Source organism: Vagococcus humatus (assembly GCF_003950325.1).
GTDB lineage: Bacteria > Bacillota > Bacilli > Lactobacillales > Vagococcaceae > Vagococcus_C > Vagococcus_C humatus.
This window is the reverse complement of record NZ_PXZH01000001.1, coordinates 115,343-173,013: the sequence shown is the minus strand read 5'-3', so window position 1 is coordinate 173,013 and position 57,671 is coordinate 115,343. Positions and strand designations below refer to the sequence as shown.

At 35.5% G+C, this 57,671-nt stretch carries 48 protein-coding genes (2 of these 48 running past the window's edge); 6 read left to right on the top strand and 42 right to left on the bottom strand.

Going from position 1 to position 57,671, the window contains the following annotated elements:
- From liaX to C7P63_RS00775, 16 genes are all read right to left on the bottom strand, one after another.
- Positions 1–551: the 5' portion of a daptomycin-sensing surface protein LiaX gene (liaX, locus tag C7P63_RS00850; RefSeq protein ID WP_125942269.1), read on the bottom strand. The gene continues 997 nt to the left of window position 1, outside the view; only the first 551 of its 1,548 coding nucleotides appear in the window; its start codon is at positions 549–551; the stop codon falls past the left edge of the window.
- Between the two features lie 211 nt (positions 552–762).
- Positions 763–1,956, bottom strand: coding sequence for a murein hydrolase activator EnvC family protein (locus tag C7P63_RS00845; protein WP_125942268.1), 1,194 nt, complete (start codon positions 1,954–1,956; stop codon positions 763–765).
- Between the two features lie 166 nt (positions 1,957–2,122).
- Complete coding sequence (gene phoU, locus C7P63_RS00840; protein ID WP_125942267.1) at positions 2,123–2,803, bottom strand: phosphate signaling complex protein PhoU; 681 nt, start codon at positions 2,801–2,803, stop codon at positions 2,123–2,125.
- An 11-nt stretch (positions 2,804–2,814) separates the two neighbouring features.
- Positions 2,815–3,570: a phosphate ABC transporter ATP-binding protein PstB gene (pstB, locus tag C7P63_RS00835; protein ID WP_125942266.1), complete on the bottom strand. Its 756-nt coding sequence runs from the start codon at positions 3,568–3,570 to the stop codon at positions 2,815–2,817.
- Positions 3,571–3,582: 12 nt separating this feature from the next.
- On the bottom strand, positions 3,583–4,392 hold the full coding sequence (gene pstB / locus C7P63_RS00830) for a phosphate ABC transporter ATP-binding protein PstB (RefSeq protein WP_125942265.1): 810 nt from the start codon (positions 4,390–4,392) through the stop codon (positions 3,583–3,585).
- Positions 4,393–4,434: 42 nt separating this feature from the next.
- Positions 4,435–5,319 (bottom strand): phosphate ABC transporter permease PstA, encoded by an 885-nt coding sequence (pstA, locus tag C7P63_RS00825; RefSeq protein WP_125942264.1) that lies wholly within the window; start codon positions 5,317–5,319, stop codon positions 4,435–4,437.
- Complete coding sequence (gene pstC / locus C7P63_RS00820) at positions 5,319–6,239, bottom strand: phosphate ABC transporter permease subunit PstC (protein WP_125942263.1); 921 nt, start codon at positions 6,237–6,239, stop codon at positions 5,319–5,321. The genes pstA and pstC overlap by 1 nt, the downstream gene beginning before the upstream one ends.
- Before the next feature lie 38 nt (positions 6,240–6,277).
- Positions 6,278–7,126, bottom strand: coding sequence for a phosphate ABC transporter substrate-binding protein PstS family protein (locus C7P63_RS00815; protein ID WP_125942262.1), 849 nt, complete (start codon positions 7,124–7,126; stop codon positions 6,278–6,280).
- Between the two features lie 296 nt (positions 7,127–7,422).
- Positions 7,423–8,871 carry a cardiolipin synthase gene (gene cls, locus C7P63_RS00810; RefSeq protein ID WP_207852908.1) on the bottom strand — a complete coding sequence of 483 codons (1,449 nt, stop codon included), beginning with the start codon at positions 8,869–8,871 and terminating at the stop codon, positions 7,423–7,425.
- Between the two features lie 93 nt (positions 8,872–8,964).
- Positions 8,965–9,849, bottom strand: coding sequence for a permease-like cell division protein FtsX (gene ftsX / locus C7P63_RS00805; RefSeq protein WP_125942260.1), 885 nt, complete (start codon positions 9,847–9,849; stop codon positions 8,965–8,967).
- On the bottom strand, positions 9,842–10,528 hold the full coding sequence (gene ftsE / locus C7P63_RS00800) for a cell division ATP-binding protein FtsE (RefSeq protein WP_125942259.1): 687 nt from the start codon (positions 10,526–10,528) through the stop codon (positions 9,842–9,844). The genes ftsX and ftsE overlap by 8 nt, the downstream gene beginning before the upstream one ends.
- 124 nt (positions 10,529–10,652) lie before the next feature.
- Positions 10,653–11,760 (bottom strand): peptide chain release factor 2 gene (gene prfB / locus C7P63_RS00795; RefSeq protein WP_125942258.1). Its coding sequence is split into 2 segments (ribosomal slippage): positions 10,653–11,684 and positions 11,686–11,760, totalling 1,107 coding nucleotides; the frame shifts between segments, so codons are not numbered across the junction.
- Between the two features lie 74 nt (positions 11,761–11,834).
- Positions 11,835–14,366: a preprotein translocase subunit SecA gene (gene secA / locus C7P63_RS00790; RefSeq protein WP_125942257.1), complete on the bottom strand. Its 2,532-nt coding sequence runs from the start codon at positions 14,364–14,366 to the stop codon at positions 11,835–11,837.
- Positions 14,367–14,613: 247 nt separating this feature from the next.
- The gene (gene hpf / locus C7P63_RS00785) at positions 14,614–15,177 is read right to left on the bottom strand and encodes a ribosome hibernation-promoting factor, HPF/YfiA family (protein WP_125942256.1); all 564 of its coding nucleotides are present in this window, start codon (positions 15,175–15,177) and stop codon (positions 14,614–14,616) included.
- A gap of 183 nt (positions 15,178–15,360) precedes the next feature.
- A complete protein-coding gene (locus C7P63_RS00780; protein ID WP_125942255.1) occupies positions 15,361–16,068 on the bottom strand; it encodes a ComF family protein in 708 nt (235 codons plus the stop codon).
- The gene (locus tag C7P63_RS00775) at positions 16,065–17,345 is read right to left on the bottom strand and encodes an ATP-dependent helicase ComFA (protein WP_125942254.1); all 1,281 of its coding nucleotides are present in this window, start codon (positions 17,343–17,345) and stop codon (positions 16,065–16,067) included. Before C7P63_RS00775 ends, C7P63_RS00780 begins: the two co-directional genes overlap by 4 nt.
- 161 nt (positions 17,346–17,506) lie before the next feature.
- On the opposite strand from C7P63_RS00775, the gene C7P63_RS00770 reads away from it, so the two are divergent.
- Complete coding sequence (locus C7P63_RS00770; RefSeq protein WP_125942253.1) at positions 17,507–18,424, top strand: alpha/beta fold hydrolase; 918 nt, start codon at positions 17,507–17,509, stop codon at positions 18,422–18,424.
- Positions 18,425–18,516: 92 nt separating this feature from the next.
- Here the strand turns inward: C7P63_RS00770 and C7P63_RS00765 are convergent, their stop codons facing one another.
- Both C7P63_RS00765 and C7P63_RS00760 read right to left on the bottom strand, forming a co-directional pair.
- The gene (locus C7P63_RS00765; protein ID WP_125942252.1) at positions 18,517–19,041 is read right to left on the bottom strand and encodes a hypothetical protein; all 525 of its coding nucleotides are present in this window, start codon (positions 19,039–19,041) and stop codon (positions 18,517–18,519) included.
- Between the two features lie 157 nt (positions 19,042–19,198).
- Positions 19,199–19,684 (bottom strand): PTS sugar transporter subunit IIA, encoded by a 486-nt coding sequence (locus tag C7P63_RS00760; protein WP_125942251.1) that lies wholly within the window; start codon positions 19,682–19,684, stop codon positions 19,199–19,201.
- 166 nt (positions 19,685–19,850) lie between these two features.
- Between C7P63_RS00760 and C7P63_RS00755 the strand changes: the two genes are divergently transcribed.
- Positions 19,851–20,489 carry a YigZ family protein gene (locus C7P63_RS00755; protein ID WP_125942250.1) on the top strand — a complete coding sequence of 213 codons (639 nt, stop codon included), beginning with the start codon at positions 19,851–19,853 and terminating at the stop codon, positions 20,487–20,489.
- 29 nt (positions 20,490–20,518) lie between these two features.
- Here C7P63_RS00755 and C7P63_RS00750 read toward each other — a convergent pair whose 3' ends face one another.
- Positions 20,519–21,229, bottom strand: a complete 711-nt coding sequence (locus C7P63_RS00750; RefSeq protein WP_424580126.1) for a GntR family transcriptional regulator — start codon at positions 21,227–21,229, stop codon at positions 20,519–20,521.
- A 157-nt stretch (positions 21,230–21,386) separates the two neighbouring features.
- On the bottom strand, positions 21,387–25,625 hold the full coding sequence (locus tag C7P63_RS00745) for a 2-hydroxyacyl-CoA dehydratase (RefSeq protein ID WP_125942249.1): 4,239 nt from the start codon (positions 25,623–25,625) through the stop codon (positions 21,387–21,389).
- 228 nt (positions 25,626–25,853) lie between these two features.
- On the opposite strand from C7P63_RS00745, the gene C7P63_RS00740 reads away from it, so the two are divergent.
- Positions 25,854–26,450: a TetR/AcrR family transcriptional regulator gene (locus tag C7P63_RS00740; RefSeq protein WP_125942248.1), complete on the top strand. Its 597-nt coding sequence runs from the start codon at positions 25,854–25,856 to the stop codon at positions 26,448–26,450.
- Between the two features lie 39 nt (positions 26,451–26,489).
- Here the strand turns inward: C7P63_RS00740 and addA are convergent, their stop codons facing one another.
- The 6 genes from addA to C7P63_RS00710 form a co-directional block, all read right to left on the bottom strand.
- On the bottom strand, positions 26,490–30,263 hold the full coding sequence (gene addA, locus C7P63_RS00735) for a helicase-exonuclease AddAB subunit AddA (RefSeq protein WP_125942247.1): 3,774 nt from the start codon (positions 30,261–30,263) through the stop codon (positions 26,490–26,492).
- Positions 30,241–33,816 (bottom strand): PD-(D/E)XK nuclease family protein, encoded by a 3,576-nt coding sequence (locus tag C7P63_RS00730; protein WP_125942246.1) that lies wholly within the window; start codon positions 33,814–33,816, stop codon positions 30,241–30,243. Before C7P63_RS00730 ends, addA begins: the two co-directional genes overlap by 23 nt.
- Positions 33,817–33,931: 115 nt before the next feature.
- Positions 33,932–34,747, bottom strand: coding sequence for a D-alanyl-D-alanine carboxypeptidase family protein (locus C7P63_RS00725; RefSeq protein ID WP_125942245.1), 816 nt, complete (start codon positions 34,745–34,747; stop codon positions 33,932–33,934).
- A gap of 276 nt (positions 34,748–35,023) precedes the next feature.
- Positions 35,024–35,614 (bottom strand): signal peptidase I, encoded by a 591-nt coding sequence (gene lepB / locus C7P63_RS00720; protein WP_125942244.1) that lies wholly within the window; start codon positions 35,612–35,614, stop codon positions 35,024–35,026.
- 163 nt (positions 35,615–35,777) lie between these two features.
- The gene (gene tkt, locus C7P63_RS00715; RefSeq protein ID WP_125942243.1) at positions 35,778–37,775 is read right to left on the bottom strand and encodes a transketolase; all 1,998 of its coding nucleotides are present in this window, start codon (positions 37,773–37,775) and stop codon (positions 35,778–35,780) included.
- A gap of 101 nt (positions 37,776–37,876) precedes the next feature.
- Positions 37,877–38,125 (bottom strand): DUF896 family protein, encoded by a 249-nt coding sequence (locus C7P63_RS00710; protein WP_125942242.1) that lies wholly within the window; start codon positions 38,123–38,125, stop codon positions 37,877–37,879.
- Positions 38,126–38,258: 133 nt separating this feature from the next.
- Here C7P63_RS00710 and lexA point away from each other — a divergent pair, with 133 nt between their 5' ends.
- On the top strand, positions 38,259–38,879 hold the full coding sequence (lexA, locus tag C7P63_RS00705; RefSeq protein ID WP_125942241.1) for a transcriptional repressor LexA: 621 nt from the start codon (positions 38,259–38,261) through the stop codon (positions 38,877–38,879).
- A gap of 122 nt (positions 38,880–39,001) precedes the next feature.
- A complete protein-coding gene (locus C7P63_RS00700) occupies positions 39,002–39,193 on the top strand; it encodes a hypothetical protein (protein WP_125942240.1) in 192 nt (63 codons plus the stop codon).
- A gap of 59 nt (positions 39,194–39,252) precedes the next feature.
- Here C7P63_RS00700 and galU read toward each other — a convergent pair whose 3' ends face one another.
- From galU to C7P63_RS00655, 9 genes are all read right to left on the bottom strand, one after another.
- Positions 39,253–40,176 carry a UTP--glucose-1-phosphate uridylyltransferase GalU gene (gene galU / locus C7P63_RS00695; protein ID WP_125942239.1) on the bottom strand — a complete coding sequence of 308 codons (924 nt, stop codon included), beginning with the start codon at positions 40,174–40,176 and terminating at the stop codon, positions 39,253–39,255.
- Positions 40,161–41,204, bottom strand: coding sequence for an NAD(P)H-dependent glycerol-3-phosphate dehydrogenase (locus C7P63_RS00690; RefSeq protein ID WP_125942238.1), 1,044 nt, complete (start codon positions 41,202–41,204; stop codon positions 40,161–40,163). Before C7P63_RS00690 ends, galU begins: the two co-directional genes overlap by 16 nt.
- On the bottom strand, positions 41,201–41,863 hold the full coding sequence (locus C7P63_RS00685; RefSeq protein WP_125942237.1) for an HAD-IA family hydrolase: 663 nt from the start codon (positions 41,861–41,863) through the stop codon (positions 41,201–41,203). Before C7P63_RS00685 ends, C7P63_RS00690 begins: the two co-directional genes overlap by 4 nt.
- Positions 41,863–42,690: a prolipoprotein diacylglyceryl transferase gene (lgt, locus tag C7P63_RS00680; protein WP_125942236.1), complete on the bottom strand. Its 828-nt coding sequence runs from the start codon at positions 42,688–42,690 to the stop codon at positions 41,863–41,865. The genes C7P63_RS00685 and lgt overlap by 1 nt, the downstream gene beginning before the upstream one ends.
- Before the next feature lie 12 nt (positions 42,691–42,702).
- On the bottom strand, positions 42,703–43,638 hold the full coding sequence (hprK, locus tag C7P63_RS00675) for an HPr(Ser) kinase/phosphatase (RefSeq protein WP_125942235.1): 936 nt from the start codon (positions 43,636–43,638) through the stop codon (positions 42,703–42,705).
- 148 nt (positions 43,639–43,786) lie between these two features.
- Positions 43,787–44,179: a rhodanese-like domain-containing protein gene (locus C7P63_RS00670; RefSeq protein ID WP_125942234.1), complete on the bottom strand. Its 393-nt coding sequence runs from the start codon at positions 44,177–44,179 to the stop codon at positions 43,787–43,789.
- A gap of 23 nt (positions 44,180–44,202) precedes the next feature.
- Positions 44,203–45,384 (bottom strand): ROK family glucokinase, encoded by a 1,182-nt coding sequence (locus C7P63_RS00665; protein WP_125942233.1) that lies wholly within the window; start codon positions 45,382–45,384, stop codon positions 44,203–44,205.
- Positions 45,385–45,475: 91 nt separating this feature from the next.
- Positions 45,476–46,642 (bottom strand): cation:proton antiporter, encoded by a 1,167-nt coding sequence (locus C7P63_RS00660; RefSeq protein ID WP_125942232.1) that lies wholly within the window; start codon positions 46,640–46,642, stop codon positions 45,476–45,478.
- Between the two features lie 195 nt (positions 46,643–46,837).
- Positions 46,838–47,599: a rhomboid family intramembrane serine protease gene (locus tag C7P63_RS00655; protein WP_165863732.1), complete on the bottom strand. Its 762-nt coding sequence runs from the start codon at positions 47,597–47,599 to the stop codon at positions 46,838–46,840.
- 175 nt (positions 47,600–47,774) lie between these two features.
- Between C7P63_RS00655 and C7P63_RS00650 the strand changes: the two genes are divergently transcribed.
- Entirely contained in the window at positions 47,775–48,515 is a 741-nt protein-coding gene (locus tag C7P63_RS00650; RefSeq protein ID WP_125942230.1) for a class I SAM-dependent DNA methyltransferase, read from the top strand.
- Positions 48,516–48,611: 96 nt separating this feature from the next.
- On the opposite strand, the gene rpmG is transcribed toward C7P63_RS00650, so the two are convergent.
- From rpmG to purM, 7 genes are all read right to left on the bottom strand, one after another.
- Positions 48,612–48,761, bottom strand: a complete 150-nt coding sequence (rpmG, locus tag C7P63_RS00645) for a 50S ribosomal protein L33 (protein WP_125942229.1) — start codon at positions 48,759–48,761, stop codon at positions 48,612–48,614.
- A 129-nt stretch (positions 48,762–48,890) separates the two neighbouring features.
- On the bottom strand, positions 48,891–51,050 hold the full coding sequence (locus C7P63_RS00640) for a peptidoglycan D,D-transpeptidase FtsI family protein (RefSeq protein ID WP_125942228.1): 2,160 nt from the start codon (positions 51,048–51,050) through the stop codon (positions 48,891–48,893).
- A gap of 217 nt (positions 51,051–51,267) precedes the next feature.
- Positions 51,268–53,214 carry a threonine--tRNA ligase gene (gene thrS / locus C7P63_RS00635; RefSeq protein WP_125942227.1) on the bottom strand — a complete coding sequence of 649 codons (1,947 nt, stop codon included), beginning with the start codon at positions 53,212–53,214 and terminating at the stop codon, positions 51,268–51,270.
- Positions 53,215–53,586: 372 nt separating this feature from the next.
- Positions 53,587–54,870: a phosphoribosylamine--glycine ligase gene (gene purD / locus C7P63_RS00630; RefSeq protein WP_125942226.1), complete on the bottom strand. Its 1,284-nt coding sequence runs from the start codon at positions 54,868–54,870 to the stop codon at positions 53,587–53,589.
- A gap of 15 nt (positions 54,871–54,885) precedes the next feature.
- On the bottom strand, positions 54,886–56,436 hold the full coding sequence (gene purH / locus C7P63_RS00625; RefSeq protein WP_125942225.1) for a bifunctional phosphoribosylaminoimidazolecarboxamide formyltransferase/IMP cyclohydrolase: 1,551 nt from the start codon (positions 56,434–56,436) through the stop codon (positions 54,886–54,888).
- Between the two features lie 23 nt (positions 56,437–56,459).
- A complete protein-coding gene (gene purN / locus C7P63_RS00620) occupies positions 56,460–57,026 on the bottom strand; it encodes a phosphoribosylglycinamide formyltransferase (protein WP_125942224.1) in 567 nt (188 codons plus the stop codon).
- A gap of 11 nt (positions 57,027–57,037) precedes the next feature.
- Positions 57,038–57,671 carry the 3' portion of a phosphoribosylformylglycinamidine cyclo-ligase gene (gene purM / locus C7P63_RS00615; RefSeq protein WP_125942223.1) on the bottom strand. The gene runs 404 nt beyond the window's last position, so only the last 634 of its 1,038 coding nucleotides appear in the window; its start codon lies beyond the right edge, outside the window — the gene reads right to left on this strand; the stop codon is at positions 57,038–57,040.

Sequence of the window (57,671 nt, the reverse complement as noted above, 5' to 3'; positions counted from 1 at the left end):
TTCACGCTTTCTTCCCAGTCATCTGGCATGTCAAAACCTTGAAACCATTGTTCTTTTTTATTAGATTTTTGTTCCTGTTTAATGGCTTCTAACTCATCTTCTGCCGTTTCTTTTTCTACTTGTAATTCTGTTAATTTACTACGCAATTTATTTAATTGTTCTTCTAAAGCTTGTCGCTCTGCCTGTTGAGCCTCTTCTAAACTATCTAACTCTTCCAAAGTATCCAGTACCATTTTTTGCTCTTCTAACTCTTTAATCCGAGCCAATGTGTGCACCATTTCTTCCTGGATACCATCTAATTCAGCTGAAGCTCGGTTAGCCCGAGTAGCTAATTCATCTAAAATATGTTCCAGTTGCTCATAATCTGCTTGATATTTATCCTCAATACTTGAGACAGCTTCTTCTGTTTGGCATTGTTCCTCTTGACTATCTTCTGCTTGTTCTTGTTGTTTTTCTGTATCTATATCTAAATTTTCTAAAAGGACCAACGCTTCTTCAGATGAAATAACACCTTTTTTAACTAATTCGATAATTCGATCTCTTTCTCTCACGATAGTAGCCTCCTTAGCTCTATGCTTATATTTAATACTTACTGTACCTTTATTATGCCTTGTTTCTAAACAATTGTCATAGGTCCTAAGTTGGATTTCGTTATCCTTTGTAAGATGTAGTTGTTTCTAAATATAAAAAAACTCTTTTGGCTAATGTGACTTAGGGCAAAAGAGTTGTTTAATGGTTATACGAATAATAATCTAAATCAGTTTAATACAAACCTAAAAATGGACCTGGATCTACAAAGCCTGACCACACACTGGTACTAATACCAAAATGTAAATGAACCCCAGTTGAATTACCAGTTGTTCCCATCAAGCCGATTTGTTGCCCTGTACTAACAGTTTCTCCTTGACCTACTAATAACGTCGTCATATGCATGTAATAAGTATAGTAGCCATTATCGTGTTTAATGATAATATGATTACCTGCACTTGGATGATAGCTTGCAGCCACAACTGTTCCACCACGACTTGCAAAAATAGGATCATTTAAACTACCAGCCATATCAATTCCATCATGTTGGGTACCAGATGCACCTGTTGGATCTTCACGACCACCAAACCCACTTGTGATGTGAATGTTTGGAATTGGGTATTGAAACTCTCCTGAATTAGCTTCTGGCGGTGTTGGCGTTGGATTAGAATGATTTTGTTGCTGTTTTTTCGCTTCTTCAAGAGCTTTTAACCGCACTTGCTCCATTGCTTCTAGTCGTTTCAATTCGTCTTGACGACGCTTTTCAGCAGCCGCTTTTTCTTTCAATAAGCCGTCTTTTTTAGACTTTTCTTGAGCCAACTCAGCTTCCACTTGTTTAATCAACACAGCTTGGTCTAATTTTTTCTTTTGTAACTGCTCATTGTTTTCTTTTAATGTTTCTGTCATTTGGATAATATCAGCTAATTTTTGATTTAACTCTTTTTGTTTAGACTCTAATTTTTCTTGGTCTGCTTGCTGAGCTACCACAATATCATTATTAGCTTGAACGAGTTTACTATACGCAAGGGTTTTAGTAATGGCATCGGATAAATTATCTGAGTCTAATACCGCATCCACAATAGTATGACTAGCTTGATTAACTTGAACAGAGCGTGCTTGTTCATTGATTTGTTCTGTCCGTTTTTCAATAGCTTTGGTTAATTGTGCGATATCCTCATTTAACTGATTTAACTCTTTTTCAAGAGCTACTTTTTTCTTTAAAATCTCTGCTGTTTGTTTTTCTAATTGTTTAATGTCTGTTTCAATTTGTTTTAATTGATTTTCATCAGCTGATTTTTTTTGCTGTAAGTTCTCAATCTTTTGATTAGACTGATCAATTTGATTGTCCAGTGACTCCGCAAAGGTGACAACTGGCGCTGAACTTAGTAATAAGCAAGTAGATGCTAAAATTAAATGTTTTTTCTTCATAAAACCTATCCTTTGTTTTGTTTAATTCCTTATCTACTATATCATAAATAATCGTTCAGTAAGTTACAAACAGATTACATTACCTTGATTATGTTATCTTTCTCATTTTTTTCTTTTTTAAAAAAAACACAGATCTATTTTTATAAGATCTGTGTTTGTTCGTTTATTATTTTTGTTCAAACTCATGATTAGAATGGAGTTCCAAAATTTTACCTGTATGAAGATAAACAATCCACTCACAAATATTTGTGGCATAATCTGCAATTCGTTTTAAGAAGCCAACCACTTGTAAGTAGTCTGCTCCCCCTTCAATTGTTTCAGGATTTTCTTTCATCGATTCAATTGAAAACCCGTAAATAATATTGAAGTAGTCGTTAACTTCCTCTGCTTGAGTAGCGATTTCTTTAGCTGCTTTGTAATCCTCATTAACATAAGCATTCATCACATCATCAATCATAGTTTTAACTTCAGACGCCATTGTCGCAATTTTTTCTTCCACTTCTAAAATACGTTTAGTTCCTTTTACCCGAATAGTTGCTTTGGCTATAGAAACGGCGTGATCTGCCATTCTCTCTAGGTCAGAACTAGCTTTCATCACTGTCACAATAATTCTAAGATCTGTTGTCACAGGTTGTTGCAAGGCAATCATCTCTAAACTTTTCTTCTCTAGGCTCACTTCCATATCGTTAATGACAACATCATTTTCAATCACTTCTTGAGCCAATTTTTTATCATGTTGAATAAATGAATGCACTGATTTATATACAGCGTCACTCACAGCTAAACCCATTTCAAAAAAATCTTTGTGGAGTTGTTGTAAATCTTCTTCAAATTGTGTTCGCAGCATAAATATCCTCCTTAACCAAATTTACCAGTAATATAGTTTTCTGTTTCAATTTTTTTCGGATTTAAAAAGATTTCTTTCGTTGGAGCGTACTCAATTAAGTCTCCATTCAAGAAAAACGCCGTTCGGTCCGAAATCCGAGAAGCTTGAGGCATGTTATGGGTAACCATAATCATTGTATAGTCCTCTTTTAAATCATACAGCATTTCTTCAATTTTTCCACTAGAAACTGGATCAAGAGCACTGGTAGGCTCATCTAACAAAATAACATCAGGTTTCACTGCTAGAACACGAGCAATACACACCCGTTGTTGCTGTCCTCCTGATAATGATAACGCACTTTTATTTAGCTTATCTTTCACATCATCCCAAACAGCTGCAGCTTTTAAGCTTTCTTCGACAATCTGATCTAGCTCTTCTTTGGTGTAAGTTTGCTGTTGTAGTCTTAATCCATAAGTCACATTATCATAAATAGAAAATGGGAAAGGATTAGGTTGTTGGAATACCATGCCCATTTGTTTTCTTAGCATCACCACATCCATTGAACTTCCGTAAATATCTTGTCCATTAAACTGAACCTCACCGTTAATGGTAACTCCTGGAATTAAATCATTCATTCGATTAAGCGTTCGTAAAAAAGTTGATTTACCACAGCCAGAAGGACCAATTAATGCCGTAATTTCTTTTTCATAAAATTCAATGTTAATTTGATTTAATGCTTGTTTCTCTCCGTAAAATAAGTCTAAATCTTTTGACGTAATAATAGCCATTTCACTCACTCCTTAACCAAAGTGGCCAGACACATAATCTTCGGTTGCTTGAATTTTCGGTCGGGTAAATATTTTCCGAGTTTTATCATACTCAATCGCATGACCTAAATAGAAGAATGCGGTATAATCACTAATTCTTGAAGCTTGTTGCATGTTGTGAGTCACAATAATAATTGTATAGTCGTCTTTTAAATTAATCAAAGTTTCTTCCACTTTACTAGTCGAAATTGGATCAAGAGCACTGGCTGGTTCGTCTAGTAATAAGATATCTGGTTTCATAGCAATTGCCCGAGCAATACACAACCGTTGTTGTTGCCCACCAGATAAAGCTAGGGCGCTTTTATTTAAATTATCTTTTACTTGATCCCATAAAGCCGCTTGTTTCAAAGAAGTTTCCACTATCTCATCTAATTGTTTTTTGTCTTTCAACCCATGTTGTTTTAAAGCAAAGGTAATATTATCATAAATAGACTTACTAAAGGGATTAGGCTTTTGGAAAACCATGCCAATATGTTTTCTCATTTCATACACGTCAATATTAGGCTGATTGACATCTGTTTCAGCATACATAATAGAACCTGTTACCTTTGTATCATTAATCTCGTCATTCATTCGGTTAAGCGAGCGTAAATAAGTAGATTTACCACAACCAGAAGGACCAATTAACGAAGTGATTTTATTTTTTTCAAACGCTAGACTGACTCCTTTAATGGCTTCATTTTGACCATACCAAACATGAATATCATCAGTATAAAGAGCAATTTCTTTTCCTGTCTGTTTTAAATCCACAATATGCCTTTGATTTACATCATATTCTTTCATTATAAAACTCCTTCATTGATCAACATTTTACCTTTGTTTTCTTTAGGCAGAAGTCATCTTCTTATGAATTCTTTTTCCTAAGAAACGAGCTAAAAAGTTAAATAGTAATACTGCTAAAATCAATACAGCTGAAGCTCCTGCAGAAACAGTAGGACCGTCTGGCATATTTCCTTCACTATTAATTTTCCAAATATGAACTGCTAATGTTTCAGCTTGTCTAAAAATATTTAAAGGACTTGAAATACTTAATGGATTCCAGTTGGTAAAATCTAGCGCAGGGGCACTTTGTCCTGCGGTATAAATCAACGCCGCAGCTTCTCCAAAAATTCGCCCTGCTCCTAAAATAACTCCTGTTAAAATACCTGGTAAAGCTTCAGGTATGATTACGTGAGTGACTGTTTCCCACCGAGATAAGCCTAATGCTAAACCTGCTTCTCTTTGCGTGAAGTGAACAGCTTTAAGCGACTCTTCTACATTTCTCGTTAATAACGGCAAGTTGAAAAAAGTTAACGCTAATGCCCCTGAAATGATTGAAAACCCTAACTGAGCTTTAACTACAAAGAGTAAAAAACCAAACAAACCAACTACAACAGATGGTAGTGAACTTAAAATTTCAATAGCTGTTCGAATAAGACCAGTTACCCAATTATTAGGTGCATACTCAGATAAATAAATACCTGCTCCAAGAGAAATGGGAATACTCACTAGCATAGTAATAAACAATAAATAAAAGGAGTTAAATAGTTGAATGCCTATTCCTCCCCCAGCTTGGAAAGACTTAGATGGGGTAGTTAAAAACTTAAAGGAAACATGAGGAAGTCCTTGCGCTAAAATATATAATAATAAACTAGCTAAAATTACCACAATGATTCCAGCTATCCCATATAAAATACCTGTAGCCAAGCGGTCTGCTTTTTTAGGCGTCATTATTTCATCTCTCCTTTTTTACCAATCCATCTGATTAAGATGTTAAATAATAGGGACATAGTTAATAAGATCAAAGCCAGAGACCATAAAACATTATTTTCTAAGGTTCCCATAATTGTATTACCAATCCCCATAGTTAAAATACTTGTTAATGTAGCTGCTGGACTTGTTAAACTATGAGGCATAAGGGCTGCGTTACCAATAACCATTTGAATCGCTAACGCCTCTCCAAAAGCTCGTGACATACCAAAAACTACTGCAGTCATAATCCCTGGGGTAGCCGCTCTTAATACCACTTTGTAAATAGTTTGCCAGCGAGTAGCTCCCAGTGCTAAAGAAGCTTCTCGGTAATGACGAGGAACTGATTTTAAAGCATCAACCGTCATGGATGTAACAGTGGGTAAAATCATGACAAATAAAACAAAGGTTCCAGACAAAATACCAAAACCACTACCACCAAATACATTTCTAACAGCAGGCACAACTACAGATAGTCCAATAAAACCATATACAACAGAAGGAATACCTACTAATAATTCAATGACAGGCTGTAAAATCTTAGTGCCTAATTTTGGTGAGATCTCTGTCATAAAAATAGCTGCTCCAATAGCAAAAGGCGTTGCCACAATAGCTGATAAGAAGGTTACTAAAAGCGACCCCATAATCATCGGCAATGCTCCTACTAAAGGTTTGCCTTGTTTATCTACACTACTTGGATTCCAAACTTTCCCAAATAAAAAATCTTTTAGATGAACGCCGTTATCAAAGAATGTTGCCAATCCTTTACTTGCTACAAAATAAAAAATAGCGACCACGACTAAAACGATCAATGTAATACATAAGAAACTAACAAATTTTCCAATTTGTTCTAATTTCGCTTTTTTTGATTTTTTAATCAAACTTTCGCGTATGTGTTCCAAAATTCTTCCTCCTTTGATGCATCCCTTAAATTTCTTTCTTATTTAATCAGATTACCGTGAGCATCTCGCTCGACTTCCATCTCAGACACAGCAATATAACCTAATTGCGGCACAATGTTTGCTTGCACGTCTTCTGAAAGCATATAGTCTAAAAATTCTTTAGTTAACCCTTTAGGCTCACCTTTTGTGTACATATGCTCATAAGACCAAATAGGCCATTTATTTTGTTTCACATTATCTTCTGTTGGAGCAATTTGATCAATTTTTAAAGGTTGCACTTCTTCCGTTACATAAGAAAAAGCCACATAACTCACTGCTCCTGGAGTTGTACTAACAATTTGTCTTACCATTCCTGTTGATTCTTGTTCTTGAGACTGTTTAGACTCTTCACCGTCTAATACCCATTGTTCAAAAGTATAACGGCTACCACTACCACTTGCTCGGTTAATCAATACAATAGGTAAGTCTTTTCCGCCAATATCTTTCCAATTAGTTATTTCACCTTGGAACACTTTTTTTAAATCAGACATGCTAATATTGTCTAATCCCACTTCTTTATTCGCAATAGGAACAGTTCCAACTACGGCTACTTTATGGTCTACTAACTCTTTTGCTTTAATCCCTTGTTTCTCTTCTGCAAATAAATCAGAATTACCAATCTCAACCGCCCCTGCTTGAACTTGACTTAAGCCGGTTCCGCTTCCTCCACCTTGTACATTAATAAATTTACCGGTGTGCTGACTACTGTACTGTTCTCCGCCTGCCTCTACTAAGGGTTGCATAGCAGACGAACCAACTGCATTAATTGATTCTCCTCGGTCAACTTTACAGCCAGTTAGCAAGAGTAAAGTAACACCTATGAAAATTAAATGAAAATGTTTTTTCACTTATAATCCTCCTTCAGGAATTTTTACAATTTTCAGAAAATATATTAATTATTCTTTCTTAAACATACGTTCTCTCCTAAAAAAAAGCAAGCCTTTCTAAACGATTTTAGCGGAATAGGCACAAGTTTTTTTAAGTAATCTCAAGGATTTATCATTAAATAATGCTTAAAGCGTGTCCTTATCACTTTCTTATATTTTACCCTATTTTAACAAATAATTAGCCTTTTTTATACATAACAGAGCAAATAAAAAGACACACTTCCTTCAAACTCGAAAATGTGTCTTTTAACTGTATTTTATAACAAGGGAGATATTAATCTAGCCAAGCCTTCTTTAATTTTTATCAGAAGTCCTCTCTCAGCATAAATTTCTTTCGTTAACACTTGAGAGTGCTGACTATCTTGAATAAAAGCTTCTCGAACTTTTTGAGAGAAATCAATATCATAAAAAATAGCATTCACTTCAAAATCTAATCGGAAAGAACGATTGTCAAAATTGGTCGAACCAAGAGAGGTAATCTCTCCGTCTATCACAATGGTCTTAGAGTGCATAAAGCCCTTTTCATAAGTTTCAACAGTCGCTCCGTAGTTTAATAATTCAGCTGCAAAAGAATAAGTTGCCCAATAAACCAAAATGTGATCTGGTTTGTTAGGGATTTGAAGGCGAACTTTAACACCAGACAATAAAGCTAGTTTTAACGCTTCGTGAATAGAATCATCTGGGATATAATACGGAGTTTGAATCAAAATTTCTTTTTTAGCCATATTAATCATTTTTAAATAGACTAACTTAATTTGTTCCATGGTTGAATCTGGTCCACTGGTAACAATTTGAATATCCCTATCTCCTTCTGTTACCATTAACGGAAAATAGGCAGGATCAAATAATAGTTTTGGTTTATGTTGAGAATTCCAGTCCATTAAAAATCTGTTTTGAAGAGCATAGACTGCATCTCCAACAATTCTGACATGATTATCACGCCAGTAACCAAATTTTTTAACAACACCTAGATACTCATCCCCAACATTAAATCCCCCTGTATAACCAATCTTTCCGTCTATCACGACTATCTTCCGGTGATTTCGGTATTGAAGTCGGGGACTTAAATAAGGAACTAAAATAGGAAAGAAGGTTTCCACTTCTCCTCCTGCTTCTTCTAGTGGTTTAAAAAAGTTACGCTTTAAACTAGTTGAGCCCCAAGCATCAATTAGCACCCGAACTTGTACCCCACGTTTAGCTGCATCAATCAAGGCATTCCGAATAGTTTTACCTAATTGATCGCTTCTGTAAATATAATACTGTAAATGAATATGATGTGTGGCAGTTTCAATATCTTTTAATAATTGCTCAAACTTTTTCGTGCCATCTGTAAATAAATCCACTTCATTATTCGTTGTAAACAATGAATCATCATAAATCGATACCATATAAATTAATTCTTTTGGATCAATACTATTCGTTTCAGGAAATGGAAAGGTACCTTCTTTGATTTCTTTAATCTGCTCAGCTATTTCATCTTTTAATCCTAGTTTCTTCTGCATTTGCAAATCAAAAATACGTTCTTTTGAAATTCCTCTTCCTAAAAAGACATATAGCAAAAATCCAACAATGGGAATAAAGGTTAAAACAAGTAACCAAGCCCATGTAGAAGCTGTGTCTTTTCTTTCTAGAAAAATGACAGCCACAGCAAAAATAAAATTCAATACTAAAATGACAGTCATTACATTACTAACTATATGTGTCATCATTCTTCTCCTATCATTTTTATTTTACAATACCTAATTTTTATACAAAAGTAAAGAAAAAGCGAGTAGGTTGCCCTACTCGCTTTCTTAATCCTATACTTTTAAAAAACGCCTCATTGAAAGAGTAGATCCTAATGAACCTATTACAACACCTGTTACAATCATAATAACATTGACTTGTAAAATTAAATCAGCTGGAGCGATTAATGAATAACCACTTGTCACTAAGTTTTTATTAATAATCAAGTACGCTTGCCGATAGCCAAATGTCATCATCACTGCTGGTAAAATCGATCCTAATAGACCAATCCACGTTCCTTCAAGGAAAAATGGCCAACGAATGAAACTATTTTTAGCTCCTACTAGTCGCATAATTTGAATTTCTCGACGTCTAGAGATAATCGTAATACGAATGGTGTTAGAAATTAAGAAAATAGCCACAAATAATAGAAGAACTGAGGCAATCAATCCCCATTTTTTAACTGCATTAGATATTTCGAAAATCTTATCTGAAGACACACCACCGTAGTCTGCTTTATAAACGTTAGCTAACTTAGTGGCTTTTTTCTGAATGGTTTTTGTTTGCTCCGGTGCATCGGCACTCACAATAAACACATCATATAACGGATTTTCATCTCCATCAAATAACTTCCACGTACTACCCATAGCTTCAACTAACTTGTCGTATTGTTCTTTTTTACTAGAAAAAGTCACTTTTTTAACGTGAGGTAACTCTTTTAATTCAGTGTTTAATGCTTTTAATTCTTTTTTGTCTGTTCCGATTTCAACAAAAACTGATACATCTACTGCTTCTTCAATATCTTTGGCCAACTTAGTCACATTTAAAATGACTCCTAAAAAGATACCAACTAATACTAAAGTAACAGTTACCGCACTAACAGAAGCTAGTGTCATCCAACCATTTCGTTTTAAACTTTTTAAGCTTTCACCAATATGTCTAAAAAATGTTCTAATCATCGTAACCATACTCCCCTTCGATCTGGTCTCTAATAATATGACCATTTTCTATTGCAATGACACGATGACGAATCGTATTCACGATAGTACTGTTATGAGTAGCCATCAAAACAGTAGTGCCTTGGGTATTAATTTTTTCAAGTAGCTTCATAATTTCCCAAGAATTTTCAGGGTCTAAGTTTCCAGTTGGTTCGTCAGCAATTAACACTTTAGGTGTATTCACAATCGCTCTTGCAATAGCTACCCGTTGTTGTTCTCCTCCTGATAACTCACTAGGAAAAGCTCTTACTTTATGTCTTAACCCAACTAAATCTAGCACTTCCATTACCCGTTTTTTTATTTCACGAGGTTTTTTACCGATAACTTGCATGGCATAAGCAACATTTTCATAAACTGTTTTTTTCGGTAAAAGTTTATAGTCTTGGAAGACTGTTCCAATCTCTCGACGCAAATAAGGAACATTGCGATTTTTAATTTTAACCAAGTCATAGCCACAAACATTTAGTTTCCCCTTAGTGGCTTTTTCTTCTCGATATAATAATTTTATGAATGTTGATTTTCCAGCTCCACTTGGTCCAACTACATACACAAATTCGCCTTGATCAATTTTTATACTGATATTGCGAATAGCAGTGGTTCCATTAGGATATTTCTTCATTACATCCTTCATTTCTATCATGTTATTCTCTCCTAATCTACTCGTTGCCTAATCGGCCTTCCCTATTATACCATTGGTTTATTATCAATCCGATAACAATTCATTACAAACTTGTATCAAATCATACAAGTTCAAGACACTTTTCCTATTCAGATAGTTTGGTGCGCAGATAAGCATCAATAAACGGATCAATTTCTCCGTCCATTACATTTTGCACATTTCCCGTTTCCAAAAGGGTTCTGTGATCTTTTACCATTGAGTAAGGATGGAAAACATAAGAGCGAATTTGGGAGCCCCAACCAATTTCTTTCTGTTCTCCCCGTAAAACAGCTGCTTCTTCTTCTTTTTTTTCCACTTCTAGTTGATACAGTTTAGATTTCAACATACTCATGGCTTGTTCTCTATTTTTAAGCTGAGAACGTTGCGCTTGGCTAGAAACCACAATACCTGTTGGTAAATGAGTAATTCTGACAGCAGACTCAGTTTTGTTGATATGTTGTCCGCCAGCTCCACTAGCTCTAAAGGTATCGATCTTTAAATCATCTGAATTAATGTCCACTTCAATACTATCATCTAACTCAGGCATAACTTCAACAGAGCTAAAGGATGTATGTCTTCTTTTAGCAGAGTCAAAAGGAGAAATCCGAACTAACCGATGAACCCCTCGTTCTGATTTTAAATACCCATAAGCATTTAGCCCTTTCACTAAAATAGTAACACTTTTAACTCCAGCTTCTTCCCCTGCATTATAGTCTAAATATTCAACTGAAAAGTCGTGGTGACTGGCCCATCTCGTATACATTCTTAATAACATGTCTGCCCAGTCTTGGGATTCTGTTCCACCTGCTCCTGCATGAATTTCTAAAATAGCAGGACTGTGATCATAGGGTTGATTAAGTAATTGAGTCAATTCATATTGCCCTAATTGTTTTTCAAATGCTTGATACCTGTCTATTAATTCCTCTTGTAGATCAATATCATACTCTTCTTGTTGCATTTCTAGCATAACATCAAGTTCTTCTTGTTCTGTTAAGAGAGCCTGAAAGGTTTGATACTTATCTTTCAGTTCATTGGTTTCATTAATAATTGTTTGGGCCTGTTGATTATCATCCCAAAAATCAGGTGAAGCCATTTTTTCTTCGTTACTAGCAATATGTTCTTCTAGATCATCTAAGTCAAAGAGACCTCCTTAATCCAACTACTTTTTCACGGGTGATGTCTAGAGCACTCCTTATATCACTTAATTCAACCATCTTGTTTCCTCCTTTAAAAATAAAAGAAAAGCATTGCGGTTTGATCAATCAAACCGCATGCCTTCAATCTTAACTTACATATTTTTTCCGTGACAATTTTTAAATTTCTTTCCACTTCCACATGGACATAAATCATTACGGCCTACTTTTTGTTCTACTCGGCGTGGTTTACGTTTTTGATTACTGTCCACTTTGCCAGTTTCTTCCGTTGGGCGAACAGCTTCTCCTTGTGCCACTTGTTGACGTTGAACATTTTGACGAATTTCAGACTTCATAAACAAACGAGTTACGTCAAATTCAATTGCACCAACCATAGCATTAAACATCTCATAGCCTTCTTGTTGGTATTCAACTAATGGATTATTTTGACCATAAGCCCGTAAACCAATAGATTCACGTAATTGATCCATTGTATCAATATGATCTGTCCATTTCGTATCAACTACACGTAAAATAACAATTTTTTGAAACTCTAACATTTGACCAGGATCGACTAGTTGTTCTGCTTTTCGGTCATAAACAGCTTTTGCTCGGTCAAATAATAAGGTTTGAATTTCTTCTCTTGTTTTACCTTCTAAATCAGAAACCGTTAGGCTATCTTCATGGACTAAACAAGCTCCAGCAAAGTCAACAATACCTTGTAAATTCCAATCAGCCACTTCTTCTAATTGAGTATGATCTTTCACATTACGTTCAATCGTCCGTTTAACCATGCCCATTAACACATCAGTTAAATCATTTTCTTCCATAATCACTTGGTAACGTTGTGAATAAATCACTTCCCGTTGTTCTCTCATAACGTCATCATATTGCAACACGTTCTTACGAGAATCGTAGTTGTTTCCTTCCACTCGTTTTTGAGCAGATTCCACTTGACGAGAAAGCATTTTACTTTGAATTACTGCATCATTGTCTTCAATTTTAAATTTTTCAAGCATAGCTTTCACTCGGTCTGATCCAAAGCGGCGCATTAAATCATCTTCTAGTGATAAGTAGAACTGAGAAACCCCTGGATCTCCTTGACGACCAGAACGTCCACGTAACTGGTTATCAATACGACGAGATTCATGTCGCTCTGTCCCAATAACTGCTAATCCGCCTAACTCTCTTACTCCCATGCCTAACTTAATGTCTGTCCCACGACCAGCCATATTAGTCGCAATAGTGACAGCACCTTGTTGCCCAGCATTTAAAATAATTTCTGCTTCTTTAAAGTGGTTTTTCGCATTTAACACTTCATGAGGAATGCCTTCTTTATCTAATAAATGAGATAAATACTCAGAAGTTTCGACTGCTACGGTTCCCACTAGAATTGGTTGACCATTGCGATGTCTTTCTTTAATATCCTTGACTACTGCTTTAAATTTACTGTCTAAAGTTGGATATAAAAGGTCTGGTCGGTCATCCCGAATAACTGGTTTATTAGTTGGAATTTGTATAACTTCAATGTTGTAAATTTCTCTGAATTCTTCTTCTTCTGTTTTAGCTGTACCAGTCATCCCTGATAATTTTTTGTACATTCTGAAGTAGTTTTGGAAAGTAATGTTAGCCATTGTTTTGGTTTCATCTTCGATTTCTACTCCTTCTTTGGCTTCAATCGCTTGGTGCAGACCATCAGAGTAACGACGACCATCCATAATCCGTCCAGTAAACTGGTCAACAATCAAGACTTTGCCTTCTTGAACAACATAGTCAATGTCATTTAACATAATATAATTAGCTCTTAACGCATTATCTATATGGTGAGTTAGGGCAGTATTATCAATGTCGTATAAGTTTTCAACGCCAAAAGCTTCTTCTACTTTTGAAATACCTTCTTCAGTTAGAGCAATTGTTTTAGACTGTACGTCGATTTTGTAATCAGCTTCTTCTTTGAGTTGTTTTACCACATGGTCTGCTCTTGTATAAAGGGCAGTAGACTTTTCAGCCTGACCTGAAATAATTAACGGCGTTCTAGCTTCGTCAATTAAAATAGAATCAACCTCATCCACTAAAGCATAGTTAAGTGGACGTTGAACCATTTGCTCTTTATAAACCACCATGTTATCTCGTAAATAGTCAAATCCTAGCTCATTATTCGTACTATAAGTAATATCACAAGCATAAGCTTCCCGTTTTTCTTCAGAAGATTTAGCATTGGTATTTAACCCTACTGATAAACCTAAAAAGTTATAAAGTTCACCCATCTCACTTGCATCTCGACTAGCTAAGTAATCATTGACAGTGACAACATGAACCCCTTTACCACTTAACGCATTTAAATAAACAGGCATAGTAGCAGTTAAAGTTTTACCTTCCCCTGTTCTCATTTCTGGAATATTTCCATCGTGTAAAACGATCCCACCCATTAATTGGACTTTATAGGGATATAAACCTAAAACACGTTTAGCTGCTTCACGGCAGACAGCAAATGATTCATATAACAAATCATCTAAAGTTTCTCCTTTAGCTATCCGTTCTTTAAATTCATCTGTTTTAGCACGCAGTTGATCGTCTGTTAAAGCTGCAGTGGCGTCTGCTAATTGATCAATTTTATCCGCCATTTTTTCTAAACGGTGAATTTCCCGTTTATCACTTTCAATTATTTTCTTTAGGAAATTGGTCATGCTTCTAATCCTTTCTCATCTATCATTCTCATATTTATAGTCTTTTCTATCTATATTAAACTAATCTATCTTTTTTATTCTAGCATTATTCCAGAAAAAATGAAACAAAATCTCCAAGGTTTCCTATATATGTATTTTTTTCACTGATAATCAGCTTTCCCCTTTCATTTTTCCTGTTTTTGCCAGCAAAAAAGGCAAGAACACTTGGTTCTCACCTTTTATTTTTTAACTTTTAGATTTTTTTAACTTAATCTGTTTCGATTAAACCATATTTACCATCTTTACGACGGTAGACAATACTAATGCCATTTGTTTCAGCATCTTCAAAGATGAAGAAATTATGACCAAGCATGTTCATTTGTAACACCGCTTCTTCGCTGTCCATTGGTTTTAATGAGAAACGTTTTGTTCGAACGATTTCTAGTTCTTTTTCTTTTGGTTCAACGTCTCCCTCTAGATTATTTAAAAAGACAGCAGCTGATTGTGTATCTACCGCTGTTTCGCGTAATTTGCGGTTAATTCTTGTTTTATATTTACGAATTTGTCTTTCTAATTTATCCGCTACTAAATCCACACTTGCGTATAAATCATGAGAAGTTTCCTCTGCTCTTAGTACGATATAAGGTAGTGGAATAGTTACCTCAACTTTCGCATTTTTATCTGGATATACTTTTAAATTTACATATGCTGTTGTTTCTGGAGTTCTTTCTTTGTCGAAGTAACGTTCAATTTTAGTTACTCTTTTTTCGACATAATCTCTAATTGCATCTGTTACCTCAATATTTTCTCCTCGAATATTAAATCTTAGCATAGCAATTACCCCTTTCATCTACCATATAAAGGAACTAGAAAGTGACACTTGTTTTTCTATTCCTCTTAAATTCATTATACCTAAAAAAAACAATAAATACAACAAATGTTCACTTTAATCTAGATAAAAAAGCATTTTTCCTGTTTTTTGTTAGCTGTTTCAGAAAACGCATTTATAATTACTTTATCCCCTAGCTAAGGAACACGTATTGATTTCAATCTCACCAATTTCTTGTAATGTTTCTATCGCCCAATACATTGTCCTTCCTGTTGTATAAACATCATCAAAAATAATAAAACTCATAGGGCAATCATCTTTCATATCGGTTATCATCTGTTTATTTAGTTTAAATGGATTTGTACCAGATATTCTTTCCTGTTTTGTTTTACTTGTTTGACTATCACTTTCTATCGTTCTTAAAATCAAATTTTTATAAGGAATCTTAGCATATTTTAATAACTGTTCTACTTGATTGAAACCTCTTTTTTTCATACGGTTTTCGGAGATAGGAATAGGTACAAAAATAACATTTTTATAATTTGATAAGAAAAGATATAACTGTTTTTGAAAGCTATGGGCTAATTGTTTATTCCCTTGAAATTTATACTGATGAAACCATTCTTGTAAACTGGGGTTATATACTAATAAACTTCTATGACTCCCTGAATAATGAGGATAAAGTTTTTGCCAGTGACGACAATCTAGACACACCTGTTTTTCAGTTATTTTCTGGCATCGTTGACATTGAGGTCCTTGGCTATTTTTTTGCCAAGTAAATAACTGCTGGCAAGAAGAACACATACTAGTAGGTAACAAAGGTGACCAACTAAAAACATCTTGAAATGTCAGAGGATCATAAAAATCTTGCTGGCATAATAAACATTGATTCATCTATCAATCATCCCTTTTTTTATTGCTAACTGATTATTTTTTTTGATTTCTTGTAATGCTTGCCACATATGAATGGAAACACCGTCATGAATAAAGTAAACACAACCTGTTGAAAAAACTGGATGGCGACCAACACGCCCAGCTATTTGAACAAGTGTGGCTGTTTGATAAACAAGATGATTACTTCCAATCACTAATACATCAATATCTTTAAAGGTAACTCCTCTTTCTAAAATAGTGGTAGTTAGTAAAACATCTACTTTTCCTTCCCTCATTTGAGTAATTTTCTCCTGTCTATGTTCATCTTTTGCATGGACAGATAATAGGCATTTATTCGGCCAACGAAAGCGTAAGACTTGTAAAAATTGTTCCATCCACTGAATATTGGGACAAAAAATCAACATGCTTCTTTTATGTCTAAATTGGTGATTAAACAAAGACTCAATGGACTTAGGCCAAGTATGTTTTAATAACTTTTTTCGCCAATTCCAAAGCCAGAGAAACTGAGGTACGGGTAATATTTTCCGGTGATACCTAGCTGGCAGATGACTGTAGCCCATTTCACCTTTAATGACTTGGGTTAATAATTTTTTAGAAGGAGTGGCCGTTAAATACACTAACTTACTGCTTTTCTTTAACGAGCGGGTAACTGCTCCTTCTAATAAGGGATTTCCTGAAAAAGGATAGGCATCTACTTCATCAATAATTAAATAATCAAAAGCTTGATAAAACCTTAGTAGTTGGTGCGTGGTACAAATAACTAAAGAAGTATACTGATAGACTGCTGTTTTATCCCCATACAGCAAAGCTATCTGCTCTTTTGGAAATACTTGTTGTACTCTAGGGTAAAGTTCTAAACACACATCTACCCGAGGTGAGGCAATTCCTACTCGAAACCCTTTAGAAAGAGCTAGCTGAATACTTTTAAATAGCATCTCCGTTTTACCTGCCCCTGTTACAGCGTGAACTAAATGACAGGACTGGTTATTGGTTAAAAAATCAGTCAATTGGTTGGAAATCTTCTTTTGACCTTTAGATAGTTGACCTTGCCAGTTAAATGGAACCAATCTGGCTGTTTGATGTTTTTCTGGTAAATGGTAAAGAAATTGATCACTTTCAATTCGGCCTAACTGAATACAACTAGGACAATAATAAAATTGACGATAAGGGTTCTTAATCAGGACTTTCTTTTTATCATGCCAAGTATAACAACGATTACATCTAACTTGATGCTTTTTCTGAGACATGGCTTTGACTTTGACTACTAGAGGACTCAAGTTTTTTCTTTCCTTTGGTTTTAGTAAAATTTTTCTACCATATAATTCTTACTCCAAAAAACCCCTTCCTTTCTAGATAAGCCCTTTTAAGAAAAGATACTCTAAACAGCTAAAAAAACACCTAAAAATTTGTTATACTTACTTATAAAAGGAGGTATTTTATGCTCACTGAAACATTTATCCAATCAACAGATCAAGAAACTCCCATCCATGTTGCCACTTGGACCCCAACAAAGTCACCTGTTGCTATTTTACAACTGGTTCATGGCATGAGTGAATATATCACTCGTTACGATGAGTTTGCTAACTTTTTAAATCAACACCGAATTTTAGTTGTAGGTCATGATCACTTAGGCCACGGCTTGTCCATTCATCCTGAAAAAAAATTATATGGTTATTTTAACGAAACAGATAGCGTTAACTGTTTAGTCGAAGATTGTTACCAAGTTTTCCAGCAAACCAAAGAAACCTACCCTCACTTACCTTATTTTATTCTAGGTCATAGTATGGGCTCTTTTATTACTCGTATTTTTCTAACTAAATACGCCTCTGACCTTCAAGGAGCCATTATTATGGGGTCTGCTAGTCATCATACTGCTTTACCTTTAGCCTTGGCTTTAACTGAAAAACTAAATGAACTAGATCCAACAAATGAAAATCCAACATTAAATAAACTAGCCTTTGGTTCCTTTTCTAAATTTTTTGACTCTTCTTCACCTTTTTCTTGGCTATCTAAAAACCAACAAAACGTTAAAACTTATGAAGCAGATCCTCTAATGGGATTTGTTTTCACTAACAATGGCTTTCATACCTTATTTAGCCTAATGAATCAAGCCACACAAACTAATTGGTATCAAGGTATTCCTAAGCATTTACCTATTTTACTGATTAGTGGAGAAAAAGATCCAGTGGGCTCTTTTGGAAAAGGACCGGTAGCTGTTGCCAATGAGTTAGCTCAAGCTTCTTTTGAACAGATTACCTTACAACTTTATCCAGATTTAAGACATGAAATCTTAAATGAAAAGGAAAAAGAATTAGTCATGACTGACATTTATACTTGGCTTACGAAACATGTTTAAATGCCGTTTTAGCCCCAAAAAAAGCCCTTCAAAAGATTAACCTTTTGAAGGGCTTTTTCTATTTAACTAATAAAAATTAGCCTACGTGTGTATTATTTCGCGTACACTTCAATTTGAGCTTTTTTAAACACATTAATTAATTCAGACGGACGATCATAAAATTCTACTAATGGTTTAATTTCTTGTCCATCATTTAACTGAATCGCCTCTTCTGGCATAACAATACAATTTCCATCAAAGTCTACAGTGATTTCTTTTCTATTTTTCAACTCTAAAGTCACATGACGATAGCCAATTAACTGAACAGTATGAGATCTTCTTAAATCAGGTTTTCTACGAATTTCATTACTACCATAAGCAATGTAATGCATGATACGAGTTTGTCTTTTTTTACCATATACTAATTGATGCTTGTCAACATTTTTTTCTACTGTGTAGGGGTAAATGATTTGTGTATCAATATCTATAAAAGATCCTGACACTGTTTCTTGACACACCGGAAACAATAGATAAGGTTCTATCTCGATTCTTACTTTTTTGATTTCAGTTAACGGAATTTCTGTATGATCTTTTAATAACACATTTGTTCCATCAAATAATCCTTTAATTGGTTCCATAACTATCCCTCCCTTATTATGCGAGAACTCTTAGTTACATTTTACACATAAAAAGATCCTTTTTTCAATAGGTTCTTACAAACTTATCAATAAGCTCTCATATTTCACTAAAAAAGCCAAGGAGATGGTTTTATCTCCTTGACTCTGACATTCTTACTTATTTTTCAATAGTAATTTCTAGAATAGCCTCGCTAGCAGACACGGCTTTTTCAGTAACTGCTGGCATTTCTTTTACTAAATCCATATTAGTGATAACCACCATAGTAGTAGCAGGTGTTTGTGTTTCAGCTAATTTAGCTAAATCCATTGTAGCTAACTTAGTTCCTTTAGCAATTTTATCCCCTTCTTTAACAAATACTTCGAAAGGTTCACCTTTTAGCTCAACTGTATCAATTCCCATATGAACTAAAATTTCTAAGCCACTTTCAGTTACCATTGTCATGGCATGCTTAGTTGGGAAAACACTAACAATTTTACCTGCAACAGGAGCAAATACTTCTGATGAAGTTGGTTCAATTGCAAAACCATCTCCTAACATTTTTTGAGAAAACACACTATCATTAACCTGTGTAATCGGCATTAAAGTTCCATTCATAACGGCAAACATTTCTGTTTTTTTGTTCTTTTTAAAAAAGTTAAACATAATTCATTCCTCCAAACTCATTAATCTTGTACATTGTATCATAAACTATCTAGATTTACTCTATTTTTTTCTCTTTCCTTTGTTTTTTATCCAAACTGGTACTAGGAAAGAAACCTTTACTCCCTTATTGGAATATTCTATACTAAATAAAGAAAGAGGTGCCTTTATGTTAACAAGTTATCAAACGATTAAAGAAAACGGTCAACATGAAATTGACATCAAAAAATCACGGTTTATTTGTTCTATGGCACGAGTTGAAACAGAAGAGGAAGCCAAAGACTTTATTCAAGCCGTTAAAAAAGAACATTGGAAAGCTACTCATAACTGTTCAGCTTTTACCTTAGGGGATAAACATGAAATTCAGCGTAGTAGTGATGACGGCGAACCTAGCGGAACTGCTGGAGTGCCTATGTTAGAAGTATTAAAAAAACGAGACCTAATCAATACAGTGGCAGTGGTTACTCGTTATTTTGGCGGTATTAAATTAGGAGCAGGTGGCTTAATTCGCGCTTATAGTAGTGCAGTTTCTGAGGCAGTCAAATCAATTGGGGTAGTCGAAGGTCGTCTACAACAAGAAGTTTTCATCACAGTCGATTATGCTCAGCATGGAAAATTAGAACACTTTTTAGAAAACAGTCCTTTTTCTGTTAAAGACACTGTGTTTACAGATCAAGTTAAAGTCGTGGTCATGGTTCAGGAAGAACAAGTCACAGACTTTGAAAAACAAGTGATTAACTTACTCAGTGGTCAATGTCAAATTTCTACTGGTGCCACCGTTTATTTTGAATATGCAGTGCCTTATTAAACGTAAACTAGATGCGGAAAAATCCGCATCTATTTTTGTAAGTAAAATTCAAAACGACTGCCTACATACTGAGACCGAACATATTCAAAAGGAATACCGTCTTTAAAATAAGAAACTTGTCTCACTTTTAAAATAGCTTCTCCTTTTTTCATCTCTAAATATTCGGCTATTTTTTCAGCCGCTATCATGGCAGAAATCGTTTGATTAGAAGTGCCAATTTCATGATGCCCTTTTTCCCCTAGTACATGATAAAAAGATTGGGTAATTTCTGCTTTATTGTAGTTTTTAATTAAGCTATAAGGAATACTTGTGACCTCAAAGCAAATAGGAATGTCATCTGCATAACGAATTCTTTCCATCCGCAAAATTTTATCATGACCGGTTAATTGCAATTTTTCTTGCTCACTAGAGCTAGGTTGTGTCACAAAGTAAGCAATCACTTTACTAGAAGGAACTTTCCCTTGTGATTGGATAATATCAGTAAAACTAGTTGTTCCTGTCATCCACTCTTGAACTTTTTGTTTTGCTACATAAGTACCAGAACCAATTTTTCGCTCTAATACCCCTTCATCTGCTAAAGTTTGAATGGCTTGTCTTAAAGTCATTCGGCTCACCCCAAAACGTTCAGCTAATTCTCGCTCTGAAGGCAGTCTATCTCCCACTTGCCATTTGCCTGCTTCAATTTCTGTGCGGATTTGATCATGTATTTGTAAATAAATAGGCATCGTATCTTTTATCATTTATCATTACTCCTTTATCTTGACAGATAAGTGTTTTAAGCTGAAATAAAAAGCTGTCTCTATTATAACTGGTATAGACAAAAACTCAAATACCCTGTGAAAAAATTAACGACTATTCTTGCTAAAAAAGCTTTCGGAAAATACCGAAAGCTTTTTTTTAATGGATTTCGCAAGCTTTTTTAGCTGTAGCCATCATTAGTCGAATACGATTTAACTGATTAACAATAGAAGCTCCTGGATCATAGTCAATCGGTGAAATATTCGCTTTTGGAAAACGTCGCCGTAATTCTTTTACAACCCCTTTTCCAACAATATGATTAGGTAAGCAGCCAAAGGGTTGTAGACAAACAATATTATTAACATCATGATGAAGTAACGCCATCATCTCCCCAGTTAAAAACCAACCTTCTCCTGTATGGTTTCCAATGGATAAAACAGTCTGTGCTTCATCTGCCAAATCATAAATAGAATCTAATCCTCTAAAACGCTGAGAATTTTCTAAAGCTTGGCTCATCGGTTTTTGACAACGTTCAATACACTCAATCCCAAAAGTTGCCAACCATTTATTTTTAATAGGAAGGCCTAGTTGATCGTGCTTCCAAATTTGATTATACATGGAATAAAGCATAAATCCTGCTATGTCTGGCACAACTACCTCTGCTCCTTCAGCTTCTAACAAACGAACAATGTCGTTATTAGCAATGGGTGAATATTTCACTAAAATCTCGCCAACTACCCCTACTTTAGGTTTGGTTACCTCATGTAAAGGAATGCGGTCAAAATCTTGGACAATCTCTTTCATCCATTTATTAAACTGTCTAAAAGAACCATTCTCAACATTATCTTTTATCTTAGCTAACCAAGTTTGATGTAACTCATCAACGCTTCCTTCCACTAATTCGTAAGGTCGCGTGCGGTAAACTACTCGCTCAAACAAATCTCCATATAAAAAGGCGATAGCTAAGCGTTTCATCAAAGGCAAGGTTAATTTGAAACCAGGATTAGATTCTACACCTTTATTCCCCATAGAAACAGACACCACTGGAACATTAGAAAAACCAGCTTCATCTAGGGCTTTTCTAAGTAGAGGAATATAATTAGTTGCCCGGCAACCTCCGCCTGTTTGGGTCATCATTACACTTACTTTGGTTAAGTCGTATGCCCCACTTTGCAAAGCTTCAATGAGTTGTCCAATAGAGATAATGGCAGGATAACAAGCATCGTTGTTGACATATTTTAAGCCAACATCCATAGCTTTAGGATCTTCTGCTGGTAAGCACACCACTTGATAGCCTGAAGCGTTTAGGGCAGTATCAACTAGACCCGCTTGATGAATCGGACTAAGCATTGGTAGTAGTAAGGTATGTTTTTTCCGCATATCTTTTGTAAAAGTTATTTTTTCAGGCATGTCGTAGCGTTTTTCTGGTATTATATTCTTTTTATCTCGCTCTTTAATTGAGGCCTTCAACGAGCGTAATCTAATCCGTATAGCTCCTAAGTTAGAGCCTTCATCGATTTTTAAAACGGTATAGACTTTGCCGTATTGTTCTAATATTTCTTCCACTTGATCGGTTGTTACCGCGTCTAACCCACAACCAAATGAGTTCAATTGAACCATTTCAAGTTGGGGAGACTTAGCCACCACTTTAGCTGCTGCATATAATCTGGAGTGGTAGACCCACTGATTGACCACTCTTAAACCAGCCACATCTTCTAAATGAGACAAACTGTCTTCCGTTAAAACATGAAAGCCTTCTTGAGTAATCACATTGGCAATGCCATGATTAATTTCAGGGTCAATATGATAAGGGCGACCGGCTAACACAATAGCTTTTTCTCCTGTCTGGTTTAGTCTGGCTAAACATTCTTCCCCTTTTTGCTGGATATCTGCCTTAAATTGATCCATTTCTTGATAACCATGACGAACTGCCTGTTTCATCTCTTGTTTAGAAATTCCAAAATCTTTAAATGTATCCCATAACACTTGAGTTAAGGCTTCTTCATTATCTAAATTCACAAAAGGATTCCGGTAATCTATTTTTTTCGTCCTTAAATCATCAACATTATTTTTAATCACATCGGTATAACTTTGTACAACAGGACAGTTAAAATGATTGTCTGCTTGTTTAGACTCTTGTCGCTCAAAAATAACTCCTGGATAAAAGATTAAAGAAAGGCCTTTATCAATCAATCCTTGAACATGACCATGGGAAATTTTAGCAGGATAACACACTGTATCACTAGGAATACTATCCATTCCTTTTTCGTAAACCTCTTTGTTCGAACGAGGAGATAACACCGTCCGAAAACCTAAATCAGAAAAAATGGTGTGCCATAACGGATAGTTTTCATACATGTTTAATACACGAGGAATCCCAATTTCTCCGCGAAATGCTTCTTTTCTTTTTAATGAACGATACTGAAAGAGTTTTTTATATTTATAATCCACCAAGTTGATTTTTTTATCTTGAGTGGTCCTTTGAACTCTAGCTCCTCTTTCACAGCGATTACCTGTAATAAACTGCCGGCCATCAGAAAAGACTGTTACTGTAAGTAAGCAGTTATTTTCACACAAGCCACAAGGAGTAAATTCATTTTTAGCTGTTAAACTTTCTAACTCAGCTTGAGATAACAAAGTAGTTCGGTCCCCTGGCTGGGTATTTTCTTTAGCAATAATTGCTGCTCCGTACGCTCCCATTAAGCCCGCAATTGTTGGCCTAACCACTTCTCTCCCACTGACTAACTCAAACGCCCGAAGAACGGCTTCATTATAAAAAGTCCCACCTTGACACACAATTTTTTTTCCTAATTCTTCAGGTCGGCGAATTTTAATCACTTTATAAATAGCATTTTTAATCACAGAATAAGAAAGACCTGCAGAAATATCTCCTACAGAGGCTCCTTCTTTTTGGACTTGTTTTACTTTTGAATTCATGAAAACGGTACAACGAGAACCTAAATCTACTGGATGAGTGGCAGCTAAAGCTTCTTTAGCAAAATCTTCTACTTCATAATTCAATGATTTCGCAAAAGTTTCGATAAATGAACCACATCCAGATGAACAAGCTTCATTTAGTAAAATGGAACTGAGTACCCCTTGTTTCATTCGCATGGCTTTCATATCTTGGCCACCAATATCTAAAATAAAATCAACACCTGGTAAAAAATAATTAGCTGCCTTGTAGTGAGCCATGGTTTCTACCTCTCCCATGTCTATTTTAAGGGCATGTTTAATCAGATGTTCCCCGTAACCTGTCGTTGCGACCTTACCAATATAAGCCTCTTTTGGTAACTTTTGATAAATATCTAATAAAATACGAATAGTGGTTTCTAAAGGCTGACCATTGTTATTGCCATAAAAATCATATAAAATCTCATTTTTTTCATTCATTAAGACGGCTTTTGTCGTAGTCGAACCTGCATCAATCCCTAAGTAAGTCACTCCTTTATGCTCACTTAAATTAGCATAATGTACCGTGGCTTCTTGGTGTCTTTGACGAAATGCTTTTAACTCTGCTTCATCTTTAAATAAAGGAGTCAAACTATGAGTGGGTCTCAGTTGCTCGGTGTGATCTTCTTTTAACCGAGTCACTAAGGTTTGTAGTGTAAGGGTTTTGTCATTCTCTCTAGCATAAAGAGCTGCTCCGTAAGCCACAAATAATTGAGAATGATCTGGGAAAATAACTTCCTCACGGGTTAAATCTAGGGTTTCAATGAACCGTTGCCGTAATTCACTCATAAAATACAAAGGGCCACCTAAAAAGGCGACATTTCCTTGAATTTTCCGTCCAGCAGCTAAACCGGCGATAGTCTGATTGACCACTGCTTGGAAAATACTCGCAGCTATATCTTCTTTTCTTGCCCCTTCATTAATCAACGGCTGAACATCTGTCTTAGCAAAAACCCCGCAACGAGACGCAATCGGATAAATTCGCTCATAATTTTTAGCCAGTTCATTCATGCCCGCTGCATCTGTTTTAAGTAGCACAGCCATTTGGTCAATAAATGCGCCTGTTCCTCCAGCACAAGTTCCGTTCATCCGTTGCTCTAAGGCTCCGTTAAAATAAGTGATTTTAGCGTCTTCTCCCCCAAGCTCGATTGCCACATCCGTTTCAGGAATTAGGGTTTCAACGGTTTTTGTACAAGCAATTACTTCCTGAATAAAGGGAATGTCTAATACCTCGGAAAGACCAATCCCACCAGAACCGGTAATACTTAATTTTAAAGGAATATTGGCATCCATCTGCCTCATCCCTTCTGTTACAATTTTTTCAACCGCTGTTTTCACATCGGAATAATGTCGTTCATATTGACTAAAGATTGTATGATACTGCTCATCGAGGATTACCAATTTTACAGTCGTCGAACCTACATCAATACCTGCTATATAATTCATCTTCTGACCTCCATCCTCTTTTCCAACTACTATTGTCTCAAAGTCGCTGCTAAACTACAAATAAGCAACACCTTGTTGAATAACAGACAATTTGTTTGATATAATTATTGTAAAAAGAAATCCTACATTTTACAATCATCAAAATTTCAATTTTTGTGGGTTAAGCAACAGATTAATAAAATATGTTGCTTAATTAGCTATTTTTTTCACAATAAAGGAGAGAAAAACATGGATTTAAGGGTTAGACGAACTAAAAAATTAATTGTAGAAGCTTTTATTCAGCTCATTGAAGAAAAAGGCTACGATAGCATTACGATTCAAGATATTGCTGATAAAGCTATGATTAACCGAGCCACTTTCTATGCTCATTTTAAAGATAAAAAAGATTTATATGAGCAACTGCTACTTTTAGCAGTAGATTCTTTTGCTAGTATTTTAAATTCAATTCCTGTTATTGAAGGAAATTCCTTACAACTAAAAAAAGTGCAACTATCATTAACTCAAGTCTTTAAAAAAATTAGACATAACCAAGAGTTTTTCCTGACTTTAACAGAAGGAACCTCTGCCTTACTTTTTAGAGAAAAACTGTCAGACCTGTTATACAGTCAATACGAAGAAATTTTTAGCAAACTAAAAATAACTGAAAGTGATATGGAAGTGCCGATTGATTTTATCATTGAATACATGACCTCTATTTTTATCGGAACCGTTCACTGGTGGGTCAAAACTGACTCTGACTTTCCACCAGAACATATGGCTAAATTAGTCATTAAACTAGTCGGAAATGGCCACTTAACCGTCTTAGGTATTGAGGTAGAAAAATAACCCAATGCCTATTTGTGTTAGGCATTGGGTTTTCTTATACTAAGTTAACATTTCTAAAGCTTGATTAGCTTGTAATAAAATCAGCCGAACACTGGTGACTGGTTTACCAGTTGCTTTTTCTAAGGCTTGTTTATACAAATAAAGTTGTCCTTGATATCTTTTCTTGAGAGTTAAAAGATTTTCTGACAAATTAGAAGGGTTAACAAAATCAGTTTTATAATCATATAAAATCAATTGATCCGGTAGTTGAATATACCCGTCAATAATTCCGTGAATTAGGACATCATCTTGTTCATTTTCAGGATAATCTTGAAATAGATTTTCAGGTCGCATCAACATTGAAAAAGGTTGCTCTCTTACTATGTGTTGATGATGTTCTACCATAAACTGACCAAATTCACTATTAAAAAACGCCACTAACTGAGAAAAATCAATGTGTTGAACTACTTCTTCTGACATGATTTTTTGTTCAATCAATTGCTGAGCTAATGTTACAAATAGCTGTTCATCTGGTGTTTTATCTAAAGGAACTTGTTGCAATAATAAGTGAGTGGCTGTTCCAATTTCAGCAGCTGTCACTTGTTTTTTCTGGGATAAAAATTTAGGCACTGCTAGTTGTTCTTCTGTAAAACGATTTTTACCTCTAGGTTGTCTTTCTTGTAAATCTAGTGACAATAAATCCACATTATCAGGGTCTTCAAAGACTCGTTTAATTTCAGACACACTTTGATAACTAGTTGTTTGGCTAGCTAACTGATAGGGATAGTGATAAGTTAGCCGCTTGTAAGCCTGTTGATACAGTCTTTCATCTAAATCTTTACGGTCTAATAAAACAGCTGATTGATCTAAGTTTTCCTTAGAATTAGCTAATTTAGCTATGTCCTGTGGCTGATAAAATTTAATCTGAAATGACACAGGATAGTGATACAAATCAGCTAATTTAATCACCGGATACTCTTGCTGCATGTTGTCTGCTATTTCATGACGAACTAAAGTATACCCTACCCAGTCCAGTAAATTTTGGCATTTTAGCCGGATATCTTCTGGTAGTACTCGTTGATGAGCTTCTCCCACTTGACACCAACGTTGCCAAGCTTTTTCTTGACTGGCCACTGTTCCAACTAAAAATAGTTTTTGTTCTGCCCGAGTCAACGCCACATATAATTTCCGCATTTCTTCTGCTAATAATTTTTGCCGTTTAAAGACTTTTAACGCCATTTTAGGTAAACTTTCATACACTTCCCGAGCTGCTGTATCAATGTAGTCAATCCCCGCCCCTAACTTATCATCTAAAACATAGCGAGTTTTTAAATCTTGGGTATTAAACTGTCGACTCATATCTAGTACAAACACCACTGGAAACTCTAAACCTTTTGAAGCATGAATAGTCATCACTCTAACTGCATCTTCGTCTTCTGACATAGTGGTTGGTTCTGCCAAATCCTTATTTTTTTCCTGCATTTTTTCAATAAAACGAACAAATTGAAATAGCCCTTTAAAACTCATCTCTTCATAAGCATTCGCTCGGTGATATAAAGCGTGTAAATTAGCTTGGCGTTGTTTACCTGCTGGAAGCCCTGCTACAAAATCTAAAAAGCCAGTATCTTCATAAATTCGCCAAATAAGCTGGCCTAACTGATTTCTTCTCGCTAGTTCACGCCAGTCAGTAAACAAAATATGGAATCGCCGAAGTTTTTGATAACGAGGTTGATCGGGTTCTGCTTCTTTTAAATAAGCCAACACTGCCTGATAAAAATCATGCTCTTTCTCATATAACCGAATAATCCCTAAATCATTTTCTTTTAGCCCAACGATTGGTGAGCGTAAAACTGAGACAAACGGAATATCTTGATACGGATTGTCAATGATTTGTAGCAAAGAAACCATGGTTTGAATTTCAGTGGCTTGAAAGTAGTTTTGGGTATCATTAACATGCAAGGGAATGCCTAATTGATTAAATTGATCCAGTAACACTAGATTATTCTTTTTCGTAGGCGTTAATAACACAATATCTTTATAGCGAACAGGCCGCTGTTCTTTTAGTTTCTTATCATAAATCAAATAACCACTTGTCACCAACTCTTGAATTTTCCGTCCAACTAGTTGGGTTTCCCCTTCAGTTTTATCATCCAATTCAAAATCAATCGTTAGATCTGCCACATCTTCTGTCACTTCTGCTCCTTTTTCATAAAGTAACATCTCTACCTGAAACTGATCTGATTCAGGAAATTCGGTGAAGCCATTAACTAATTCCGCTGACTGATCATAAGCAATTTGACCTACCGCCTCGTCCATTAACTGGGTAAAGACAAAGTTGGTAAAGCTTAACACTTCTTTTCTCGATCTAAAATTTTCTTGTAATAAAATCCGCCGGCCAGACTGATTTTCCCCAAATTTTTGATACTTGGCAATAAATAAAGAAGGATCTGCTAGACGGAAAGAATAAATAGACTGCTTAACGTCCCCTACCATAAATAAATTTCCTGGCTCAGGCTCTGGCGTTCGTAACCAATAGAGTAAGGACTCTTGGAGTTGGTTAATATCTTGATATTCATCTACTAACACCTCAGAAAACTTTTCTCGGTAATAATGAGAAGCTTCTGATGGTTCTAATCCTTGTTCACCTGAAGTTGCTAAAATATCTAAGGTAAAATGCTCTAAGTCATTAAAATCCACTAAATTTAATTCTTTTTTTCGCCGCTTAAACCGCTGATAAAACTCAATGGAAACTAAACTAAGAGTAGCCACTCGGTCTTTAGATTGTGCCATAATTTCTAGCAATTTTTTAGGTGGAGCCTTAAAAAAAGTATCAGCCAATTTTTGAATGGTTTCTTTATTTTGATTCCGAAGCGGTTTAACTTGTTCGAATAAATCTTTTAAAGAGTCGTAATATGCTTCATTTTTAGCATTTTTTCTAGGACCATTAAACCGGTCATATTCAAAACCAGTGACTGCTTCATAAGCTTGGTCTAACTGATCTGTTTCAATATACTGTAATAAATTATCCATCAAGTGTTGTTCTTTTTGTAACATCTCTTTTACTTTTAAAAGCTGTTCTTCCCCGTCTACTAAGCTAAGGGCTAATTTTCCTTGATTTGCCGCAGATAACACTGTACTGTGAAGGGTTTTCTTTAGAACTTCTTGATAAATTTTAGTGTCTGATAACAGTTGACTTTCAGGTACTTCATACAAATCAGACAAGCCAGTGAGCCAAGCCACTGGATCTGGATGGGAACGAGCAAAATTATGCAAAGTAAAAATAAGTTGCTCTAATCCTCTATCAGTTCGGTCATTAGAAAAATTTTCCGTTAAATCATAAAAAGGCTGCTGCATGCTAGCATATAATTCTTCTCGTAATTCATCCCAAACATCTTCTTCTAACAACAACATTTCTGTTTCATCTGTTAATAGTCGAAACACCGGATCAATATCGATTAGATAATAATACTTCCGAATAACTTGTAAACAAAAGGCATGTAGCGTACTAATATTAGCAGTTGGAATTTTAGCAATTTGTTCGATAAAATGCTGTTTGGTGTCCCTATCCGTTTCTTGACTAATCGCTTCTTGAATGGCCTTTTGAATCCGTTCTTTCATCTCTTTAGCCGCAGCTTCTGTATAGGTCACAATCAGTAATTCATCTAAATGAGTCCCTTGTTTAATTTTTTCAATAACTCGGTGTACTAAGACCATTGTCTTGCCTGAACCTGCTGAAGCTGAAATCAACAAATTATCCCCTGAGTCATAAATAGCCTGCCACTGAGAGTCAGTAAATAGACTATTATTAGGTTTAACTGGTATGTGTGTTGTCATGTTCTTCCCCCTTTTCTTCTACAGACAACCGGTCTAATACATCTTCTTTAGATAGATTTTCTAAACGGTGATAGTTGTTTTCTTCTAACATCACATCAAATTGACAGACGCTTCTAAAAGGACAATACTCACAAGCTATTCGTTTACGTTGGCTATAAGCTGGGTTTAATCTTACCTTTCCTTCATAAATAGCACAACCTGCCTCTTTAAACTTCCGCCGGTTATGTTTCACTAATAAATCAAGTTCTTCTTCTTTAACATATTGTTTAGAACTATAAGTAGCATTCTTTTTCATCTGATAAGGATAGACTAAAGAACTTTCTTTAGGCTCTAAAGTCACATCTAATTGCTCTAGCAAATGGTCATCTTCTACTAACAACCCTTTGTACTGAAAATTCTTCAATTTTTCAATTTGCTGCTGTTCTGGTTGTGTATACCCATCGACTAAGGGATTTTGAATATGTAAATAAAACGCACCTGCTGGTTTTACTTGGGTTTCTCCTAATAATTTTTTAGCATTTAATAAAGCGACATCTAAATAGGTAATCATCTGCATAGCAATTCCGTAATACAAATTTTTATAATCTAAACCGTGAGGACTAGATTTATAATCAATTACTGCTAGATAAGGAGGGGTTTCTTTTAAATAATCTACTCGGTCAATTTTTCCCCGAATATGTAGCTGATGCTCTTGATCTAAATCAAAGACTAAGCCACTTAACCCTTGCTCACTCATAATTTGACCAAACAACACTTCTGTTTGAGCTGGCAACATACCAGAACGTTGACTTTGTTGTTGGAGAATATGCCCCATTTCCCGAATAGTTTTCCCTAATTGATACTTGATGTAGCGCATACGATTAGAAGCTTCTAAAATAGCAAATTTACTTTGACCAAATACTTCTTGCAACACGTTTAACGTTAACTGTTCTATTTCAGCCTCATCTAAATTTTTCAAAGCTAACCCTTGTCCTATGACTTGCTTCACAAAAATATCTAAGGCTTCATGGTAAAAATCTCCTGTTACAGCTGGAGTCAAATCAAACACGTCTCGCTCGCGAAGTTTTAATCCATAGGTCATAAAATAACGATATTCACATAAATGGAAGCTTTCAAATTTAGAAACAGAGCCATGAATATTCTGGCCATATATTTTTTCGACTAAGTCTTTATCCAACGTTTCAGGAATATTTTTAAATAACAAGCTACTCATGACTTGTTTCATAATAGGGGCTACACTAGACTCTTGTTGTGCTTTTTTTTCTAAAGCCAACCACATCATATCTACTGTTTGATTGTTTTCAATAGCTTGTCGTTTAACACTAGTCAAATCAGAGACTAACTGCCGCCAAGTGCTAATTCTATCAGGCGAAAAAGTGACATGTGGTTCTGCTTCTACAATTTCAACTGGAACACCAAACTGTTGATGAATACGGGTGACATAAGGAGAAGCTTGACAATCTTTCAGGTGTTCACTATTGCTAGGATAGCTCACATATAAATACTCCTCAGAAGACTCAAAAGCTAAATAAGCAATATAAGGCTCTTTAAATAAATCTACCGTCGTTTGTTTGACTAAATATTTATTCTCCGGTAAGACCTCTGTAAATTGTTGCCGCTCCTCATCTGATAACAAGGTTTTATTTTCAATTTTTTTAGGCAGTTCCCCGTCTAATGCTCCAATAACAAAAGTTACCTTGTTTTTAGTACTGTGAACTAAATCAAATGAAGATACTTTTACTTGGTCAATGGCAGTAGGAACTTTACTATAAGTTAATCCTTCTAAGCCTGATAAAATAATCTGTTCAAACTGAGCCAAATCAAATGCTGTTTCTCCTAATATCTCTACATATTCATCTAGCAACTGAATAAAGGCTTGCCAAGTTTGTTCATGAACTTTAGCTTCATCTAGCTTACCTTGCTCAATACATTGATCCCGCCAAAGTCTTAACATCTGTTCTACACCAATTTCCACCAAAAAGTGATACAAAAGACTTGCACCTTCTTGACCAGTTGTTGCCTGTTCTAATTGAGTAAAAAATGGGGACAAAGCGTGAGCTAAATCAGTTCTAACTTGATTAGACACTTGTTGCACAGTCTGATAAAAGTCATCTTCTTCTCCTTGTTTCTCATAAGGAATATAGACCCAATCTTCCTCTTTTAACCAATCAGACCCTTCATACCCATAAGCTAGAACCACATTTTCCGTTAAATCAACTGCCAAACGGTAATCATCTCTTACTTTTTCCCACTCTGCTAACTGGTTATCTTCTAACCTTGGGATAAATAGCTCTGTTCTTAAAAAACGCATAATATCTCGGTACCTAAAATAACGCTTGTGGATTAAAAATAAACTATCGATTAACTCTACAAAAGGATGATGTTTCATCTCTAAATTTTGATTGAGATAAAAAGGAATGTGATGTCGGTTAAATACCGGTGGAATGATTAATTCATACAAAGGTAAATTTCGCGTCAAAATCTCAATATCTTGATAACGAATGTGTTTCTCTGCGACTAACTTTCTAATTTCTGTCGCAACTTGATTGATTTCACTATAAAGAGACTCACATTGCCAAATGCGAATGTTTTCCTGGGTTTTATCTACAAATACTGATTGTTTTTGACTAGGCGTCACTCCTTGGGTTTGTCGCCAGAACTGATCCAACTTCACTAAAGAATGCTCTGGGTTTTTAGGAGTTAACCGTTGATCTCTTAACACTGGTACTTGTAAGTATCTTGCTCGGTGATAAAGCTGATAATACATTTTTTTCACATCATGAAACATATCAAAGGGAACGGGTAGTTGATCCACTGACGCCTCATCCATCACTAAAGAAATTTTTATTTCCCCAGCTTGTTCAAGCAAAGCTTCGATTAATTCTTTCTCTCTAACCGTTAATCTAGAAAAACCACTGACAATAAACATAATATGACTAAGATCTTGTTTTTTTAAATAGTTAGCTAGACTTGTAATCAACTCTTTACTCCCTACTTCTCGTTCATTTAATAGCTCTAAATAAGCGGTATATAGTAGCTGAAAGTCTGCTAGTTTTTTACTCAAGTCTTTTTCTTGTAAAGACTGGCCTAATGCTGCTTGAAACCCTTCTAAATCTGTCACATCAATTTGACTATCTTGTAATTCTAAAAATAAGTCTGCTAACTTTCCAATAAAACCAGGTTGGTCAATTTCACCTTGAAAAGCGACTAACGCTTCTTTTTGATCTAATAAAATTTTTCTAAGCAACATATGTAAGCCTGCTTCACTTAGTTGATTAGTGGGATACATCCCTGTATATTGTAAAAAGTACCAAGCCAACCTAGTAAAACTGAATACTTGCAGTCTTGTAGAAGCAACGGTTTCATTTTCTAAAGACTGAGTGGCTTGCCTAAACTGTTTTAACACACTTACTTCTGTTTCGAATTTAACATGGTTAGGCACTAAATAAAAAACTTCATGAGACTCATCTTGCTGAAGCCAATGAGTTGCATGAGCCACTAAAGCCTGTTCATGCCTACAACATGCCGGTCCGTAAATAAATTGTAAAGCCATCTGCTCACTTCCTTTTTAAGTTACTAAAGTTAGTTTATCATACTCTAATAGAGAACAAATAGGACAAATGCTCCTTAAAGAGTCACTTGTCCTATTTATTGATTGAGTTGGCTGGTTAAAGAGCCTCGTATATATGTCTAGCATCTATCATATTAAATTGCTCGGTGTCATGGTCACCATCTGCACCCATTGAGATAATCCGGTACTCTTTTCCATTAACTTCTGCTAAACTAGCCAAACACAAACCAGCTTCATCTGTATAGCCAGTTTTTCCGCCTAATAATCGACCATTTTTTATGTTAGGATCTCCAAAATTATTAAACACACTACTATAAAATACATACTGACCATCATCAAATACCGGTGTTGTAATGATTGCTTTAAAATTACCGTCTGCTAAACAATAATTCCATAATTTAGCTAAATCTGACACTGTAGTATATTGCGTTTCATCATCTATCCCAGTTGGATTAGCAAAATGCGTCTCATTCATGCCTAAATCCTTGGCTTTAGCATTCATTTGATTAACAAACTCTGCCTCATCTTTAGCAGAATTTTGAGCCAATATTACTGCGGCATCTGCACCAGAAGGTAACATCAAGCCATATAAAAGTTGTCTAATCGTCACTTGTGAATAAGGTTTAAATTCAGCTAAAGAAGCCCCTTCTGCTCTAAGTCTTTCCAACTGACTAGCATCAATAGACACTACTTGGTTTAAATCTGGATGACTTTCTAAAGCAAGGATAGCCGTCATTATTTTAACCAAAGAAGCTGGTTGACGTTTTTTATGTTTATTTTTAGACCCTAACACTCGCCCTGTATCATCCATTAGTATCGCACTTTGGCTATACATTTTTTTACCATTTACATTCAGACTACCATGCTGATAAACCCCATACCCTTTAAAGGCAATTAATACAACTATTAGCAATATCAGTACTTTCTTAATACGAATCGTTATCCTCTCCTGTTTTTTGAAAAAACGATTGCCTTTTCAAAATAATATTAGCTATAAGCTTAAACAAATCTATCCTATCACACTTTCTCTAGTAAAAGATTTAAGTTTGTGGTAAGAATAACACATCATTTGCTTAAACTAGTCCAACTATAAATAACTATATCTTTTTAAAATCAGCTTGGATTAATAACAAATAAAAAAAGATAACCAGTGAGTCTCACTGACTATCTTTTTTTATTTCTTCACTCCTTATTTCACCGTTCCAAATTTACGTGGTGGCCAAATACTAAATTTCACATCACCAGAAACATCTTTAATTTTAATGTAACCAATGTAGCGACTGTCTTTAGAGTTTTGACGATTATCTCCTAATACGAAAAGAGATCCTTTTGGCACTTTTTTAGTCCCACAAGCTTGTAAATCTTCTAGGCTAAAGTTGGTTGTAGCTTGGTTAGTGCCTTCATACACGTAATAAGTTAACCACTCATCTGCATCTAATTTTTTCTTAAAGGCATCTAAGTAAGGTTCATCATGACGCTTACCATTGATAAACAGTTCATCATTGCGGTATTCTATCTCATCGCCAGGCAGACCAATCACTCGCTTAATATAGCTTTTGCCTGGATCATCTGGGGCTGGAAAAGTCACAATATCAAACCGTTTAATATTATCTGTGGAGTTAAAAGCAATAATTCGCTGTCTATCTTCTAAAGTCGGATCCATTGAATGTCCCGAAACTTGTACAGGATGCATGATAAAAAAGCGAATGCCTAAAACAATAGCGACTAATGCCACAAACCAAACAATATTACCTACTATTTCCTTTGTTTTTGCATTCAAATTTATTCCTCCAAACCTATCAAAAGTATCTATTCGATTTATTTTATCATAGTTTAATTTAAAAAGTTAGAGAACGCAGTGAATTGTTAACAATTTTTTAGACTTTGTCTAGGTAAAAAAGGAGCATAATAAATTATGCTCCCTAAATCCTGATTGATTTATCTTATAATTCGTTAAATGTGCGAACAACATTGTCCACAGTAAAGCCATATTCTTCTACAACTTTTCCGCCTGGAGCACTTGCACCAAAACGGTCAATTCCAATTGTTTTACCTTCTAAACCAACATAGCGTTCCCAACCAAATGTCGCACCCATTTCAACAGATACTCGTTTAGTTACAGCTTTTGGTAAAACACTTTCCTTGTAACTAGCATCTTGTTGTTCAAATAAGTCCATACTTGGCATAGAAACAACTGCTACATCTTTTCCTTGCTTGCGCAATTCTTTTTGAGCTTCCACTGCTAAATGAACTTCAGAGCCAGTAGCAATTAAAATACCAGCGGGAGTCGCTCCTTCTTGTTTAGAAATAACGTAAGCTCCTCGTTTAACTCCTTCTTCAGCTAACTCTTTTGTTCCTTCTAAAACAGGTAAACCTTGACGAGTTAAAGCTAAAACAGTTGGACGATCTGTTGATTCTACTGCTAATTTCCAAGCTGCCCGAACTTCGTTACCGTCAGCTGGACGTAAAGTAGTTAAACCTGGCATTCCTCGTAAGCTAGATAGTTGTTCGATTGGTTCATGTGTTGGACCATCTTCACCAACTGCAATAGAGTCATGAGTTAACACGTAAGTAACAGGAGCTTGTTGTAATGCAGCTAAACGAATAGCTGGGCGTAAGTAGTCTACAAACACAAAGAATGTGCCTCCGTATACTTTTGTACCACCGTGAAGAGCAATACCGTTCATAGCAGCTGCCATAGCAAATTCACGAACACCAAACCAAATATTGCGACCTTCATATTGGCCTGGTTCAAAATCTTTTTCTTCAGCCATCATTGTATTATTAGATGATGATAAGTCAGCTGATCCTCCCCATAAAGTTGGAACAGTTTTAGCTAAAGCTTGAATCATTTCTTTACTTGTAACACGACTTGCTTTAGCAGCATCTTCTAATTCATAAACAGGCATTTCTTTATCGTAATCTGACGCTAATTTGCCTGCAAAAGCTTCTTTAAATTGTTGAGCTAATTCTGGATAAGCTTTTTCATATCCTGCAAATAACTCATTCCACTCAGCTTCTGCTTGTTCTCCTTTTTCCACCATTTCTTTGTGGAAACGTGCTTGAACATCTTCTGGTACAGCAAATGCTGGGTAATCCCAACCGTAAGCTTTTTTAGCAGCTTCAATTCCTTCTGCTCCTAAAGGTGCTCCGTGAACTTTATTTGTTCCTTCGTTTGGTGCACCAAAACCGATGACTGTTTTCACTTCGATAATAGTTGGACGAGTTGTTTCTTCTTTAGCAGCTTCAATAGCTTTAGAAATTTCTGCTAAATCGTTACCATCTTTAACTAAAATATGTTGCCAACCAGTTGCTTCAAAGCGGCCTTTCACACTTTCAGAGAAAGATTTGTCTAATGGACCATCTAGTGAAATATCATTTGAGTCATATAAGACAATTAATTTATCTAATTTTAAGTGACCAGCTAAACTAATCGCTTCTTGAGAGATGCCTTCCATTAAATCGCCATCTCCACATAACGCGTAAGTATAGTGATCCACCACATTAAAGTTAGGTTTATTATAAGTAGCTGCTAAATGAGCTTCTGCCATAGCAAAACCAACACTCATAGCAATTCCTTGTCCTAATGGGCCAGTTGTTGCCTCAACCCCGTCAGTATGATGAACTTCTGGGTGTCCAGGTGTTTTACTTCCCCATTGACGGAAGTTTTGTAAATCTTCTGTTGAAACTTGGTAGCCAGATAAGTGTAACAAGCTATATAACATAGCAGAACCATGACCTGCTGATAAAATAAAACGGTCTCTATCTGCCCAGTTTCTAGACGTTTTAGGATTTACTTTTAAATGTTTTGTCCATAAAGCATAAGCCATTGGTGCAGCTCCCATAGGAAGACCTGGATGGCCTGAATTTGCTTTTTGAATAGCATCCATACTTAAGGTACGAATGGTATTGACCCCTAATTCATCAATTTTATCGAACAACATATATCATCCTTTCACCTTTTAGGTTTTTTTTACCTTTATTATCATTTTACCTGTTTTTTTGTAAAAAAGCAATATATATTTGAAAACGGTTGAACAAATTATTCTTTATCTCGTCCATGTAAGCCTTTTTGACGTTGAATTTCTTTCAATTTATCTGGGGTAACATCGGTTCCTTGTTCATCTACCACCTTCATCCCTTCGATATGATGACGCATACCTTTACGGAACTGTTCTAAGTATTCTGTTCTTAATTTTTTTTGTTCTTGTTGCTCTTCTAAAGTAAGTCCTTCACCTTTAGCTTTTTTAGCTAATTCATTAATTCTATTTAATTTTTCTTTTGATAGCATAATTTTCCCTCCAACGTTTATATAGTAGCTTACTTCTTTTTAAAATACAACAACTAAACAACCGAACATTTGTTTGATTACCTTTTCTATTTATGATACACTAGCGGTAAATGAAGACTAGGAGGAACATCCTATGACAGAAAAAAAAACATCTCGACAGTTGGAAATTTTACAATATATCTATGATCAGTTAAATGATAAAGGATATCCCCCTACTGTAAGAGAAATTGGAGAAGCCGTTCATCTTTCTTCTACTTCCACTGTACATGGTCATCTATCTCGCTTAGAGAAAAAAAACTATATACAAAGAGATGCTTCAAAAACGAGAGCTTTAGAAATTACTCCTAGTGGCTTAGAAGCAATTGGTATTCGCCAAACGGCTATTCCTATTTTAGGAACAGTAACTGCCGGGGAACCTATTTTAGCAGTAGAAGAAGCAACTGATTACTTTCCTTTACCTGCTGACTTATCTACTGAAGAAACTCCCTTATTTATGTTAACAGTACGTGGCGAAAGCATGATTAATGCTGGCATTTTAGACGGAGATCAAGTCATTGTTAAAAAACAAGCTACCGCTTCAAATGGAGATATTATTATCGCTTTAACTGATCAAGATGAAGCAACTTGTAAACGATTCTTTAAAGAAAAAGATTACATTCGTTTACAACCAGAAAATGAAACCATGTCTCCTATTATTTTAAAAGATGTTACCATTTTAGGAAAAGTAGTAGGTCTATATCGTTCTCACATATAGTAAGTAAAAATCGGTGAAGTTAACCGATTTTTATTTTTTTCTTTACAAAGGGAACAAACGTTTGTATAATATTTTTATAGGAACATTTGTTCTCATTTTAAACAATCTGAGGTGAAGAAAATATGAACAGTTTGAAACAGTTAAGTTTGTTATTGACCGGATTATTAGTTGGCGCACTTTTTGGAAAGAATACGATTATTTTTATTTTTCCTGTTTTCATCTTACTCATGATGACTTGGGATGAGGCAAAATATCAAAAATTTATTCAAAAAGAAGAAACTAGTGAGGATCATCATATGATGTCTCACTCTTAATAAACCTCAAAAAAACCACACCAATCAGGTCCCCCCTAATTGTGTGGTTTTTTTGAGGTTTATTTATCTGTTTTTAACTGCTCTGTTTGATTTTTTTGGCCTTCTTTTTCCAAACGTTTACCTGTTTCAATAATAAACTGATGCAAATCATCTTTCACTTCTGGATGAGTTAAACCATATTCAATGCTTGTTTTTAAGAAACCAAATTTATCTCCAACATCGTAGCGTTTACCAGTAAATTGATGGGCAAATACCCGTTGTGTTTTATTTAAAGTATCAATAGCATCTGTTAACTGAATTTCTCCTCCAGCTCCTGGTGTTTGATTTTCAAGCACTTCGAAAATTTCAGGAGTTAATAAGTAACGTCCAATGATAGCTAAATTACTTGGAGCATCTTTTGGATTTGGCTTTTCAACAAAATTTTTCACATTATATAAGCCGTCTTTTACCATATGTTCCGGATTAATAATTCCGTAACGAGAGGTTTCCTCATGAGGAACTTCCATTACAGCAATGGTAGAAGCATGAGTTTCTTCGTAATCATTAATCAATTGTTTGGTTAAAGGAATAGTATCTGTCATTAAATCATCCCCAAGCATGACTACAAAGGGCTCATTTCCGACAAAGGCCTTACCTAAAGAAACAGCATGACCTAACCCTTTTGGATGAGATTGTCTCATAAAGTGTAGGTTAAGGCCGGTAGTTTCTTCTACTAACTTCAATAAATCTGTTTTACCTTTTTCCTTTAAGTTCATCTCTAACTCAAGATTTGAATCAAAGTGATCTTCAATCGGGCGTTTAGCTTTTCCTGTAATAATCAAAATATCTTCAATTCCTGATGCTAAAGCTTCTTCTACAATAAATTGAATGGTTGGCTTATCTACAATAGGTAACATTTCTTTAGCCATAGCTTTAGTGGCAGGTAAAAAACGTGTACCTAAGCCTGCTGCTGGAATAATCGCTTTTCTTACTTGTTGTGACATAAAAAATTCCCTCCAAGACTAAATTCTTTTTCAGATTTACCTTCCCGTAACATCATGTTTTTAGCAACATCTTGTACATTTTTTCCTTCATACAAAGTAGCATAGATTGCTTCGGTGATAGGCATTTCTATTTCAAGTTGTCGGGACAGCTCATAGGCAGCTTTTGTAGTAGATACTCCTTCTACCACCATCCCCATATTTTCTAATACTTCTTCTAATTTGTGACCTTTACCTAGTAAATCTCCAGCCCGCCAGTTTCTAGAATGTTCACTGGTACAAGTAACAATTAAGTCTCCTACGCCACTTAAACCGATAAAGGTTAAAGGATCCGCTCCCATAGCAACTCCTAGACGACTAATTTCAGCTAAGCCTCGTGTCATAATTGCTGCCTTCGCGTTGTCTCCAAAACCTAAGCCATGAATCGCACCAGATCCTAGGGCAATAATATTTTTTAATGCAGCCCCTGTTTCAACGCCAATCACATCATCATTGGTATAAACTCGGAAATAATCATTCATAAATAACTCTTGAACATATCTAGCATAGTCTTCATTTTTACTTGCAGCTGTAATCGTGGTAATGTCTTTCACCGCAACTTCCTCTGCATGACTTGGCCCAGATAATACAACAATATCTTGGCGTTTATTAGCTGGTATTTCTTCAGCTAACACTTCTGACAATCGTTTATGACTACCTTGCTCTAAGCCTTTACTTGCATGAATAATGACTGGTTGACTAGTCATCACCTCTACTAATTGTTTCGCAACTGAACGAATAGCTTTAGTTGGTACCACAAACAAAACAGCGTCAACATTTTGCACACATTTAGCTAAGTCTGCCTCAGCTACTAACTCTTCTGGTAAAAGAATATTAGGCAAATAAGGTTGATTTATATGTTCTTGATTTATTTTAGCTAGTTGTTCTGGGTGATTCCCCCAAATAGTTACCTCATGACCATTTTCGACCAATACTTTAGCTAAAGCCGTTCCCCAAGAACCTGCTCCTAAAACTGCAACTTTTTGTTTCATTGGTTTCCTCCATTTTGATTCATTAACACCCACTCTTTTAATTCTATCATAGAATCTACCACTTTATCAGGCTGATAAGGGGCAATATCCTCCATTGACTTTTGTGACCAACTAACAAACACGCTCGTCACTTTTGCCCGTCTAGCACTTTCCAAATCCTGCCAATTATCTCCTACCATTATACAGCGGCCAGCTTCTGTCACCGACAGCTGATTTAAAGCAGTTAAAACAGGTTCAGGATCTGGTTTCACTTGGGTGTAATCATAACTACCTAGTACAATGTCAAAATATTGCCGAATGTCTAATTTATCTAGACCTTGATACAAAATCGGATTTTTTTTCGTTGAAACAACCCCTAAGCGAATATTAGCATGTTTTAACTCTTGTAAAACATTTTTTACATAAGGAAAGGGTTTAATATATTGATCGTGGATTTGCTCGTTATACTGCCGATATTCCGTTACCATTTGACTAGCTTTTTCAGGTAATAGCTGACCAAACACTTGTTCCAGAGAAGGACCGTTAAACGGCACCACACTTTCTAAGGTATACTTACCTGGAAAATACTGATCTAGTACATGTAAATATGACCGAGCTATCAGTTCATTGGTATCTGCCAATGTACCGTCAAAATCAAATAACACTACGTCTTTTTTCATTAAACATTACCTTGCTTTCGGTCATAATAAGGAGGCGCCACATATTTTCTTCGGTACCACCAAAAGATACCTGCTCCTATAAATAAAAGGAGAGAAAGAAGTTGTGACACCCGTACTACACCAAATAGCCACAAACTATCTGTTCTCATTCCTTCAATGAAGAAACGACCAAAAGAGTACCACATCACATATAGTAACGCCACTTCGCCTTCTTTTAACCATTTAGGTTTATTTCTAAGCCAAAGTAATAAGGCAAAGCCTATCAAGTTCCACACACTTTCGTATAAAAAAGTTGGGTGACGATAAGCCCCTTCGATGTACATGTTATCAATAATAAAGCTTGGAAGTTGTAAGCTTTCTAAAAAATGCCGAGTGGTTTCAGGTCCAAAGGCTTCGTGATTCATAAAATTTCCCCAACGGCCAATTGCTTGGGCTATCATCACACTAGGAGCAGCAATATCTAAAAATTTCCAAAAGGGAATAAGGCGATAATAAGTAAAAACATAGGTCACAATACCGCCTACAATTAAACCGCCATAAATGGCTAACCCTCCGTTACGAATCGCAAAAATTTGACTAGGATACTGACTAAAATACTCCCACTCAAATAAAACATAATAAAGCCTGGCCCCTAGAATAGACAGTGGTAAAGCCCAAAACATTAAGTCAATCACATCATCTTCTTTTAAACCAACCCTAACAGCTTCTTTACTAGAAAGTCTTACTGCTAGGATAATCCCTGTAACAATGATAATGGCATACCAGTGGATTTCTAGCCCAAAAAGACGAAAAGCAATTGGACTAACTTGTGCAATATATGTATTCATTTTGTTAACTCCTTACATGTCTTCCGAATTCGCCTGGATTAACGCCGTTAAATTATTTTCAAAGGTCTTAGTCGCATCATAACCCATGGTTTTAGCTCTAAAGTTCATGGCAGCGACTTCAATTAAGATCGCCACGTTTCGACCAGTTTTAACTGGAATAGAAATTTTCGGAATATCCACATCTGCAATTTGAACTGTTTCAGCTGCCCCGCCTAAACGGTCAAACTTTTTATCTTTTGTCCAATTTTCCAAATAAATAACCAGTTGAATTTGGCCACTACCTCGCACTGAACTAGCTCCAAATAAATTCATGACATCAATAATGCCAATCCCACGTATTTCAATTAAATGCTCTAAAATTCTAGCTGGCTCTCCGATAACTGTTCGTTCATCTTGTTGATACACATCTACTCGGTCATCTGCAATTAAACGGTGACCTTTTTTGATTAATTCTAAAGCTGTTTCACTTTTACCAATCCCACTATCTCCTTGAATTAACACGCCTAAACCGTAAACTTCAACAAAGACACCATGAATAGAGGTCCGTGTAGCTAATTTACTTTCTAAAAAGTTAGACATCATCCCTGAAATACGAGATGTGCTTAAAGGCGAGATTACTAACGGTACTCCCTTTTCATTAGCCGCCTGAATCATTTCAGCTGGTGGTCTTAAACCTCTAGCAAAAACGATGACCGGTGTATTTTTCCCGCAAAGGCGTTTCATCACAATTAAACGTTCTTCATGGGTCATTTTTTCAGAGAAAGCCGCTTCTTTTCTGCCAAACAACTGTACTCTATCTTGAGGATAATAATTAAAATAGCCGGTTAACTCTAAACCTGGCCTAGAAATATCACTGGTTGTTATTTTTTTGTCTAAATGTCTATCTCCACAGATTACTTCTAACCGTAATTCATTAACTAATTGACTGACTGTTACAAATTCTGACATAGTCATCCTCTCTTTCACTTTTATGTGTTTATTTTATCATGTAATAGCATGACTGACTAGTTTACTTCCTTAATCCAGATCTTCTCTAAACTTTTTTAAGCGATCCTTATAAAAAAAACGCAATACATGACGTATTGCGCTAGTTAAATTATTTTTTCTTTGTTTTTCCTGTCCAATCATTGTAGCCACCTTTTAAGATGTAAATGTTTTGGTAGCCATGTTTTCTTAAAATATTTGCTGCACGAATTGCCATAGTTTTCTTTTGATCATATAATAAAATACTCTGATCTTTCCTTAAAGATTCATAGGTTTGTTTAAACATTGAGTAAGGTAAGTTTCTAGCACCTAAAATATGTCCTGCATCAAAAGCATCTTTTTCTCGGACATCAATGACTTGGCTTTTACGCATTAATTCTTTAAATTCTTCTTCTTTAATCGTCTTAGCCGCCCGTTTTGCCATAATCCGCAAATAAATTTCATTTCCTAAAATTCCTAATAAAATAACTAATAAAATAATATTAATAACTGTTAATGGTTTCACACAAAAGCTTCCTTTCTCTTTCTCTATTCAAATTTAAATGCTAATGAGGCTGCGCCGATTAATCCAGCATCATTTCCTAATTTAGCTAGCTTAATCGAAGTACTTTCTTGAACTTGTGGGAAGGTAAATTCTTTAAAGTAAGCTTCCACTCGCTCTCTTAAAAATTCTCCAGCAGCAGAAACCCCACCACCAATGACAATATCTGATGGGTTTAGCATATTTCCAATATTACCACAAGCTAGGCCTAAGTAAAAGCACACTTTGTCTACTACCATAAGGGCAAATTTATCCCCTTCTTTGGCTAAGTCAAAAACTAATTTACTGGTGATTTCTTGTCCGTCGTCAATCATATACTTCAACTGTGAATCACCTGAAAATTCTTCTGACAAGTGACGAGCCACTCGGACAACCCCTGTTGCACTGGCTACTGTTTCTAAACAGCCTTTTTTACCACATGTACAAGGAAAGCCTGTTGGATCTACTGTAATATGTCCAATTTCTCCAGCAGCACCTGCTACACCGTGTAGCAATTCTCCTTCTGCGATAATTCCTCCTCCAACACCTGTTCCAAGTGTAATAAAGGTCACATCTGGATGATTATCTCCAGCCCCTTTCCATCTCTCACCTAGGGCAGCTACGTTGGCATCATTGTCAATGGCAATAGGCATCCCTAATCCCTTTTCAATGTCTTCTTTTACTAATTGTAGTGTGGTCCAATTTAAATTATAGGCCCCAATAACTGTTCCGTTTTTACGATCCACAGTTCCTGGTGTTCCCATCCCAATTCCATAAAAATCATCTGATGTCATTTGATACAAATTAAGATGGTGATTGATAGAAGCAATAATATCTGGCACAATGTGACAACCATTGTCTTCAATATTAGTTGGAATACTCCATTTCTGTTGAATAATCCCTTCACGAGTTAAAATACCAAATTTAACTGTTGTTCCTCCTAAATCAATTCCTAATAACTTTTTGTCCACAGCCAATCTCTCCTTCAATTTCTCTCTATGTAATTCCGCTTCATGTTCTTGAGTCAATACATGCTTTGCTGCTGCATAGGTCACTGGTTGAATTAAACCTGCTTGATACAAGCTTTCCAACTCAATTCCCATCATCTCAATATCCCACAAGCGTTTTCCTACGTAAACATAAATACCAAACTTTTTTAATAATTGCTGTACATCGTAAAGAGTTTGCATGTCATCCCTCTTTCTCTCATAGTAAAAAGAAAAGCTATTAAGAATTATACCTAATTCTTAACAGCTTTGGCAATGTTATTCCAAGAACTTCTTAATTTTTCCCTAATTTTTCAATAGAATACTTAATTAATAAGGGGGAAGCTAGGGTGGTTAGGATAATAGCTACCACAATAGCTGAATAAACGCTACCTGTAACTAAATGATGAGCTTGACCAATCTGCACAATAATTAAGGCCATTTCTCCTCTTGAGACCATTCCTGAGCCTACGATAGTAGAAGCTGATTTAGATAAATGAGACATACGAGAACCTAAATAACCTCCCACTAATTTAGATAAAATGCCTGTTAAGGTTAATAACACAATCATTCCAAAATGTTCTTTAAATGCTGAAAATTCCACATTTAATCCGATAGACACGAAAAAGATTGGGATAAAAAAGGCATAACCAATCGTATCTAGTTTTTCTTGCACTTTAGGCTGTGATGGATGAGTAGACATCATTAAACCGATAAAGAAAGCTCCAATGACATCACTCATACCCATTTTTTCAGATAAAATAGCAAAGGCAAAACATAAAACAAGGGCCATGGCTGCTTGAGATTCAATCGCCACTACTCGACTAGCTAACCGCATAACAGGTTGCAATAAAAATTTAGCAAACAGATAAATCACTAAAAAGAATAGAAATTTTAAGCCTAATAAATTCCAAAAGAAAGCAAAATCAAATTGAAGTTGGCTCCCCATATTAATGATTGAACTAAAAACACTGACAATTAAAACTACTACAATATCATCTACAACGGCTGCGCCTAAAATAACAGATCCTTCATCTGAATCTAAACGATTGTACTCCCGTAATACCTGAACTGAAATACTAACAGAGGTTGCACTGAACACAATTCCTAAAAAGATAGATGATACAACGGGTAAAGCAAACAAATGTCCCACTAAAGAACCTAACACCATTGGGAATAAAATACCTAGAATCGCTACTAAAACAGAAGGTTTTAGATATTTTTTCAACTGAAACAAATCACTTTCAAGCCCCGCTAAAAACATCAATAAAATAACACCTATTTGAGCAAATAATTGCACTATTTCCGTTGGTTGCACAATGTTTAAGAGAGCTGGTCCTAAAATAATTCCCACTAATAATTCTCCAATAACAGAAGGCACACCAATTCGATTACACAGATGACCTGCTAACTTCGTTCCTAATAAAATAGCAATCATCATGACTAAAAAATGTTCTAACATAATTCCAATCCCTTCTCATTTTTGACAAAAAAAATAGACATACTCCTTCAAGTGATATTCTTCCCGCCCTCTGAAGAATGTGTCCTTGAAAGGCCTATGCCCCAACCGATATATGTGGATACTTGGTTAATTATCACATAAAATAAATTCTTTTGCAACTTTACCCCAGTAAAAAAGCAAGTCAACACTGACTTGCTAAGAGAGACCAAATTTTTTAAAGGTATAAGCAATCGTGACCACAATGAAAAAGATAAAAATCATGCCACCTATAATTCGGATATGAGGATTTCGAATAGATTTAACTGGATAAACTTTTTCTAATAAAGGAGAACTTACTACTAAACCTAACGCCAAACCACCTATTACCCCACCAATATGTCCATATAAATCAATAGAGCCACCAAATAAATTAGTCGGTAAAGCAAATAATAAGTTTAACACAATCAATAACAGCATTTGTTTAGACATAGCTTGAATTTGAGGAAATTGCTTGTACACTTGGCCTAACGTCACATAAATACCAAATAAGCCAAATAAAGAGGTACTAGCACCTGCTGAAAGAGCATTAGGGTTAGCAAAGGCTAAACTAAATAAATTCCCCATCACACCAGTTAACAAATAAATAGCTAAAAACCGAAAATGTCCTAATAGTAATTCTAGCTGACGACCTAAAAAATATAAAGTAAACATATTTAAAATTAAATGAGTCAACCCTATATGAACAAAAATAGGAGATACTAGTCGCCAATATTCATGTTGTAATAAAACTAACGGACGAAACAACGCACCGTATTGAATTAAAATATATGAATTATAAGAACCATCTAACCCTTGTCCCTGGAGTAAACCAGTAAGCGTCATACCTAAAAATACACCACAAGTAAGAATAATCAGAATCCATACCATGAGAGGTCCTTTTTTCCATTGCTGCCATTTTCTTTGAATTGTTTCTATCATCTTTTCCCACCTCTTTTGAGTCATGCACCTATTCTAACATGAAATACTTATCTAGCTAGATAAAAGTATTTGACCTAGACTTAATGTTATGACTAAACAACTTGATAAAGACTTCTAGCCTTTTCTCTTTTTTTCCTCTAAACTTATAGATAATAACTAAAATAAGGAGGAAAACATGTTTAAAGAATACGGCAAACTAAGTTCCCTATTGTATGAAAAAACCAAACCAGTTGGCTTTTCTATTGGCGGAGATATTACTTATTATCAAACAGCTCTTAAAAATAAAACTGGTAAAATATTAGAAGCTGGAGTAGGAACTGGTAGAATGTTAATTCCTTTGTTACAAGCAGGGCTAGATATAGAAGGCGTGGACTTGTCTGCTGACATGCTTCACATTTGTCAAACACATTTAGAAAAGGAAAAGTTAACCGCTAAGTTATATCATCAAGACCTGACTCGTTTAACTATTAATCAGACCTACCAAAGTATTATCATGCCTACAGGAAGTTTTTGCTTAATAGAAAGAGAACAGGTTTTAGATGTATTAACTCATTTTTACCACTTACTAGAGCCTAACGGAGAGTTAATTATCGACATTGATTTTCCAGTAGATTTTCTTCCTGGACAAGTGGAAAGCTATCACCTTCCCTTATCAAAAGAAGAAGGGATCTTATTTACTAGTCACTCTCATCATATTCACTGGCATAAGCAAACTTATGATTATTACCATCGCTATGATCTTATTCAAGAAGGACAAGTCACAGAAACAGAAGTTTCTCATTTTGTTTTGTCTTGGTATGGTGTAACTGAATTAGATTATTTACTAAAAGCTGCAGGCTTTACTACTATTAAGCAAGTCCTAGGCTACAATCAACACCCTGAAGCTTCCCTCATTACCATCCATGCTATAAAATAAGTGCTCTTCTATTTAAATTAGGTCAATTTTTATTAGGTAAACAAAAAATAGCTAAAAACCTTACCATGGTAGGTTTTTAGCTATCATTTAAAACAATTATTTAGTTTCACGGTGTAAAGTAACTTTGCGTTCACGTGGACAATATTTTTTAACTTCTAAACGATCTGGATTGTTACGTTTATTTTTGCTTGAAAGATAGTTACGTTCTTTACATTCTGTACATTCTAAAGTAATGTTTACGCGCATGATATTCCCTCCAATTTTTCTAGAGTTTTGTGAGTGTTAAAATCACTCACTTGAACATCATATCATTTTTTTTTAGTGATTTCTACCCTTTTGGCTAAATTTGTTAAGTAATATTACTTTACAAAAAAATTAGTGTCTAAAATCATGATAAGCATCCAATACTTCTTTAGTAATAATGGAATTTAGTTTGTCTTGGTCATCCATTAAGTGAGGCAGTACAACTGTCACTGTCACTTCTGGATTATCATAAGGAGCGTAAGCGACCATGGTACTATTAATCGTTGGAATTGGATTTTTAGGATCCGACTCATTAGGGACAAAGGTTTCCGCTGTTCCTGTTTTAGCTGCAGTAACGTATTTTCCACCTTGTAACATTGCCCCAGTTCGCCGGTAGTCAGGACTGTTAACAACATCATATAACCCTTGATGAATAATATCCCACTCTCCTTTAGTTCCAATTTCACTTAGAACTTTAGGCTCTATATAAGTTTCAACTGGGCCTAAGCCTCCATCATCACTTGTTCCGTGAATGGAACGTACCACATGAGGGGCAATTCTTTTCCCACCATTGGCAATGGTTGAAATATATTGGGCCATTTGAATAGGTGTGTAAGTATCATAGTTTCCGTAAGATAAATCGAGTAAGTTAGCCATCCGACCATCTTTTAGGTTACCTTTTTTATCATAGTGATTACTTGGTGAAAGACCTAACTCTTCCCCTGGTAAGTCAATTCCTGTATAAGTACCAAGACCAAAATTTTGGTAAGTCTTTCTTAAAGTATCAAATACATCGGTTCTATCTGGCAAACTCATCCCATATTGATAAGTCACATCCATTAAACTCATAGCAATTTTCATCATGTACACGTTAGAAGAAATCATTAACGCTTGCGTAGCTGAAAGAGGAACCGCACTAGATGGGTTAAATAAAGACCGTTTAACATTACTACCAGCAATTTGGATTGGTTCATCCACCATTACTTGATTACCACTAATCGCTCCGTTTTCAAGCCCAGCCATTACAGTGGCTCCCTTAATCGCAGAACCTGGCACAAAGGTTTTGGTGATAGTCCCTAATGTATCGTCCTCTAAACCACCCGCTCCATCCTTTTTAAGGCCGACTAACGCATAAACTTCTCCGTTTTTCGGATTGGTAACAACTACATAAGCCCCTTCTGCATACCGAGCTTTACCGTTGTTTAACAACACTTGATAATTTTTCCTAAGAATATCTTCTACTTTCTTTTGAAAATCAATATCTAATGTTAACACTAGGTTTTTACCTTTTTCCCCAGCATAGACTTCTTTTTGTTCGTCAATTTCTGATTGTCGGTTAATGGTGTATTCTGTTTGTGACTTAGTGCCACGTAAAACAGGTTCATAGGCTTGTTCTAAATAACTTAACCCAACTCGGTCATTTCTAGCATAACCTTGAGCTAAAAATTCTTTAACATGAGATTCTGGTAAGCCCATTTTTTCAGAAGACACTGTTCCTAAAATCGACCGTAAAGAGTCACCAGCTGGATAATCTCGTTCCCAGTCCATTCCTGTTGATACTCCTGGTAACGCCTTTTTATTCTCTCCTACAATCGCAATTTCTTCAGGTGTTACCTCTTTATTTTTAATAAAAACAGGAGTCAGAGAGTAAGCACCGTTAATTTTTTTGTAAATCGTTGCTTCTTTTAACTGGTCCTCAGTTAAATTAGCTTCTTCTGCCGACACTTGATTGACGACTTGCTGATAAAGCTCTCCTCCAGATAACTCTTCCCCTTTTTTATTTTTCAACTGTTTAGGACTTAATCTGGCTTTAGCTTCTTTATAATGACTAGGATCTGCTAGCCAAAAATCTTTTCGATCTCTTTCCGTTAACTCTTCTGGCTCAATAGTTAAAATACTAGTTAATTTTTTAGAAATAGATAGCATTTCTTCATTAGTAGTTCCTACTTTTTTCGTGTAAATAATTGCTTGATTTCCTTTATTATTCACAAGTACTTTACCTTTTTCATCATAAATCATGCCTCTAGGCGCATTTCCTTGCACAACATTTTTTTGAGAGGTTTCAATTTTAGTCACAAAAAAATTATGATTTGTAATTTGTAAGTAAGAAAGACGAATAATTAAAGAAACAAACAAAATAAAGACAATAAAAAAGAGAAAATTTAAACGAAAAGGAATTTGAGAATAGCTTTGATTAGTCTGTTCTTTATCAAAAAAATTCTTCTTTTTCTTCCAGAAAAAAAGAGATTGTGATGGCTGTTTTTTTCTTTTTTTAGTAGTTTTTCGACTCATTGTTTAATTCCTTCCAAAATATGATCACTTTTATTTTACATAAAAAAGAGAGGAGCAGATACGTTCCTCCGTAAGTTTAATAGTTTTTAAATAAATTCACTTAAAGAATAGATATATTATAACATTTTTAAAAGGATTTAACAGATGTAGTTGCTCTATTCAAAACAAAAAAACACAAAACAAAAGAAATTGTTTTGTGTTTCTTCTTATTTGTAGATTAAAGTGAACGGCTATAGTGAGAAACTTCTTCCACAATATCTGTTAAGAATTGCTCTACTAACTTAGACTCAGTTTCTTTACTATTATAACGACGAACATTTACTTCCCCTGCTTCTACTTCTTTATCCCCTACCACTAATTGATATGGAATTTTTTGAGTTTGAGAAGCACGAATCTTGTAACCCATTTTTTCATTACGATCGTCTACTTCAAAACGTAACCCTTTTTGTTCTAGTTGTTCTTTGATTTGATAAGCATACTCTGCATGATGTTCATTACTTACTGGAATAATAGTTCCTTGAACAGGTGCTAACCAAGTTGGGAAAGCTCCTTTGTAAACTTCAGTCAAGTAAGCCACGAATCGTTCCATAGTCGAAACAATTCCTCTATGGATAACAACTGGACGATGATTATTTTCTCCGTCTTCCCCAACATAAGTTAAGTCAAAACGTTCTGGCAATAAGAAGTCAATTTGGATAGTAGAAAGAGTTTCTTCAATCCCCATAGCTGTTTTAACTTGCACGTCAAGTTTAGGACCATAAAAGGCAGCTTCGCCTTCAGCTTCAATATAGTCAATGCCTGCTTCATCTGCAGCATCTCTAATCATTGTTTGAGCTTTTTCCCACATTTCATCATCATCAAAGTATTTTTCAGTATTTTCTGGGTCACGTAAACTTAAACGGAAACTATAATCAGTAATATTAAAGTCTTCGTACACGCCAGTCATTAAGTTTAATGTCCGAATAAATTCATCTTTAATTTGGTCAAAGCGAACAAATGTATGACCGTCATTCAGAGTCATTTCACGTACACGTTGTAAACCAGATAACGCCCCACTCTTTTCATATCGGTGCATCATACCAAGTTCTGCAATGCGAATAGGTAGTTCACGGTAACTGTGAACATCATTTTTATAAACCATCATATGGTGAGGACAGTTCATTGGACGTAAAACAAGCATTTCTCCGTCACCCATGTCCATTGGTGGGAACATATCATCATGGTAATGATCCCAGTGACCAGATGTTTTATATAGTTCAACATTGGCCATAATTGGTGTATACACATGTTGGTAACCTAAGCTGATTTCTTTGTCTACAATATAACGTTCAATTGTTCGGCGAATAGTAGCACCTTTTGGTAACCAGAATGGTAACCCAGAACCTACTTCACCATTTGTCATAAATAAATCAAGCTCTTTTCCGATTTTACGGTGGTCACGTTCTTTCATTTCTTCTCTAAAATCTAAATAAGCTTTCAACTCTTTTTTATCAAAGAAAGCTGTTCCGTAAACCCGTTGCATCATTGGATTAGTTGATTTTCCTCTCCAATAAGCACCTGCTACAGACAATAATTTAAACTCTTTGATTTTACCAGTAGATGGAACATGGACTCCTCTACATAAATCCATAAAGTCTCCTTGATCATAGACTGAAATAATTTCGCCTTCTGGTAATTCGTTAATCAATTCTACTTTGTAAGGATCTTCTTTAAACAAGTCTAGCGCTTCTGCTTTAGATACTTCTTTTCTAACAATCGGATTGTTTTCTTTAATGATTTTTTTCATTTCTGCTTCAATTTTAGGTAAATCTTCTTCAGAAATAGGATTTTCTCCGTTATCTGTGTCATAATAAAAACCATTTTCAATCGCAGGGCCTACACCAAAATGAATAGTTGGATACAAGCGGCGCATAGCATTAGCCATTAAGTGAGCAGTAGAATGACGTAAAATTTCTAGTGCATCTTCATGGTCTGGTGTAACAATTTCTAAGTTTCCATTTTGTTTAAGTGGTTGATGTAAATCAACTAACTCTCCGTTATATTTACCTGCTAAAGCTTTTTTAGCTAAACTTTTGCTAATGCCTTCAGCTATCTCAAAAACTGAAATGCCTTCACTAAATTCTTTTACTGCTCCATCTGGAAATGTTACCTGAATATTACTCATTAATTATTTCCCCTTCCTTATTTTTCAGATAAAAAAAAGCCCTAATGTCTAATATTAGACATTAGGACGAATTATCGTGGTTCCACCTAACATTAGAGTTATCTCCATAACTCCCTCATTCGTGTTAACGGTTCTTAACCGATTTAGTTTCAACTAAATACTCGAAAGTGGTCATCATTTGCACTATCTCAGGAAAATTTCAGCCATGTTTTCCCTCTCTAAAGAGATGTTGACAAAGTCAGGTGTCTTTCTCATCGTCAATCTTATTTGTATCTTTATATAGTATTTAAGCACGATTTGTCTATTTGTGCAAGTCATTGCCATTAAAATACAGGAAAATAACATCCACTACTGATCCTAACCTAGTTGTCATCACGACTCATTTGATTTATTTTCAATTGCTTTAAAGCCAATATCTGTTCTAAAATGACAATCTGGTAAAGAAAGAGTTCCGAGATAATCATACACTAGTTTTTGAGCTTCTTTGACTGTATGAGCTTTTGCCACAACCATAAAAATTCGCCCACCACAACTGATTAATTCTCCAGATTCAGCCACGTCTACTCCAGAAAAATAAACCTGTACGTTAGTCGTATGAGGAAAGTTTGGCAAAGGAATATGTTTCACATAGTTAGTATCTGGATATCCTTTAGCCGCTACTACCACCCCTAAAGAAATTTGATCTTGATACCACTCTATTTGAGGCGTTTCTCCTCTTAAAATAGTATCGATTACTTCCGCTAAATCACTAGACATTTGCTCTAAAATAACTTGTGTTTCAGGGTCGCCCATTCGAACATTAAATTCTATGACTTTAGGACCTTGCTCAGTAGCAATTAACCCCGCATACAAAACACCGGAAAAATCAATGCCTTCTGCTTTTAATCCTTGAATAGTTGGCTCTAAAACCTCTTTTGTTCCTCGGTCTATAACACTAGAAGGAATTTGCGGAACTGGACAATAAGCCCCCATTCCCCCAGTATTAGGACCAGTATCTCCGTTATAAACTTGCTTATGATCTTGAGAAATTTTTAACGGAAATATTTGACCGCGATGTACCAAAGCCAAATAAGAAAATTCTTCTCCCACTAAAAACTCCTCAACAATGACTTCTGCTGAACTTTCACCAAACTGATGATTGACTAGCATGTCAGTTAAAACTTTAATCGCTTCAGGCTCATCATTGACAATAACTACCCCTTTACCTGCCGCTAACCCATCTGCTTTAATCACTAAGGGATAGTTTTTCCCTGACACATAAGCCACTGCTTCATCTAATTGATTAAAACTAGCATAATCTGCTGTAGGAATCTGATACTTCGCCATAAAATCTTTAGCAAACCGCTTAGATCCTTCTAGCTGAGCACCGGCTTGATTTGGACCAAAAATAGCCAAGCCTTGTTGCTGAAAATAATCCACTATTCCTAAAACTAAAGGTTGTTCTGGACCAACAAATGTCCAACTGACTTGCTTTTCTTTAGCAAATTGAGCTAAACCGCTAAAGTCTAAGCTATCTATTGCAACAGACTGAATACCATCTCGGATCATTCCTTGATTTCCCGGGGCACAATATACTTGGCTCACTAAAGGACTTGCTAACAATTTTTTACAAATAGCGTGCTCACGACCACCATTTCCTACCACCAATATGTTCATTTTTTTTAGCTCCTTTTAGTGTCTAAAATGTCTTTGACCTGTAAAGACCATGGTTATCCCTAATTCATTCGCTTTATCAATTGACTCTTGATCTTTTAAACTGCCTCCTGGTTGAACAATTGCCTGAATACCGTGGGCTGCAGCGTAACTGACACAATCATCCATTGGAAAGAAAGCATCACTAGCTAAAACTACTTGACTTAAATCTGTTAATTGTTCTTCTGCCTGACTTACCGCAATTTTAACTGAGCCAATTCGGTTCATTTGTCCTGCTCCAATACCAACAGTTTGTTTATCAGTCGTTAAGACAATGGCATTACTTTTCACATGTTTAACTACTTTAAAGCCAAATTCTAGCGCTTGAAGTTGAGTAGAAGTTGGTTTTTTCTCAGTGACAATTTGCCAATCAGTTACATCAACTGAGCCTTGATCTTTCTCTTGAACTAATAAACCACCATCAATGGATACTAATTCTAAGTCATTAGCTAACTGATTTTCTTCAGTTTCTAATGGAACTTGGATTAACCGAATATTTTTCTTCTGTTTTAAAATCTCTAAGGCTTCATTAGAAAAGCTTGGTGCTAAAATAATTTCTAAAAAGATACTATGCATGTCTTCAGCTGTTTTAACATCAATTTCTTGGTTACAAGCAATAATTCCGCCAAAAATAGAAGTGCTATCAGCTTCATAAGCACGTCGGTAAGCTTCATAACCATCTTTTCCAATCCCTACACCGCAAGGATTCATATGTTTCACAGCGACTACTGCTGGCTTATTAAATTCTTTAACCATAGTTAAGGCTGCATTAGCGTCTTTTAAATTATTATAAGATAAAGATTTTCCGTGAAGTTGTGTTGCTTTAACTAATTGACTACTGTCTGCAAAAGGCTCTTCGTATAAACTAGCCTGTTGTTGACTATTTTCACCGTATCTTAGCGTTTCTTTTTTATCATAAGTTACCGTTAATTTATCAGGAAACTGTTCATTTAATTGAACTTGGAAATACCGACTAATTAAAGCATCATAACTAGCTGTATGTTGGAAGGCTTTATAAGCAAGACGTTTTCTAGTTTCTAGCTTAGTGTCGTTATAAGCCGTTAACTCTTCAATGACTTTTTCATAGTCCCTTGGATCACAAATCACTGTCACATCTTGGAAATTTTTAGCACCACTGCGTAGCATGCTAGGCCCACCAATATCTATTTGTTCAATCGCTTCTTCTGTGGAAATGTTAGGCTGAGTAACCGTTTCTTTAAAGGGATACAAATTCACACAAACAAAGTCTATCCACTGAATGTGATGCTGCTTTAATATTTTTTCATGGTCTAAATTATCTCGCTTACCTAAAAGACCTCCATGGATAGCGGGATGAAGGGTTTTAACCCGGCCATCAAGCATCTCTGGAAAATGAGTCACTTCTTCTATTCCAATAGTTGGAATCCCTAATTCCCTTAGATAAGTTTGTGTCCCTCCTGTAGAAATTATCTCTACTCCGTTGGCTACAAAAGCTTTCCCTAAAGTTTCAATATGTTGTTTATCTGATACGCTAATAAGTGCTCGTTTCATGAAAAAATCTCCTTTTTTAAAAATTAATCAGCTAAGACTTGGGCTAATACTTTCGGATACAAGTCATGTTCAACTTGATGAATTTTGGTTTCTAAAGTTTCTAATGTGTCATTTGGGGCAATCTTCACTTTTTTTTGAGCAATAATCGGCCCTGTATCAATGCCTTGATCCACAAAATGAATGGTCACACCAGTTTCCGCTACTTGACTGTCAAACGCATCTTGAATCCCTTGTCGTCCTGGAAATTGAGGTAACAAAGCAGGATGTATATTAATGATTTTTTGACTATAAGGCGTTAATAACGTGGTACCAATAATACGCATATAGCCAGCTAACACAATAAACTCCACCTTCTCTTGGGCTAGCTTTTCTAAAATAGCTCGTTCATAAGCTGCTTTAGAGGGATAGTCTTTTGGCTGAATCACATAAGTAGGAATCTTATACTGCTTAGCTCGCTCTATCACGTAAGCTTTGGGATTATCACAAATTAAACAGGCAATCCTGTGAGAATTTAAACAGCCAGTAGCGACTTCTTTCGCTAGTACCTCAAAATTACTCCCATTCCCTGAAGCAAAAATAGCTAACCGCATAAGTCCCCTCCTTAATTAGTTGTCTGAAAGACAATACTTTCAGTTTCTTTTGGTATCACTTGTCCTATCACATAATAAGGTTCTTGATGCTCCGCTAACACCTGACAAACTTCCGCTTGATTTTCTTTAGAAACAGCTAGTACCATACCAATTCCTAAATTAAAAATGCCATACATTTCAGATAATGTTAGCTTGCCGTATTGTTGTAACACACCAAAAATTGGCAAAATAGGCCAAGAGCCTTCGATAATCTGAGCCGCTAAGTGGTCAGGTAACATTCTGGGAATATTTTCAATAAAGCCACCACCTGTAATATGAGAAATACCTTGAATTAATTGTTTTTCTAATAAAGGTTTTAATGTTTCCACATAAATTTTGGTTGGCGTTAAGAGTTCTTCTCCTAAAGGTTTAGCTAGTTCTTCAAATTGATGATCATAAGAGAAATCATGATCTTTAAAGAAAATTTGTCTAACTAATGAAAAACCGTTAGAATGAACACCACTAGAAGGCAGTCCAATTAGAACATCTCCGGCCTGAATATTTTCTTTTTGAATTAATTGGCTTTTTTCTCCAATACCAACAGTGAAGCCAGCTAAATCATAGTGACCAGCTTGGTACATGTCAGGCATCTCTGCAGTTTCTCCG

Excerpts from the sequence above, each read along its gene's own strand:
- ftsX (WP_125942260.1), bottom strand. The coding sequence starts at position 9,849 with ATGATTAGAACATTTTTTAGACATATTGGTGAAAGCTTAAAAAGTTTA.
- C7P63_RS00655 (WP_165863732.1), bottom strand. The coding sequence starts at position 47,599 with ATGATAGAAACAATTCAAAGAAAATGGCAGCAATGGAAAAAAGGACCT.
- C7P63_RS00740 (WP_125942248.1), top strand. The coding sequence starts at position 25,854 with ATGGATTTAAGGGTTAGACGAACTAAAAAATTAATTGTAGAAGCTTTT.
- C7P63_RS00750 (WP_424580126.1), bottom strand. The coding sequence starts at position 21,229 with ATGATAAAAGATACGATGCCTATTTATTTACAAATACATGATCAAATC.
- lexA (WP_125942241.1), top strand. The coding sequence starts at position 38,259 with ATGACAGAAAAAAAAACATCTCGACAGTTGGAAATTTTACAATATATC.
- thrS (WP_125942227.1), bottom strand. The coding sequence starts at position 53,214 with ATGAGTAATATTCAGGTAACATTTCCAGATGGAGCAGTAAAAGAATTT.
- C7P63_RS00690 (WP_125942238.1), bottom strand. The coding sequence starts at position 41,204 with ATGAAACAAAAAGTTGCAGTTTTAGGAGCAGGTTCTTGGGGAACGGCT.
- rpmG (WP_125942229.1), bottom strand. The coding sequence starts at position 48,761 with ATGCGCGTAAACATTACTTTAGAATGTACAGAATGTAAAGAACGTAAC.
- C7P63_RS00660 (WP_125942232.1), bottom strand. The coding sequence starts at position 46,642 with ATGTTAGAACATTTTTTAGTCATGATGATTGCTATTTTATTAGGAACG.
- C7P63_RS00745 (WP_125942249.1), bottom strand. The coding sequence starts at position 25,625 with ATGAATTATATAGCAGGTATTGATGTAGGTTCGACGACTGTAAAATTG.
- C7P63_RS00685 (WP_125942237.1), bottom strand. The coding sequence starts at position 41,863 with ATGAAAAAAGACGTAGTGTTATTTGATTTTGACGGTACATTGGCAGAT.
- C7P63_RS00665 (WP_125942233.1), bottom strand. The coding sequence starts at position 45,384 with ATGCAAACTCTTTACGATGTACAGCAATTATTAAAAAAGTTTGGTATT.
- phoU (WP_125942267.1), bottom strand. The coding sequence starts at position 2,803 with ATGCTGCGAACACAATTTGAAGAAGATTTACAACAACTCCACAAAGAT.
- addA (WP_125942247.1), bottom strand. The coding sequence starts at position 30,263 with ATGACAACACACATACCAGTTAAACCTAATAATAGTCTATTTACTGAC.
- pstA (WP_125942264.1), bottom strand. The coding sequence starts at position 5,319 with ATGACGCCTAAAAAAGCAGACCGCTTGGCTACAGGTATTTTATATGGG.
- lgt (WP_125942236.1), bottom strand. The coding sequence starts at position 42,690 with ATGAATACATATATTGCACAAGTTAGTCCAATTGCTTTTCGTCTTTTT.
- purD (WP_125942226.1), bottom strand. The coding sequence starts at position 54,870 with ATGAACATATTGGTGGTAGGAAATGGTGGTCGTGAGCACGCTATTTGT.
- galU (WP_125942239.1), bottom strand. The coding sequence starts at position 40,176 with ATGTCACAACAAGTAAGAAAAGCGATTATTCCAGCAGCAGGCTTAGGT.
- hprK (WP_125942235.1), bottom strand. The coding sequence starts at position 43,638 with ATGTCAGAATTTGTAACAGTCAGTCAATTAGTTAATGAATTACGGTTA.
- C7P63_RS00755 (WP_125942250.1), top strand. The coding sequence starts at position 19,851 with ATGTTAACAAGTTATCAAACGATTAAAGAAAACGGTCAACATGAAATT.
- C7P63_RS00845 (WP_125942268.1), bottom strand. The coding sequence starts at position 1,956 with ATGAAGAAAAAACATTTAATTTTAGCATCTACTTGCTTATTACTAAGT.
- pstB (WP_125942265.1), bottom strand. The coding sequence starts at position 4,392 with ATGAAAGAATATGATGTAAATCAAAGGCATATTGTGGATTTAAAACAG.
- secA (WP_125942257.1), bottom strand. The coding sequence starts at position 14,366 with ATGACCAATTTCCTAAAGAAAATAATTGAAAGTGATAAACGGGAAATT.
- pstB (WP_125942266.1), bottom strand. The coding sequence starts at position 3,570 with ATGGCTATTATTACGTCAAAAGATTTAGACTTATTTTACGGAGAGAAA.
- C7P63_RS00710 (WP_125942242.1), bottom strand. The coding sequence starts at position 38,125 with ATGCTATCAAAAGAAAAATTAAATAGAATTAATGAATTAGCTAAAAAA.
- cls (WP_207852908.1), bottom strand. The coding sequence starts at position 8,871 with ATGACACATATAGTTAGTAATGTAATGACTGTCATTTTAGTATTGAAT.
- C7P63_RS00700 (WP_125942240.1), top strand. The coding sequence starts at position 39,002 with ATGAACAGTTTGAAACAGTTAAGTTTGTTATTGACCGGATTATTAGTT.
- hpf (WP_125942256.1), bottom strand. The coding sequence starts at position 15,177 with ATGCTAAGATTTAATATTCGAGGAGAAAATATTGAGGTAACAGATGCA.
- C7P63_RS00760 (WP_125942251.1), bottom strand. The coding sequence starts at position 19,684 with ATGTTTAACTTTTTTAAAAAGAACAAAAAAACAGAAATGTTTGCCGTT.
- C7P63_RS00650 (WP_125942230.1), top strand. The coding sequence starts at position 47,775 with ATGTTTAAAGAATACGGCAAACTAAGTTCCCTATTGTATGAAAAAACC.
- C7P63_RS00780 (WP_125942255.1), bottom strand. The coding sequence starts at position 16,068 with ATGAATCAATGTTTATTATGCCAGCAAGATTTTTATGATCCTCTGACA.
- ftsE (WP_125942259.1), bottom strand. The coding sequence starts at position 10,528 with ATGATAGAAATGAAGGATGTAATGAAGAAATATCCTAATGGAACCACT.
- C7P63_RS00765 (WP_125942252.1), bottom strand. The coding sequence starts at position 19,041 with ATGGAACCAATTAAAGGATTATTTGATGGAACAAATGTGTTATTAAAA.
- purN (WP_125942224.1), bottom strand. The coding sequence starts at position 57,026 with ATGCGGTTAGCTATTTTTGCTTCAGGGAATGGGAGTAATTTTGAGGTA.
- purH (WP_125942225.1), bottom strand. The coding sequence starts at position 56,436 with ATGAAACGAGCACTTATTAGCGTATCAGATAAACAACATATTGAAACT.
- C7P63_RS00730 (WP_125942246.1), bottom strand. The coding sequence starts at position 33,816 with ATGGCTTTACAATTTATTTACGGACCGGCATGTTGTAGGCATGAACAG.
- C7P63_RS00770 (WP_125942253.1), top strand. The coding sequence starts at position 17,507 with ATGCTCACTGAAACATTTATCCAATCAACAGATCAAGAAACTCCCATC.
- C7P63_RS00640 (WP_125942228.1), bottom strand. The coding sequence starts at position 51,050 with ATGAGTCGAAAAACTACTAAAAAAAGAAAAAAACAGCCATCACAATCT.